Here is a 55,557-nt window from a genome sequence, read left to right as displayed (position 1 = left end):
GCGGCTAACCCGGCGTCCTGCCGGGTTACCCACGGATTCAAGCCTGCGTTCGGCCAGCGTGTTTGACGGGGCGCCTAAGATCAAAATCAAGATCAAGAGCGACTCGCTTCGCATCGTGGATACGCGGTCCCTGTAGGAGCCGACTTGCCGGCGAAAAACGTGAGGACGCCGCGTTTTGTCTGGTTCCCCCGCATCATCGTTGAAGACCATCGCCGGCAAGCCGGCTCCTACAGGACCGCGTTTAGCAGCCATCATCCAACCAACGGATATTCACCCAACAAAAGCTAAACCCCAGGCACCAAAAACGCCGCCTCCAACAACTGCCGCGTATACCCATGCTGCGGCGCGGCAAAAATCCCCGCCGCATCCCCCTGTTCCACCACCTGGCCATGTTTCACCACCATCAACTGATGGCTCAACGCCTTGACCACCGCCAAATCATGGCTGATAAACAGATAGGTCAAGTTGTACTTGGCCTGCAAACTGCGCAACAATTCCACCACTTGCCGCTGCACCGTGCGATCCAGCGCCGATGTCGGCTCATCCAGCAAAATCAGGCGCGGCTTGAGCACCAACGCCCGGGCAATGGCAATGCGCTGACGCTGCCCACCCGAGAACTCATGGGGGTACCGATGCCGCGACTCTGGATCCAACCCAACTTCCTTGAGCGCCGCAATAATCGCCGCTTCCTGCTCCCATGGCGTCCCCATCTTATGGATACGCAACCCCTCGCCAACGATCTCACTGACACACATCCGCGGGCTCAAGCTGCCAAACGGGTCCTGGAACACCACCTGCATCTCCCGACGCAACGGACGCACCTGTTGCTGGCTGAGCTTATCCAACTGCTGCCCTTCAAAACGAATGCCGCCCTTGCTCGCGATCAACCGCAGAATCGCCAGGCCCAGGGTCGATTTGCCCGAGCCGCTTTCGCCAACGATTCCCAGGGTCTGCCCCTGGGGCAGGCTGAAGTTGATGCCGTCCACCGCCTTGACGTAATCGACGGTATTGCGCAAAAAGCCCTTCTTGATCGGGAACCACACTTTCAGGTCATCGACTTCCAGCAACGGAGGGCCGACTTCGTTGCCGGCCGGTCCGCCGCTGGGCTCCGCTGCAAGCAGTTCCTGGGTATACGGATGCTGGGGCGATTGGAACAGCGTTTCACAGTCGGCCTGCTCGACGATGCAACCCTTTTGCATCACGCACACGCGGTGGGCGATGCGCCGCACCAGGTTCAAGTCATGGCTGATCAGCAGCAGGGCCATGCCCAGCCGCGCCTGCAATTCCTTGAGTAGTTCGAGGATCTTCAACTGCACGGTCACATCGAGGGCCGTGGTCGGCTCATCGGCGATCAGCAACTCCGGCTCATTCGCCAGGGCCATGGCGATCATCACCCGTTGGCGCTGGCCTCCGGACAGCTCATGGGGAAGGGCCTTGAGGCGTTTGTGCGGTTCGGGAATGCCCACCAGGTCCAGCAACTCCAGGGTCCGCTGGGTGGCGACCTTGCCTTGCAACCCCTTGTGCAGGCCGAGTACTTCGTTGATCTGCTTCTCGATGGAGTGCAGCGGGTTCAACGAGGTCATCGGCTCCTGGAAGATCATCGCAATGCGGTTGCCGCGAATGTGGCGGATGGTTTTTTCTTTCAGCGTGAGCAGGTCCTGCCCGGCATAGTTGATGGTGCCGGAGGGGTGCCGCGCCAGTGGGTAGGGCAGCAGGCGCAGGATCGAGTGGGCGGTCACCGATTTGCCTGAGCCGCTTTCACCCACCAGAGCGATGGTCTCGCCACGTTTGATGTCGAAGCTGACGTTGTTCACCACGCGGTGGTGATGGTCGCCCGTGACGAACTCGACGGAGAGGTCGCGGATTTCGATCAGATTGTCCTGATTCATCTCATTTCCTCGGGTCGAAGGCATCGCGAGCGGACTCGCCGATAAACACCAGCAAACTCAACATGATCGCCAGCACGGCAAAGGCACTCATGCCCAGCCACGGCGCTTGCAGGTTGGATTTGCCTTGGGCCACCAGTTCACCCAGCGACGGCGAACCGGCCGGCAAGCCAAAACCGAGGAAGTCCAGGGCGGTGAGGGTGCCGATGGCGCCGGTGAGAATGAACGGCATGAAGGTCATGGTCGACACCATCGCGTTGGGCAGGATATGCCGGAACATGATCGCGCCATTCTGCATGCCCAAGGCCCTGGCGGCGCGCACGTATTCCAGGTTGCGCCCGCGCAGGAACTCGGCGCGCACTACGTCCACCAGGCTCATCCACGAAAACAGCAGCATGATGCCGAGCAGCCACCAGAAGTTGGGCTGCACGAAACTGGCGAGGATGATCAGCAGGTACAGCACCGGCAAGCCGGACCAGATCTCCAGGAAGCGCTGCCCGGCCAAATCCACCCAACCGCCGTAGAAGCCCTGCAAGGCCCCGGCGATCACGCCGATGATCGAGCTGAGCACTGTCAGCGTCAGGGCAAACAGCACCGACACACGGAAGCCGTAGATGACCCGCGCCAGTACGTCGCGGCCTTGGTCGTCGGTGCCCAGCAGGTTGACGCTGGAAGGCGGCGCGGGCGCCGGCACTTTCAGGTCGTAGTTGATGCTCTGGTAGCTGAACGGAATAGGCGCCCACAACGTCCAGGCATCCTTGGCCTTGAGCAGTTCCTGGATGTAGGGGCTCTTGTAGTTGGCCTCCAGCGGGAATTCACCGCCAAAGGTGGTCTCCGGGTAGCGCTTGAGCGCGGGGAAGTACCAGCCGCCGTCGTAGTGCACGGCCAGCGGTTTGTCATTGGCGATCAGCTCGGCGCCCAGGCTCAGCACGAACAGGATCAGAAACAGCCACAGCGACCACCAGCCACGTTTGTTGGCCTTGAACCGTTCGAACCGGCGGCGATTGAGGGGGGATAGATTCATCTCAATGCTCCCGGCTGGCAAAGTCGATGCGCGGATCGACCAGGGTGTAGGTGAGGTCGCCGATCAGTTTCACGATCAGCCCCAGCAGGGTGAAGATAAACAGCGTGCCAAACACCACCGGGTAGTCGCGGTTGATCGCCGCTTCAAAACTCATCAGGCCCAGGCCGTCGAGGGAGAAGATCACCTCCACCAACAAGGAACCGGTGAAGAAGATCCCGATGAACGCCGAAGGGAAACCGGCGATCACCAGCAACATCGCGTTGCGGAACACATGGCCGTACAGCACGCGGTGGTTGGTCAGGCCCTTGGCTTTGGCGGTGACCACGTACTGCTTGTTGATCTCGTCGAGAAAGCTGTTCTTGGTCAGCAGGGTCATGGTGGCAAAGTTGCCGATCACCAGGGCTGTAATGGGCAGCGCCAGGTGCCAGAAGTAATCGAGGATCTTGCCGCCCCAGCTCAGTTCGTCGAAGTTGTTCGACGTGAGCCCGCGCAAGGGGAACCAGTCCAGGTAACTGCCACCGGCAAACACCACGATCAGCAGGATTGCAAACAGGAACGCCGGGATCGCATAGCCGACGATGATCGCCGAACTGGTCCACACATCAAAATGGCTGCCGTGCCGCGTGGCTTTGGCGATCCCCAGGGGGATCGACACCAGGTACATGATCAGCGTGCTCCATAACCCGAGGGAAATGGACACCGGCATCTTCTCCTTGATCAAGTCGATGACCTTGGCGTCACGGAAGAAGCTGTCGCCAAAGTCCAGCTGGGCGTAGTTCTTGACCATGATCCACAAGCGTTCCGGCGCCGATTTGTCGAAGCCGTACATCTTCTCGATTTCCTTGATCAGCGCCGGGTCCAGGCCCTGGGCGCCGCGGTAGCTGCTGGAGCCGGCCACCGACACTTCGGAACCGCCACCGGCAATGCGGCTGGTGGCGCCCTCGAAGCCTTCAAGCTTGGCGATCATTTGCTCCACCGGACCACCGGGAGCGGCCTGGATGATGACGAAGTTGATCAGTAGGATCCCGAACAACGTGGGGATGATCAGCAATAGGCGGCGAAAGATATAGGCCAGCATTTAATCGCCTCCGCTCGCCGGATCGGCGCTGGTGTCTGGGTCTGAGGTGACGGCGGGTTTTACGTCAGGCTTGGCCCACCAGGTGGCGGTGCCGACGTCGTAGCGCGGCGGGACTTTGGGGTGGCCCAAGTGATCCCAATACGCCACGCGGAACGTCTTGATGTGCCAGTTCGGGATCACGTAGTAGCCGAACTGCAACACGCGGTCCAGGGCTTTGGCATGCGCCACCAGGCTTTTGCGCGAGTCGGCGTCGATCAGCTCTTCCACCAGTTGGTCGATGGCCGGGTCCTTGAGACCCATGTAGTTGCGGCTGCCGGGTTTGTCGGCGCTGGAGGACTTCCAGAACTCGCGCTGCTCATTACCCGGCGAAGTGGACTGCGGAAAGCTGCCCACCAGCATGTCGAAATCCCGCGAGCGAATACGATTGATGAATTGTGAGACGTCGACCCGACGGATCACCAGGTCGATGCCCAGGTCGGCCAGGTTGCGCTTGAACGGCAGCAGGATGCGCTCGAACTCGGTCTGCGCCAGCAGGAACTCGATCTTCACCGGTTTGCCGGTGGTGTCGACCATCTTGTCATCGACGATGCGCCAGCCGGCTTCTTGCAGCAGTTGGTAGGCCTCGCGCTGCTGGGTGCGGATCATGCCGCTGCCGTCGGTCTTGGACGGTTCGAAGGCCTGGGTGAAGACCTCGGGCGGGATTTTGTCGCGCAGCGGTTCGAGGATCGCCAGTTCATCCGGGCCGGGCAGGCCGGTGGCGGCCATCTCCGAGTTTTCAAAGTAGCTGCGGGTGCGGGTATAGGCGCCGTTGAACAGCTGCTTGTTGCTCCACTCGAAATCCAGCAACAGGCTGATGGCCTTGCGCACACGTACGTCCTGGAACATCGGCTTGCGCATGTTGAACACGAAGCCCTGCATGCCGGTGGGGTTGCCGTTGGGGATTTCTTCCTTGATCAGGCGACCCTGGGCCACCGCCGGGATGTTGTAGGCGTTGGCCCAGTTCTTGGCGCTGAATTCCAGCCAGTAGTCGAACTGCCCGGCCTTGAGGGCTTCCAGCGAGACAGTGCTGTCGCGGTAGTAGTCGGTGATGCGGTTATCGAAGTTGTAGAAACCCTTGGCGACTGGCAGGTCCTTCGCCCAGTAATCCTTGACCCGCTCGTAGCGGATCATGCGCCCGGCCTTGACCTCGGCGACCTTGTACGGCCCGCTGCCCAGCGGGACCTCGAGGTTGCCCTTGGCAAACTCACGGGTCGCCCACCAGTGCTTGGGCAATACCGGCAGTTGTCCGAGGATCAGCGGTAATTCGCGGTTGTTGGTGCGCTTGAACTTGAACAGCACCTTCAGCGGGTCTTCGGCGATCACTTCGTCGACGTCGGCGTAGTAGGTGCGGTAGATCGGCGAGCCTTCCTTGATCAGTTCCTGGAAGGTGAACACCACGTCTTCGGCACGGATCGGGTGGCCGTCATGGAAGCGGGCTTCCGGGCGCAGGTAGAAGCGCACCCAACTGTTGTCCGGGGCTTTTTCGATCTTGCCGGCGACCAGGCCGTATTCGGTGATGGGCTCGTCCAGGCTTTGCATGGCCAGGGTGTCGTAGATCAAACCAAGGTTATCGGCCGGCACGCCTTTGCTGATGTAGGGGTTGAGGCTGTCGAAGCCGCCCATGGCCGACTCGCGGAAGGTGCCGCCCTTGGGCGCATCCGGGTTGACGTAGTCGAAGTGCTTGAAGTCGGCGGGGTATTTCGGTGGTTCGTTGTAGAGCGTCAACGCATGTTGCGGGGCGGCTTGGGCCGCGGTGCACAGCAGCAGGCCGCCGAGCAGTGCAGTACGCAAATACATCATTGGGCTTTCTCCGAAGCTTTCAGCCACCACGCGCTCAGGCCCAGGCTATAGGGCGGCGTGGTGACAAAGGCGAACCGGTTGCGGTACGCCAAGCGATGATAGTTGAGGTACCAGTTGGGAATACTGTAGTGCTGCCACAGCAGCACCCGGTCCAGGGCACGGCCGGCGGCCAGTTGCTCCTCGCGGGTCTTGGCGGCCAGCAGTTGTTCCAGCAGGTGATCGACAATCGGGTTGGCAATGCCTGCATAGTTCTTGCTGCCCTTGATCGCGGCCTGGCTGGAGTGGAAGTACTGCCACTGCTCAAGGCCCGGGCTCAAGGTCTGGTTGAGGGTGATCAGGATCATGTCAAAGTCGAATTGATCCAGGCGCTGCTTGTACTGGGCGCGGTCGACGGTGCGCAGGCGCGCGTCGATACCGACGCTGATCAGGTTCTCGACATAGGGCTGCAGGATGCGCTCCAGGTTCGGGTTGACCAACAGGATCTCGAAGCGCAGCGGTTGGCCGTCCTTGTTGAGCAGGCGTTGGCCGGAGAGTTTCCAGCCGGCGTCCCCGAGCAAGGCCAGGGCGCGGCGCATGGTTTCGCGGGGGATACCGCGCCCGTCGGTCTGGGGCAGGCTGAACGGCTGGGTAAACAGGTTGGCCGGCAATTGCTCGCGGTAGGGCGAGAGCATCAGCCATTCATGGCCGGTGGGTACGCCGGTGGCAGAGAATTCGCTGTTGGGGTAATAGCTCAAGGTGCGTTTGTAGGCGCTACTGAACAGGGTGCGGTTGGTCCATTCGAAGTCGAACATCAGCCCCAGGGCTTCGCGCACCTTGGTTTGGCTGAAGGTCGGCCGCCGGCTGTTCATGAACAAGCCCTGGCTCTGGGTCGGGATCTGGTGGGCAATCTGCGCCTTGATCACGTCTCCCCGGTTCACCGCCGGGAAGTTGTAGCCATTGGCCCAGTTTTTCGCCTGATGCTCGATATAGATATCGAATTCGCCGGCCTTGAAGGCTTCGAAGGCCACGTCGCTGTCACGATAGAACTCCACTTCGACCTTGTCGTAGTTATAGAAGCCCTGGTTGACCGGCAGGTCCTTGCCCCAATAGTCCTTGACCCGCTCGAACACCAGTTGCCGGCCAGGCGTGACCTTGCTGATGCGGTACGGCCCGCTGCCCAAAGGCGGCTCGAAGGTGGTGGCCTTGAAATCGCGGTTTTTCCAATAGTGCTGGGGCAATACCGGCAATTCGCCCAGGCGCAGGATCAGCAACGGATTGCCGGCGCGCTTGAACACAAAGCGGATGCGGTGCCGGTTGAGGATATCCACCCGCGCCACTTCCTGCAGGTTGGTGCGGTACTGCGGGTGGCCTTCGGTCAGCAGCGTGCGATAGGAGAACGCCACGTCGTAGGCGGTGATCGGCTTGCCATCGTGGAAACGCGCTTCCGGGCGCAGGTTGAACACCACCCAACTGCGGTCCTCGCTGTACTCCACCGACTGGGCGATCAGCCCATAACTGGAGGTGGGCTCATCGCCGGAGGGCGCGTACAGGCCGGTTCCCACCATCAACGGCTCGTTCAGCTCGTTGACGCCGTATTGCAGGAAATTAGGCGTGGAAACCGGGCTGGAGCCCTTGAAGGTATAGGGGTTGAGCGTGTCGAAGGTGCCAAAGGCCATGACCCGCAATGTCCCGCCTTTCGGCGCTGCAGGGTTTACCCAATCGAAGTGGGTGAATTTGGCCGGGTACTTGAGGCTGCCGAACTGCGTATAACCGTGACTCTCGGTAATCGCCGCGTTCGCACCAAAGCTCAAGGCCAGACTTATTAGTAGAAGGAGGGGACGCTTCAAGTCAGGGATCCGATCCAGGCGGCTTGCGCTTTATGATCGGTACAGTAACAGCTTGTTCCGGTTGGAAAAAGCCGGTCGGCTGACGGAGATTCCATGTGGCGCTGGCTTGCGTGGTGAGCGGGCTTGCTGTGGTGAGCGGGCTTGCCCCGCGCTGGGTTGCGCAGCAGCCCCGTTGGCTATACGCATTGTTCCAGACAAAACGCATTGCATGGTTTTAGGGCTGCTGCGCAGCCCAGCGCGGGGCAAGCCCGCTCACCACAAAGCCCGCTCACACAAACAAGCTTTGTTTGTTAGTCAGCGTGGCCCGGAAACTACCAGCATCTGCCCCGGCTTCAGCGCCTGGCCAGTGCGCGGGTTCCAACGCTTGAGATGTTGCATCTCAACGTTGAAACGCTTGGCGACGATGTACAGCGAGTCGCCTTTCTTGACCTTGTATTGCACCGGCTTCTTGCTGTCAGCCTTGGCCACCAGCTTGCGCGTGTCCTGCATCACCAGGGTCTGGCCGACCTTGAGGGCCTGGCCGTTGAGCTTGTTCCAGCGCTGCAGGTCATGCACATCGACCTTGTTGGCCTTGGCGATCAGCGTCAGGTTGTCGCCACTGCGCACCTTGTAGCTGCGGGTACGCCCGGCAACCCGAGCGGTCTCGACTTCGTCGAACACCTGCTTTTTCGGACGCATCGCCAGCAATTCTTCAGGCTTCATCGTCGAAAGGGTGCTGGTGAGCAGTTGCGCCTTGGAGCTCGGCACCAGCAGATGCTGCGGGCCATCCAGGGTGGTGCGCTGCTTCAGCGCGGGGTTGAGCTGGAATAGTTCGTCTTCGTCGATCTCGGCCAGCGCGGCAACCCGTGACAGGTCCATGCTTTGCTTGACTTCAACCACTTCGAAATACGGCGTGTTGGCAATCGGGTTCAGGTTGACGCCATAGGCCTCGGGCGCCAGCACCACTTGGGACAGCGCCAGGAACTTGGGCACGTAGTCCTTGGTTTCCTGGGGCAGGGGCAGGTTCCAGTAGTCGGTCGGCAGGCCGAGCTTCTCGTTGCGCTCGATCGCCCGGCTCACCGTGCCCTCGCCTGCGTTGTAGGCGGCAAGGGCCAGCAGCCAGTCACCGTTGAACATGTCGTGCAAACGGGTCAGGTAGTCAAGGGCGGCGGTGGTGGAGGCGGTGATGTCGCGACGGCCATCATAGGCGCGGGTCTGGCGCAGGTTGAAGTAGCGCCCGGTGGAGGGGATGAACTGCCACAAGCCGACTGCATCGCTGCGCGAATAGGCCATTGGGTTGTAGGCGCTTTCAATCACTGGCAGCAGCGCCAGCTCCAGCGGCATGTTGCGTTCTTCAAGGCGTTCGACGATGTAATGAATGTAGAGGCTGCCGCGTTCGCCGGCGTTCTCAAGGAAGGAAGGGTTGCTGGCGAACCACAGTCGCTGTTGCTCGATACGTGGGTTGACGCCTACACCATCCTGCAATTGAAAGCCCCGTCGCATACGTTCCCAAACATCCTGGGGCACTTCGGGAGCCGGCTTTTCCGAAAGCCAGATGACGGGTTTCTGTTTGATCTTGGCGCTGAGGTTTGGCTTGGGTTGCACGGTGGATTGTGCGGTGAAATTGCTTGATTGGCAGCCCGCCAGCGTAGCGGACACAGCCACCGCCACAGCTTGAGCCAGGCGGGTCAATGCGTCTGAATGGTTGGATTTACGAATAGATGACGACATTGGCTGGAAGTAAGTTCCGGGCAAAAATGTCGGGCGATTCTAGAAACCCGTTTGGTTCCGGTCAACCATTCAGAAATTACGTATCAGATTGCATCCCGTTAGAACTTATCTTTCCAAGCCCTCAAGCTAGCAAACACCTCGGCCCCAGAGCGGTTGTCGCGGCCATTCCGTTCGTCCGCTTTTTGTTTAACGGATGTTTCAGAGGTGCGCAGAAAGGGGTTGGTGCGCTTTTCCAGGGCCAGGTTGGAAGGCAGCGTGATCTCGCCACGTTCGCGCAATTGGCGGACGTTTTCCACCCGTTCGGCGATATCGGCGTTATCCGGTTCGACGGCCTGGGCAAACTTGAGGTTGCTTTGTGTGTATTCGTGGGTGCAGTACACCAAGGTGTCGGCGGGGAGTGCGGCCAAGCGCTCAAGTGAGGTGTGCATCTGTTCCGGCGTGCCTTCGAACAGGCGCCCGCAGCCGGCGGCGAACAGGGTGTCGCCACAGAACAGCACGCCCTGATGATAAAAGGCGATATGGCCCAGGGTGTGGCCAGGCACGGTATAAATGTCGAAGTCCCAGCCGAGCACCGTGATACGGTCGTTATCGTTCAAGGCTACGTCCCGCGCCGGGATCTTTTCGTTGGCCGGGCCGTAGACCTTGGCGTCAGTCACCCGTTTGAGTTGTTCGACGCCGCCGACATGGTCGTGGTGGTGGTGAGTGATCAGGATGTCGCTCAGGACCCACTCAGGGTTTAGCTTGAGCCAGGCCAGCACCGGCGCGGCATCGCCGGGGTCGACCACGGCGCAGCGCTGGGTGCTCGGGTCTTGTAACAACCAGATGTAGTTATCGGTGAAGGCGGGCAGGGCACTGATCTGTATCATTCTTCGATTCGCCAAGCTGAACACATTGGTGCATCTTAGAACGTCTAGGCGAGTTGGAGAATGCAATGACTGATAAAGCGTTCGCCCAGGCCGATCCTGAGTGGCTGGCCCTGATCAGCGCAGCCCGTGAATGGCTGTCCGGTCCGATCGGGCAATTTCTGCTGGACGAAGAACGGCGCATGCTCGACGACGAGTTGGGCCGGTTCTTTGGCGGCTACCTGGTGCATTACGGTCCTTCGGCCGAAACGCCGCCGTGTGCGCCCCAGGTGCAGCGTAATGTGCGCCTGGGTGCTCCGTTGCCGGGGGTGGAGATTGTCTGCGAGGAACAGGCCTGGCCGTTGAGCGAGCACGCCGCCGATGTCGTGGTGTTGCAGCATGGCCTGGATTTCTGCCTGTCGCCCCACGGCTTGCTGCGCGAAGCGGCGAGCAGCGTCCGTCCGGGTGGCCATTTGCTGATTGTCGGGATCAACCCCTGGAGCAGTTGGGGCTTGCGCCATGTGTTCGCCCACGACGCCTTGCGCCAGGCGCGTTGCATCTCGCCGCAACGGGTGGGGGACTGGCTGAACCTGCTGGGCTTCGCGCTGGAGAAACGTCGCTTCGGGTGCTATCGTCCGCCGCTTGCGTCGACCAAGTGGCAAGCCCGTCTGGCCGGCTGGGAGCGCCGCGCAGGTGCCTGGCAATTGTCGGGTGGCGGCTTCTATCTGCTGGTGGCGCGCAAGATCGTGGTCGGGTTGCGGCCAGTGCAACAGGTGCGCCGCGAGCCGATGGGCAAGTTGGTGCCGATGCCGATGGCCAAGGTCAACCGCAAGCAAAGCGACGCATGACCCTCTTTTTGAATGAATACCGAGCAACCGATGACCGATAGCGTAGAACTCTTCACCGATGGCGCCTGCAAGGGCAACCCCGGCCCTGGCGGCTGGGGCGCGTTGCTGGTGTGCAAGGGCGTGGAGAAAGAGTTGTGGGGCGGCGAACCCAATACCACCAATAACCGCATGGAGCTGATGGGCGCCATTCGCGGCCTGGAAGAACTCAAGCGCCGTTGCAACGTGCTGTTGGTGACCGACTCGCAATACGTGATGAAGGGCATCAACGAGTGGATGGTCAATTGGAAGAAGCGCGGCTGGAAGACGGCGGCCAAGGAACCGGTGAAGAATGCCGACCTGTGGCAACTGCTCGATGAGCAATGCAATCGCCATGACATCACTTGGAAGTGGGTGCGCGGTCACATCGGCCACCCTGGCAACGAACGCGCCGACCAGTTGGCCAACCGTGGCGTGGACGAAGTGCGCGGCTACAAGCAGAGCTGATGCCGACTCACGTGTTAATATCGCGACCCTTGAATCACACTACACCGTTGAGAGCTGAACCCTGATGGCCATCCGATCTGTTGTACTCGATACCGAAACCACCGGCATGCCGGTGACCGACGGCCACCGGATCATTGAAATCGGCTGTGTCGAATTGATGGGTCGCCGCCTCACCGGGCGTCACTTCCACGTCTACCTGCAACCGGACCGCGACAGTGACGAGGGTGCGATTGGCGTCCACGGCATCACCGACGAATTCCTCAAGGGCAAGCCGCGTTTCGCTGAAGTTGCCGATGAGTTCTTCGAATTCATTAACGGTGCGCAGCTGATCATCCATAACGCGGCGTTCGACGTCGGCTTCATCAACAACGAATTTGCCCTGATGGGGCAGACCGATCGTGCAGACATTTCCCAGCACTGCTCGATCCTCGACACCTTGATGATGGCCCGTGAGCGTCACCCCGGCCAACGCAACAGCCTCGATGCCTTGTGCAAGCGTTATGGCGTCGACAACTCCGGCCGTGAACTTCACGGCGCCTTGCTCGACTCCGAGATTCTTGCCGACGTCTACCTGACCATGACTGGCGGGCAGACCAGCCTGTCTCTGGCCGGTAACGCCTCCGATGGCAGCGGTTCGGCGGAAGGCTCGGGCAACCGTCCTTCGGAAATCCGCCGGTTGCCGGCGGATCGCAAACCGACCCCGATTATTCGCGCCAGTGAGCAGGACCTGGCCGAGCACGCGGCGCGGCTGGAAGCGATTGCCAAGTCGGCGGGTGCTCCGGCGTTGTGGACCCAACTGACCCAGCAATAACCCACCCTCCCTGTAGGAGCCGGCTTGCCGGCGATGGGCCCTTGAACCCTGAGATAGTTTCGAGGCCGCCATCGCCGGCAAGCCGGCTCCTACAAGGGGTGTGTTGCCTGTTCGAAATCTTCATTCGCCACATCCGCTTCCAGCTTCTACCCTTGAGTGCATAGCCCTCAGGACTACAAGCGCTGATGTATAAAGACCTGAAGTTCCCCGTCCTTATCGTGCACCGCGACATCAAGGCCGACACCGTTGCCGGTGACCGGGTCCGAGGCATCGCCCGAGAGCTGGAACAAGAGGGTTTCAGTATTTTTTCCGCAGTGGATTACGCCGAAGGACGATTGGTGGCTTCTACCCATCATGGCCTGGCGTGCATGCTGATCGCCGCCGAAGGGGCTGGTGAAAATACCCACCTGCTGCAAAATATGGTCGAGCTGATCCGCCTGGCGCGGCTGCGGGCGCCCAATTTGCCGATCTTTGCGTTGGGCGAGCAAGTCACCCTAGAAAACGCACCGGCTGACGCCATGAGTGAACTCAACCAGCTGCGCGGCATTCTCTATCTGTTCGAAGACACCGTGCCGTTTCTCGCGCGGCAAGTCGCGCGTGCGGCGCGCACTTACCTGGATGGCCTGTTGCCGCCATTCTTCAAGGCGCTGGTGCAGCACACCGCTGACTCCAACTACTCCTGGCACACCCCGGGCCACGGCGGTGGCGTGGCCTACCGCAAGAGCCCGGTGGGGCAGGCGTTTCATCAGTTCTTCGGGGAAAACACCCTGCGCTCGGACCTGTCGGTATCAGTGCCTGAACTCGGCTCGTTGCTGGACCACACCGGCCCGTTGGCCGAAGCCGAGGCCCGCGCTGCGCGCAACTTTGGCGCTGACCACACCTTCTTTGTGATCAACGGCACCTCCACCGCGAACAAGATCGTCTGGCATTCCATGGTCGGGCGTGATGACCTGGTGCTGGTGGACCGCAATTGCCACAAGTCGGTGCTGCACTCGATCATCATGACCGGCGCCATCCCGCTGTACCTGTGCCCCGAACGCAACGAACTCGGGATTATCGGCCCGATTCCCTTGAGCGAATTCAGCCCCGAATCCATCCGCGCCAAGATCGACGCCAGCCCGCTCACCCATGGCCGCCCGCCGAAAGTGAAACTGGCCGTGGTCACCAACTCCACCTACGACGGCCTGTGCTACAACGCCGAGCTGATCAAGCAGCAACTGGGCAACAGCGTCGAGGTGTTGCATTTTGACGAGGCTTGGTACGCCTATGCCGCGTTTCATGAGTTCTTCTCCGGGCGCTACGGGATGGGTACTTCGCGTACGCCAGACAGCCCGCTGGTGTTCACCACCCACTCGACCCATAAGCTGCTGGCGGCCTTCAGCCAGGCCTCGATGATCCATGTGCAGGACGGCGGCGCACGCCAGCTGGACCGTGACCGTTTCAACGAAGCCTTCATGATGCACATCTCCACCTCGCCGCAATACAGCATCATTGCCTCGCTGGATGTGGCGTCGGCGATGATGGAAGGTCCGGCCGGGCGTTCGCTGTTGCAGGAAATGTTCGACGAGGCGCTGAGTTTCCGCCGTGCCCTGGCCAACCTGCGCCAGCACATTGCTGAAGAGGATTGGTGGTTTTCGATCTGGCAGCCGCCATCAGTAGCGGGAATCGACCGCGTCGTCACCGCAGATTGGCTGTTGCACCCTGAGGATGATTGGCATGGCTTCGGCGACGTAGCCGAAGACTATGTGTTGCTGGACCCGATCAAAGTCACGCTGGTGATGCCCGGCCTCAATGCCGGCGGAGCCCTCAGCGATTGCGGAATTCCCGCAGCGGTCGTCAGCAAATTCCTCTGGGAGCGTGGCCTGGTGGTGGAAAAAACCGGGCTGTATTCCTTCCTTGTGTTGTTCTCCATGGGCATCACCAAGGGCAAATGGAGTACCTTGCTCACCGAGCTGCTGGAATTCAAGCGCAGTTACGACGCCAATGTCAGCCTGGCCAGTTGCCTGCCTTCGGTGTTTGCACAAGGGCCGGCGCGTTACCAAGGGCTGGGTTTGCGCGACCTGTGCAACCAACTGCACGGCTGTTACCGCAGCAATGCCACGGCCAAGCACCTCAAGCGCATGTACACCGTCTTGCCGGAAATCGCGATGAAACCGGCGGACGCCTATGACCAATTGGTGAGGGGCGAAGTGGAGGCGGTTTCCATTGACGCCTTGCAAGGCCGCGTCGCAGCGGTAATGCTGGTGCCTTATCCGCCTGGCATCCCATTGATCATGCCGGGCGAGCGCTTTACCGAGTCGACGCGCTCGATCATCGATTACCTGGCGTTTGCCCGGACGTTCGATAGCAGTTTCCCAGGTTTTGTCGCCGATGTTCATGGGTTGCAACACGAAGATGACGGCAGTGGTCGTTGTTACACCGTCGATTGCATCAAGGGTTAAGGATGGTTATGCAAGCTGTAATGAACCCGAAGTATCCGGGGCTCAGTGTAAGGGTCGCCGACGAAGGCTTTGATGCCTACGTGTGGGGCAATGATTTCAGCTTTGAGGTCAGCGCCTACGGTGAGCCGCAGATGGGCAAGCGGGTCGATCAATGGCCCGTGGAACGCATCTTGCCGTACCGCAAGTGCTATGGCATCGACCCCGAAGAGTTCGCCAGTTTCCGCGATGCGCCCGACAGCGCGATCTTCATGGCCTACCTGGATGATCGCCCGGTGGGGCATATTGTGGTCAGCACCAACTGGAACGGTTTTGCCCATGTCGATGAGCTGGCGGTGGCCTTGCCTGCGCGGCGTCACGGGGTGGCGAAGGCGTTGCTGGATGTGGCGCAGTTCTGGAGTCGCAAAAAGAATCTGCCGGGCATGATGCTGGAAACCCAGAACAACAACCTCGGCGCCTGCCGTTTGTACGAGCGTTGCGGTTACGTGATGGGTGGGGTCGACCACCTGCGCTATCGCGGCATCGACCCGCAGACCCACGAAGTGGCGATATTCTGGTATCGGCTGTTCAAAAGCGAAGTCGACAAGACTTAACCCGCCAGCAGGCCCTCGGCCTTCTGCGTCACGATCTCCAGCAGCGCATTCAGCGCCGGCGAGGACGTGCCGTCCTTGAGGGTCAGCGCGTATAGGCTGACCATGATCGGCGGCGACACGGGGCACGCATCCAGCCCCGCCTCCCGTGCGCCAAAGGCGGTGAAGGGGTCAACCACCGCCAGGCCTTCTCCGGCTTCCACCATGCTGCGCATCATTTGGTAGGTCTGTACGCGCGTCTGTACCACCGGCAGCGGGCGCAGGGCCTGCAGCTTGGCATCCAGCAGGCGGCTGAGCGGGTCCTGACCTTCCAGGCCGATCATCGATTGCCCGGCCAGGTCCTGTAGCGCGATGTATTTCTGTTTGGGCTTGAGCCAACCATGGGGGGCGAGCAACTGCAGTTTGCCTTGGGCCAGTACCGTGCTGTGGATTTGCGGGTGTTCCGGGTCATGCAGGCTCAAACCCACATCGGCTTCGTGCAGCAGCAGGCTCCTGACAATCTCTCGGGTCGGTTGGCTCGACAGGTTACACGGTGTGTCCTGAAAGCGTCGGCGCAACGCTGCAATGCTTTGCGGTAGCAGTTGACTGGCCAGGGGCGGCGTGCAGAGGGCGCGCAGAGTGGGGGCCTGATGGTGTTTCAAACGGCTGGCCAGACGTTGCACCGGCTCCAGCGCTTCATAGACGTGGGCGATTTCGGCTTGCAGTTCCAGGGTTTCCCGGGTGGCCTGCAAACGTCCACGCACACTGGCGAACAGCATGAAGCCAAGCTGCTGCTCGGCGTCCTTGAGCGCCGCTTCCACTTCGCCCACGGAAAGTTGCAACCACTCGGCGGCCAAGCCTGGGTGTCCGGTCTGCAAGATGGCCTGAATCACTTCGATATGACGTAAACGCATCGCCGGAGTCTATGTGCAGCGGGCCGGGTATTCAATAGAATGGCTGCGCTGATCATCAACGACCACAGCCGGCTACCGGCATTAACAACAAAAACAGGTCTGGTCTCATATGCCTTTACCCTCGATATGCCTCGGGGTAACGGTCAAGCAACTGCTGGTCCTGGTGACCGTCGGCTGTGTGGCTGCTTATCTCTTCGACACTCAAAGCGAAACTCCGCCGGAAAACCTGGCACTTGAAGCCTTTATCCGTTCCCAGGAGCAGGTAGTGGAGCAGGTGGGCTCGGTGCTGGGCATGGAGTTGGTCAGGCAGGTGGTCGCGCATCCCGGCTACAACTCCGCAGGCTACCAGCGTTCGCTGTATGCCGTTGACGGCGAGAGGGGGCGTCTGATGGTGACGCTGAAGAAGGTGCAGGGAGAGCAGGGCATTGAGGTCACGGAGATCCGTCGTCCGTGATCACCCCAGCCCAGTCAATGCCGTCAATGGCCAGGACTGAGCAGGTGGATAGGGCGAGATCTTATGAAGCGAGGGTGGTTTGCGATTCGCGCACAAGAATGGTGCCCGATTGGATCAATTTGAATTCGTCGCCTTCCAGTTTCTCTACACGGTCGCCAATGGCCAGCTTGTAGGTGGTGGTAGGTGCCGAGCCAGCCAGGTCGCTTTGCGCCGGGTTGGATTCCTGGAACTCATGCACCGAATACACGCGTCCTTCTGCGTCTCTGGCATGAAACTGTCCGACTAATACTGCTGCCATCTGTTTAGAACCTCTGGAGATAAACACTCGATTTGCGGTTCTGTAGACCGTCATGGAGCGGGGTAGTTTACTTACGGAATAAAAATACTATTCGCTGATATTTTCAGATGCTTCCTACGTGTCGCAGTGCCAGGCAAACGCCCGCAGGAATATCAAAACCTTCTGGTGAACACGCCGCGAAGACTCTATAACTACAAGCTCCTTTAGTCAGACGTCGGGAAACCCCAATGAGCAAGGTCTACACCGTCGCCGTCGTGGTCGGCAGCTTGAGAAAAGACTCGATCAACCGCAAGGTCGCACTGGCACTGGCCGAACTGGCCCCTGCCAACCTGAAGTTGAACATTGTGGAAATTGGCGATTTGCCGCTCTACAACGAAGATATTGACGGGGCCACACCGCCGGCAGCCTACAGTACTTTCCGCAAACAAGTGAGCTCATCCGACGCGGTGTTATTCGTGACCCCGGAATACAACCGCTCCGTGCCCGCCCCGCTGAAGAACGCCATCGACGTCGGTTCGCGCCCTTACGGCCAGAGCGCCTGGAGTGGCAAGCCGGGCGCGATCATCAGTGTGTCGCCGGGTGCGATTGGTGGGTTTGGCGCCAACCATCATCTGCGCCAGTCCCTGGTGTTCCTTGATGTGTGGTGTATGCAGCAGCCAGAAGCTTACCTGGGGGGCGCGGGCAACGTGTTTGACGACGCCGGCAAAGTGTCGGAAAAGACCAAGCCGTTCCTGCAGGCGTTTATCGATGCCTACGGTAAATGGGTGGAAAAACAGCACGCTTGATTTGCAACGAGATCAAATTGTGGGAGCGGGCTTGCTCGCGAAAGCGGAGCGTCAGTCGATGTATTTATCAACTGACAGCTTGCATTCGCGAGCAAGCCCGCTCCCACATTGGGTTCAGCGCAACCAGTTGGTACGCGCCAGTTCGATCACTTCATCGCCACGGCCACTCATCACCGCCTTGAGCATATACAGGCTGAAACCCTTGGCCTGTTCCAGCTTGATGGTCGGCGGCATCACCAACTCCTGGGTCGCGGTGACCACGTCCACCAGCACCGGGCCGTCATGGGCGAGGGCGCGGCGCAGGGCCGGTTCCAGGTCTTCGGACTGCTCCACGCGAATGCCGAGGATGCCCATGGCGTTGGACATGGCGGCGAAATCCGGGTTTTTCAGCTCGGTACCGGCATCCAGATAGCCCGCAGCTTTCATTTCCATGGCAACGAATCCCAAGGAAGAGTTATCGAACACGATGACTTTCACCGGCAGTTTCAACTGCGCCAAGGAGATGAAATCCCCCATCAGCATGGCGAAACCACCGTCACCCGACATCGAGATCACCTGCCGATCCGGAAAGGCTGCCTGGGCACCAATGGCTTGGGGCATGGCATTGGCCATCGAGCCGTGGTTGAACGAACCGATCAGCCGGCGCTTGCCATTCATCTTCAAATAGCGCGCAGCCCACACGGTGGGCGAGCCGACATCGGCGGTGAAGATCGCATCGTCATCCGCCAATTCACTGAGCAGGCGTGCGACGTATTGCGGGTGAATCGGTCGATTGGCTTTCGAGGGTTGAGCGAGGTCGTCCAGCCCTTGGCGGGCTTTCTCGTAGTGCTTCAGGGAGGTTTCGAGAAAGCTGCGATCGGTCTTACGCGTCAGGCGCGGCAGCAGGGCGCCGATGGTTTCGCTGACATCCGCGGCAATACCCAGGTCCAGTGTGGCGCGGCGGCCGAGGGCCTGCGGATTGCGGTCGACCTGAATGATCTTGGCGTCAGTGGGGTAGAACTGGCGATAGGGGAAGTCGGTGCCGAGCATGATCAAGGTGTCGCAGTCGAGCATGGCATGGTAGCCGGAGCTGAAGCCGATCAGGCCGGTCATGCCTACGTCGAACGGGTTGTCCCATTCCACATGCTCTTTACCGCGCAGTGCATGCACCACGGGAGCGCCGAGGGCGTCGGCCAAGGCCACCACTTGATCATGGGCGCCGGCACAGCCGCTGCCGCACAGCAGGGTGGTTTTCTGGCTGCTTTCCAGGATCTCGGTGAGGCGTTGCAGGTCCTGTTCCGCCGGCAGCGTACGTGGCGCATGCAAGGCTGGCCAAGGCTTTAGCTTGTCTTCCACTTCCAACAGCGACACATCGCCCGGAATCACCACCACCGCGACGCCCCGATTGAGGATCGCCGAACGCATGGCGCGGTGCAGCACATGGGGCATCTGCTCGGGGTTAGTCACCAGTTCGATAAAGTGGCTGCATTCCTTGAACAGTTCCTGCGGATGGGTTTCCTGAAAGTAGTTCAGGCCGATCTCCGACGACGGGATCTGCGCGGCAATCGCCAGCACCGGCACATGGTTGCGATGACAGTCGAACAGGCCATTGATCAAGTGCAGGTTGCCCGGCCCGCAACTGCCGGCGCATACGGTCAATTCGCCGGTGGCCGCCGCTTCGGCGCCAGCGGCAAAGGCAGCCACTTCCTCGTGGCGCACATGCATCCATTCGATGCTGTCCATGGTGCGCAGGGCGTCGGTGAGGCCGTTCAGGCTGTCGCCGGTCAGGCCCCAGATGCGCTTGATGCCCGCCTGTTCAAGGGTGGTCGCCAATTGCTGGGCCAGGTTGATTTTCGCCATGAAGAACTCCAATCGTCAGTGAGGTTAAAAACTGCTGATCAATAGGGGACAGTTCGATCACGGCGGATGTTCATCCTTTAATGTGAAGATTGCGTCATGGCTGCGCGGTACTGCCGGGTGCGTCGCGCCAGAAACCATTGGTCGCGCACCAACGCCATGCACGGCGCAACATTGGCTTTGGGCAAATGGCCGCGGCTGAGGCGGCGCATCTGGTAGCGCACCACGGCGAGGATGGCGAGGGATGCCAGGGGTTTGCGCTTCCAGTCCATGGGTTTGAGTTGCGGGTTGGGGTCGCGGCCTTCGCGCCAGTGCTGGATCAGTTGCGGCTCCAGCGTCAGGGCCGTGGCGATCCCGGCCATGGCGACGCCGCTGTCCAGCACCTGTTGCACGATGGGCAGGCGGCGAATGCCGCCGGTGACCATCACCGGCATCTTGGCGGTGGTCGCCAGTTGGCTGGCGAACTCCAGGAAGTACGCCTCACGTGCCAGGGTGCGACCGTCACGTGCTTCACCTTGCATGGCCGGCGCTTCGTAACTGCCACCGGATAACTCCAGCAGGTCGATGGGCAACGGGTTGAGCATTTCGACCACGGCGCGTGCGTCGGCTTCTGCAAAGCCGCCCCGTTGGAAGTCGGCAGAGTTTAGTTTGACGGCGACACAAAACGACGGGCTGACGTTAGCGCGCACTGCACGAATCACTTCCAGCAACAGCCGCGCGCGGTTCTCCAGGGAACCGCCCCAGCGGTCGGTGCGCTGGTTGCTCAGCGGTGAAAGGAACTGGCTGAGCAAGTAGCCATGGGCACCGTGGATCTGCACGCCGGTAAACCCGACTTGCTCGGCCAGGCGTGCGCTGGTGGCGAAGCGCTGGATCACGTCCTGGATGTCGTCTTCGGTCATGGCCTTGGGCGTGGCAAACATCTTCGAGAAACCGCCCAGGTCGAGCGCCACGGCGGACGGTGCAATGGCCTGCTGGCGCAGGTTGGCCGGCGTCTGGCGACCTGGGTGGCTGAGTTGTACCCAGAAGTGCACGCCGTTGTCGCGCGCCACGTCGGCCCACTCGCGAAAGCTCGCCAGGTGCTGCTCATCCTCAAGCGCCACGCCGCCGGGGCCGGTCATGGCGCGGCGGTCGACCATCACGTTGCCGGTGATCAACAAGCCGGGCTCGCCCTGCGCCCAGGCCTTGTACAACTGCTTCAATTCGCGCGACGGCGTCTGATTGCCATCGGCCATATTTTCTTCCATCGCGGCCTTGGCGATGCGGTTGGAGAGGACTTGACCATTGGGCAATTGCAGGGCTTCAAAGGGTGACATGGGTTGACTCCTGAGCGGGGGAGGCCTCAGGCTAAGCTTAAAGTTAACTTTAATGTCAAGCGCGGGGCGGTGATGAATATTGGTGAGCTGGCAAGGCAGAGTGGGTTAGCGGCTTCACGGATCCGCTTTTATGAGGCCGAGGGGCTGATCAGCCAGGTGGGGCGCCAGGCCAATGGTTACCGACGATATGCGCCGGAGGCGCTGCAAACCCTGCAACTGATCCAGAGCGCGCAACAGGCAGGCTTTACCTTGCAGGAACTCAAGGCACTGATGCCGGCGCCGGGCGAGCACAAGCGCGAAGAGTTGATCGAGGCATTGGAGCGCAAGGTCGCGCAGATCGAAGAGATGCAAGCGCAACTGGCCCATAGCAAGGCGCAACTGCTGGGGGTGATCGAAGCGGTACGGGCGCAGCCGGAAGGTGTGCCCTGCAGCGTAGGGCAGAGGCAGGTATTAGGATTGATCAGCGAGAACCTGTAGGAGCGAGCTTGCTCGCGAAGACCTCACAGGCAACACGTTCATCCAGGACTCACGCGTTATCGTTGACGATCTTCGCGGGCAAGCCCGCTCCTACAGTAGTTTATTGGCGACGACGGAACAGCGGCAGCGGTTCATCCGTGGCGGCCTGGTACGTCACCGAGAAGTCCTTGAGGCTTTCCAGCGCTTCGTACGGGTCTTTGTCGGCGCGCAGGGCGAAGGCATCGAACCCGCAGCGGCGCAGGTAGAACAACTGGTCGCGCAGCACGTCACCAATCGCGCGCAGCTCGCCTTTGTAACCGTAACGGTCACGTAGCAGGCGTGCGTTGGAGTAGTTGCGGCCGTCGGTGAAGGCCGGGAAGTTCAGGGCGATGACCTGGAAGTGTTCCACGTCGTCACCGATCTCTTCGGCTTCTTCATCGGCGTCCAGCCACACGCCCAGGCCGCCGTCGCGGGCCTTGAGGGCGTGGCCGTGTTCGCGCCACAGGGCCAACGGCACGATCAGGTCGTCGCAGTTGGAGATGCCGTCGAAGCTCGCGTCCTTGGGCAGCAGGTGCCAGGTTTCATCGAGGACTTCGTTGTTCTTAATGATTCGTTGCATAGACGCGCTCCTTGAACAGGTCGATGCCGATGCGCTGGTAGGTGTCGATGAAACGCTCATCTTCGGTGCGCTGTTCGATGTAGACGTCGATCAGCTTGCCGATCACCTCAGGCATGGCTTCCTGGGCGAAGGATGGGCCGAGGATCTTGCCCAGGCTCGCATCGCGGCTGGCGCTGCCACCCAGGGACACTTGGTAGAATTCTTCGCCTTTCTTGTCCACGCCCAGGATGCCGATGTGGCCGACGTGGTGGTGACCACAGGCGTTCATGCAACCGGAGATGTTCAAGTCCAGCTCGCCGATGTCGAACAGGTAATCCAGGTCGTCGAAACGGCGCTGGATCGATTCGGCAATCGGGATCGACTTGGCGTTGGCCAGGGAGCAGAAATCGCCGCCCGGGCAGCAGATGATGTCGGTCAGCAGGCCGATGTTCGGCGTGGCGAATCCGCCTTCGCGCAACTCGCCCCACAGGGTGAACAGTTGGCTCTGCTCAACGTCCGCGAGAATGATGTTCTGCTCGTGGGAGGTGCGCAGTTGACCAAAGCTGTAGCGCTCGGCCAGGTCGGCCACGGCGTCCAGTTGCTTGTCGGTGATATCGCCCGGTGCAACCCCGGTAGGTTTCAGCGACAAGGTTACGGCCACGTAGCCCGGCTTTTTGTGCGCCAGGGTGTTGCGGCCACGCCAGCGGGCGAAGCCTGGATGCTCTTGGTCAAGTGCTGCGAGCTCGGCGTCCTGATTGCTCAGGGCCTTGTACTCAGGGTCGACGAAGTGTTTGGCGACGCGGTGCACTTCGGCTTCGGTCAGGGTGGTCTGGCCGCCGCGCAGGTGTTCCATCTCGGCGTCGACTTTCTGGGCGAACACCTCAGGGGTCAGCGCCTTGACCAGGATCTTGATCCGGGCCTTGTACTTGTTATCACGACGGCCATAGCGGTTGTAAACCCGCAGGATCGCGTCGAGGTAGCTCAACAGGTCCTGCCACGGCAGGAACTCGTTGATAAAGGCGCCGACGACCGGGGTACGGCCGAGGCCGCCACCGACCAATACGCGGAAGCCCAGTTCGCCGGCTTCGTTGTGCACCGGCTCCAGGCCGATATCGTGCACTTCGATGGCCGCACGGTCCGAGGTCGAGCCATTGATGGCGATCTTGAACTTGCGTGGCAGGTAGGCGAATTCGGGGTGGAAGGTGGTCCACTGACGGACGATTTCGCACCAGGGGCGTGGGTCGATCAGTTCGTCGGCGGCAACACCGGCGAATTGGTCGGTGGTCACGTTGCGCAGGCAGTTACCGCTGGTCTGAATGGCGTGCATCTGCACGGTGGCCAGTTCAGCCAGGATGTCCGGCACATCTTCCAGCGCCGGCCAGTTGAACTGTACGTTCTGGCGGGTACTGATGTGGGCATAGCCTTTGTCGAAGTCGCGGGCAATCTTGGCCATCATGCGCGTCTGGCGCGACGTCAGTTGGCCATAGGGCACGGCCACCCGCAGCATCGGCGCAAAGCGCTGAACATAAAGGCCATTTTGCAGGCGCAGAGGGCGGAACTCTTCTTCGCTCAGTTCACCTGCTAGGTAGCGTCGGGTCTGATCACGGAACTGCTTGACGCGGTCCTCGATGATGCGCTGATCGTATTCGTCGTATACGTACATATAGGTCCTGTTCTCGGCAAATCTGCGCGCACGGCCGCGCACTCCCAACGGAGCCGGCGCACGATACCAGTTTGCGTTTATGCGCAAAAGTGATGTTTGAGTATATGCAAATAACCAAAATGACTAATGAGAACGGTTATCGCGATACCCACATTTGTCATGCGGGCAATCGTCGACTTTACTGTGATCGTGTCTGAACGTTATCACCTATAAAACCGACAAGAGGCGATGCGATGAGCAATTCGACAAAAGCCCGTAAACCCGACAGTACCGTGGACGCCTGGGCCATTCTGTTCTTGATAATCCTGGTGGTTGGGACTGCCGTGTTCTGGGTCAGCCACCAGTAGTCATAGATACGGACCCCTGTAGGCGCTGGCTTGCCAGCGATTGCCTCACCTCGGTTGTCAGCCACACCGCAGTGATGCAATCGCTGGCAAGCCCGCTCCTACAGTCAGGTTGGGTTTACACGCCGGCCAGGTGCAGCACCAGTTGCACGATGCCAAACAGCGTCAGCGCGAACACCGCTGTAAACAAAACCCCCAGGATCACAAAGTGGCTGGGCTTGCCGTGGGTGAAATCCCGCGCGCGGTTCTTGCCGCTTTGCACGCCAAACGCGGCGGCCATGACGCTGTGGAGCATCTGCCAGAAGGTCGGTGGCTTTTGATCGTCCATGGGTCCCTCGACACCAGGTGTGTGAGGGACAGCATAGACAATCCAGCGACGCTTAGTTGTCGTAACCCAGGTTCGGCGCCAGCCAGCGCTCGGTCACGCTCAGGTCCTGGCCTTTGCGCGCGGTGTAGCTCGCCACCTGGTCCTTGTCGACCTTGCCCACGGCGAAATACTGCGCCTGCGGGTGGGCGAAATACCAGCCGCTGACCGCTGCCGCCGGGAACATCGCGTAGTGTTCGGTGAGGAACACGCCGCTGCGCCCCGCTTCCATTTCGCGTGCCTCGGGGTCGAGCAGTTGGAACAAGGTGCCTTTCTCGGTGTGATCCGGGCATGCCGGGTAGCCGGGGGCAGGGCGGATGCCGCTGTACTGCTCCTTGATCAGCGCTTCGTTGTCCAGTTGCTCGTCCTTGGCGTAACCCCAGTAGTCTTTACGCACTTGCTGGTGCAGCCATTCGGCGCAGGCTTCGGCCAGGCGGTCGGCCAGGGCCTTGACCATGATCGAGTTGTAGTCGTCGCCCGCGTCCTGGTAGGCCTTGGCGACCTCTTCCGCGCCGATGCCGGCGGTGGTGATGAAACCGCCGATGTAGTCGGTCACGCCGCTGTCCTTGGGCGCCACGAAGTCGGCCAGGGAGAAGTTCGGCTTGCCGTCGGTCTTGATGATCTGCTGGCGCAAGTGGTGCAGTTTGGCGATCGGCTGGCCGTCTTCGCCGTAGACTTCCAGGTCATCGTCCTGCACCTGGTTGGTCGGCCAGAAACCGAACACCGCACGGGCGCTGATGAGTTTTTCGTCGATCAGCTTTTTGAGCATTTCCTGGGCGTCGGCGTACAGCGAAGTCGCCGCTTCACCGACGACTTCATCAGTCAGAATGCGTGGGAATTTGCCCGCCAGGTCCCAGGAAATGAAGAACGGCGTCCAGTCGATGTATTCGGCCAGTACGTTGAGGTCGATATTGTCCAGGACCTTGGCGCCGGTAAAGGTCGGCACTACCGGCGTGTAGGTGCTCCAGTCGAACTGCGGCTTCTTGGCGATGGCCGCCGGGTAGCTCAGGCGTTCGGTGCGGGCGCTGCGGTTTGCGGTGCGCTCGCGCACTTCCACGTATTCCTCGCGGGTACGCTGCACGAAGCCGGCTTTCAGCTCCTTGGACAGCAACTGAGTCGCCACACCGACTGCACGCGAGGCGTCGGTGACATACACCACGGCATCGTTGCTGTACTTGGGCTCGATCTTCACCGCCGTATGCGCCTTGGACGTGGTAGCACCGCCGATCATCAGCGGCAGGTAGAAGTCCTGGCGCTGCATCTCGCGAGCCACGTGCACCATCTCATCCAGGGACGGCGTGATCAGGCCGGACAGCCCGATGATGTCGCACTTCTGCTCCTTGGCCACCTGCAGGATCTTCTCCGCCGGCACCATCACGCCGAGGTCGACAATGTCATAGCCGTTGCAACCCAGCACCACGCCGACGATGTTCTTGCCGATGTCGTGCACGTCGCCTTTCACCGTCGCCATCAGGATCTTGCCCTTGGCTTCCGGCTTGTCGCCTTTTTCCAGCTCGATAAACGGGATCAAGTGGGCCACGGCCTGCTTCATGACGCGGGCGGATTTCACCACCTGGGGCAGGAACATTTTGCCCGCGCCGAACAGGTCGCCGACGATGTTCATGCCAGACATCAGCGGGCCTTCGATCACTTCGATCGGGCGTGCAAACGACAGCCGCGATTCTTCGGTATCTTCAACAATATGCGTGGTGATGCCCTTGACCAGAGCGTGTTCCAGGCGCTTGTTCACGTCCCAGCCACGCCATTCCTCGGTTTCGGCCTCTTTTACGCTGCCGTCGCCCTTGTACTTGTCAGCGATGGCGAGGAGGGCGTCGGTGCCGTCCGGCGTGCGGTTGAGTACCACGTCTTCAACGGCGTCGCGCAACTCGGCCGGGATCTGGTCGTAGATCTCCAACTGGCCGGCGTTGACGATGCCCATGGTCAGACCGTTGCGGATCGCATACAGCAGGAACACCGAGTGGATCGCCTCACGCACCGGGTTGTTGCCACGGAACGAGAACGACACGTTGGACACGCCGCCGGAGGTCAGCGCGTACGGCAGTTCGTCACGAATGTAGGCACAGGCGTTGATGAAGTCGACAGCGTAGTTGTTGTGCTCTTCGATACCGGTGGCGACCGCGAAGATGTTCGGGTCGAAGATGATGTCTTCCGGCGGAAAGCCGACTTCATTGACCAGGATGTCGTAGGAGCGTTTGCAGATTTCTTTCTTGCGCGCTTCGGTGTCGGCCTGGCCGGCTTCGTCGAACGCCATCACCACCACGGCGGCGCCATAGCGCTTGCACAGCTTGGCGTGGTGAATGAACTGCTCCACACCTTCCTTCATGCTGATGGAGTTGACGATGCCCTTGCCCTGGATGCACTTGAGGCCAGCTTCGATCACGTCCCACTTGGAGGAGTCGATCATGATCGGCACGCGGGAGATGTCCGGCTCGCCGGCAATCAGATTGAGGAAGGTCACCATGGCCTTCTTCGAATCGAGCATGCCCTCGTCCATATTGATGTCGATCACCTGGGCGCCGGCTTCCACCTGCTGCAAGGCGACTTCCAGGGCCTCGGTGTAGTTGTCCTCGCGGATCAGGCGGGCGAACTTGGCCGAGCCGGTGATGTTGGTGCGCTCACCGACGTTGACGAACAACGAGCTGCGATCGATGGTGAAGGGTTCCAGGCCCGACAGGCGGCAAGCCTTCGGGATATCCGGGATCTGGCGCGGTGCGTAACCGGCCACGGCCTTGGCGATAGCCTCGATGTGGCCCGGCGTGGTGCCGCAGCAACCGCCGACAATGTTGAGGAAGCCGCTCTGGGCAAACTCTTCGATGACCTTGGCGGTTTGTGACGGCAACTCATCGTATTCACCGAATTCGTTGGGCAGGCCGGCGTTCGGGTGCGCAGAAACGTGGGTGTTGGCCTTGTTCGACAACTCTTCCAGGTACGGACGCAGCTCGCTGGCGCCCAGGGCGCAGTTGAGGCCCACGGAAATCGGCTTGGCGTGGGCCACGGAGTTCCAGAACGCTTCGGTGGTCTGGCCCGACAGCGTACGGCCGGAGGCGTCGGTGATGGTGCCGGAGATCATGATCGGCAGTTCGATGTTCAACGCTTCGAACACGCCTTGCACGGCAAAGATCGCGGCCTTGGCGTTGAGGGTGTCGAAGATGGTCTCGATCAGGATCAGGTCAGCACCGCCTTCGATCAGGCCTTGGGTGGCCTCGGTGTAGTTTTCCACCAGTTCATCGAAGGTCACGTTGCGGTAGCCGGGGTTGTTCACGTCGGGCGACAGCGAGCAGGTGCGGCTGGTCGGGCCGAGCACGCCGGCGACGAAACGCGGCTTGGCCGGGTTTTCGGCGGTCTTGGCGTCGGCAATCTTGCGCGCCAGGCGTGCGCCTTCTACGTTCAGTTCATAGGCTAGTTCTTCCATGCCGTAGTCGGCCATGGAGATGCGCGTGGCGTTGAAGGTGTTGGTTTCGAGGATGTCGGCGCCAGCATCCAGGTAGGCTTTTTCGATGCCACCGATCACGTCGGGCCGGGTGAGCACCAGCAGGTCGTTGTTACCCTTGACGTCGCTTGGCCAATCGGCGAAGCGTTTGCCACGGTAGTCATTTTCCTCAAGCTTGTAGCTCTGGATCATCGTGCCCATACCGCCGTCGAGGATCAGGATACGTTCCTTGAGGGCTTGATGAAGGGCTTGCAGACGAACGCTACGATCGGACATGGGACTACTCTGGTCAGGCATTTCGGAGGGCGTGAATCATAACAAACCTGTGCCGATTTAGAGCATGCGCAGTTTTTGCATGAATATCGTTCATGTTGGAAGGGGGCGTGGCCCGGTAGAATCACCGGCAAATTTTCAGCGTACGTATTGAATCGGGACCGGATACATGTCACTTCGCCTCATCACCAGTGCTGCCCTGGCACTGGTCGCCTGCATTGCGCAGGCCGACGGACCCGCCCCGGCGATTTCGTACACCCGCGACATTCAACCGATCTTCACCGAGAAATGCGTGGCTTGCCATGCCTGCTATGACTCCGCCTGCCAACTGAACCTGGGCAGTGCCGAAGGCGTAGCGCGAGGTGCGAGCAAAGTACCGGTCTACGATGGCGAGCGCAGCCAGGCGACGCCGACCACTCGGCTGTTCTATGACGCTTTCGGCAAGCAGGCCTGGCAGCAGAAGGGCTTTTACTCAGTATTGGATGCGCAGGGCAGCCAGGCTGCGCTGATGGCGCGCATGCTGGAGTTGGGTCATAACGCACCGCTGCAACCCAACGCCAAGCTGCCCGAAGAGATCGTACTGGGCCTGAACCGACAAAACATGTGCGCCATGCCCGGCGAGTTCAATGCCTACGCGGGTGCCCATCCCAAGGAAGGTATGCCGCTGGCGGTCACCGGCCTGACGGACCAGCAGTATCAGACCTTGCAACGCTGGCTCGCGTCCGGCGCGCCTATCGATGAACAAGGCTTGGCACCCAGCGCCAAGGAAGCGCTGCAGGTACAGCAGTGGGAAAACCTGCTCAACCAGCCCGGGGCCAGGGAGAGCCTGGTAGCGCGCTGGTTGTTCGAGCATTTGTTCCTCGCCCATCTCTACTTCGAAAACGGCGAGCCGGGGCATTTCTTCCAGTGGGTGCGCTCGCGTACGCCGAGCGGGCAACCGATTGACCTGATCGCAACTCGCCGCCCGAACGATGACCCAGGCACCCAGGTTTACTACCGCCTGTGGCCGGTGCAGGGCGTGATCGTGCATAAAACCCACATCACGTACCCGCTCAGCGCCGAGAAAATGGCTCGCATCAAAGCGCTGTTCTACGCCGGCAACTGGCAGGTCAACGCCTTGCCTGGCTACGGACCGGGCCGTCGCGCCAACCCCTTCGAAACCTTCGAGGCGATTCCAGCCAAGGCGCGTTACCAGTTCATGCTGGACAACGCCGAGTATTTCGTACGCACCTTTATTCGTGGGCCCGTGTGCCGTGGGCAGATCGCCACGGACGTGATCCGCGACAATTTCTGGACCCTGTTCCAGGACCCGGACCATGACCTCTACATCACCGATGCCCGTTATCGCGGCCAGGCCACGCCGTTGCTGGCCATGCCGGGGCAGAACGATGACGTAGGCAGTGTGCTGAGCCTGTGGCTCGCTTACCGTGACAAGCGTAATCAATACGAAGCGCTGCGCCGTGACAACTATGCGGACGTTCCCGCGCCAAGCTGGTCGTCGCTGTGGGCCGGGAATGACAACGCCTTGCTGAGCATTTTTCGCCACTTCGACAGTGCCTCGGTGACCAAGGGCTTGATTGGTGAAGTGCCGCAGACGATGTGGCTGTTTGACTATCCGTTGCTGGAGCGCACCTATTATCAGTTGGCGGTGAATTTTGATGTGTTCGGCAATGTGTCGCATCAAGCCCAGACCCGCTTGTACTTCGACCTGATCCGCAACGGCGCCGAGCAGAACTTCCTGCGCCTGATGCCTGCAGACTCCCGCGAAGACTTCCTCGATGACTGGTATCAAAACAGTGGCAAGCTCAAGTTGTGGATGGACTATGAGGCGATTGATGACGACAAGCCCACCGGCTTGCATCTGAGCGAAAACGATCCGAAGCGCGACTTTGCCAACCAGTTGCTCACGCGTTATGGCGATCTGAATGCCAGCCCGGACCCGATCAACCGCTGCACTGGCGCCTATTGCTCCCGTGAGGGTATCGACCCGGCGTTGCAGGATGCCGAGCAAGCGCTGAGTCGCCTGACCTCACGCCCGGCCGCCGGGCTCAAGGTTATCGATCTATTGCCTGAAGCGACGATGCTGCGGGTTGAGACTGCCAGCGGTAAGCGTGTGGTCTACAGCATGTTGCGCAATCGTGCTCACAGTAATGTGGCGTTTCTGTTGGGTGAGGCTTATCGCTATCAGCCGGGCCTGGACACAGTGACCATCTATCCGGGTGTGTTGAGCAGCTATCCGAACTTTATGTTCAATATTCCGGCGCAGGACGTGCCGGAGTTTGTAGCTGAAATGGAGCGGGCCAAGGATGCCAAGCGGTTTGAGAAGATTGTGGATCGTTGGGGGGTGCGGCGTAGTCATCCGCTGTTTTGGCAGTATTTCCATGATTTGTCGGAGTACATTCGAGAGACAACGCCGGTTGAGGAGGGGGTGTTGGATATGAATCGGTATGAGAATTTGTAAGGGTTTTTTGGAGTGAATATCCGTTATTTGGGTGATGGCGGCTTATGGTTCCGCTCTTACAGCGGGTCACTTTTTGAAGAGCGCAAAAAGTAACCAAAAACGCTCCGCCCCAACACTCGGCACCTCGCCTAGGCTCGGTGTGCCGTAACGAAGGCTTGAATCCGTGGGCCGCCGCGATGGGCCATCCTTGGCCCAGCGCGGCTAACCCGGCGTCCCCCCGGCTCCTACAGGACCGCGTTTGCTTTTGCTCTACACCACTCAAGCCGGCTGTCAGGCCGCTGTGCTTTTGCTTTTGATTTTGATCTTAGGCGCCCCGTTAAACACGCTGGCCGGAATTCGGCAGGGATTTGGGGGGTAAACCGGCAGGGATGCCGGTTTAGCCGCCCCGCGCCATGGATGGCGCGTGGCGGCGGCCCCCCAAATCACTGTCGGATTACGGGCATACCGAGCCTAGGCGAGGTACCGAGTGTTGGGGCAAGAGCCCTTTGGTTACTTTGGGGCTTTTCCAAAGTGACCCGCCGTAAGGGCGGAACCATACGCGGCCGTTACCCAAATAACGGATATGTACATCCCCCCGCAAACAAACCTATCCCGACAAAAACACTAGGACTTTGTACCTGCGTAATAATTTGGCGTAAACTGCCGGCAAGCCTGTGAGGAGTTTCCATGACTGCCATAACCATTACCGACGCCGCCCACGATTACCTGGCTGACCTGCTGTCCAAGCAGAACACCCCGGGTATCGGCATTCGCGTCTTTATCACCCAGCCCGGCACCCAATACGCCGAAACTTGCATCGCCTACTGCAAGCCTGGTGAAGAAAAACCTGAAGACACCGCCCTGGGGCTGAAAAGCTTCACTGCCTACATCGACGCCTTCAGCGAAGCCTTCCTCGACGACGCCGTGGTCGACTACGCCACCGACCGCATGGGCGGCCAGTTGACCATCAAAGCGCCAAACGCCAAGGTGCCCAACGTCAACGCCGACAGCCCGGTGAACGAGCGTATCAACTACTACCTGCAGACCGAAATCAACCCAGGCCTGGCCAGCCACGGCGGCCAGGTCAGCTTGATCGACGTGGTCGATGACGGCATTGCGGTGCTCAAGTTCGGTGGCGGCTGCCAAGGCTGCGGCCAAGCGGACGTGACCCTGCGCGAAGGCATCGAGCGCACCTTGCTGGAGCGAATTCCAGAACTCAAGGGCGTGCGTGACGTGACCGATCACACGCAGAAAGAAAACGCCTACTACTGAGTAAGGCGTTCACTGCGAACAAAAAAACGGCGCCCCGTGAGCGCCGTTTTTTTATTCTTTAAAATCAGTGGTTTGTGATAGCCATCTGTCAAAGAGGATTAACTTTTGAGCCGGGCTTGTCCACTCTCACATGGTTAACCATATTTATTCAGTTAAAACAGTGAGTTATGTTCTTAAGTTAATTTTGTTTGTTATGGGCGATAAAGGTGCGCATGGCCTGCCCGGTACAGCGATGACTCACTGAAACTGTCACTGGCCAGCACCCGGCCCACGACAATCAGCGCCGTGCGTCGAAAGCCCTTGGCCGCCACTTTCCCGGCAATGTCGCTCAGCGTTCCTATCGCCCAATCCTGATCCGGCCAGGTAGCCCGGTGCACCACGGCAATCGGGCAATCCGCGCCGTAGTGTGGCAGCAGTTCAGCGACGATCTTCTCCAAGTGATTGACCCCCAGGTGAATCGCCATGGTGGTGCCATGCCGCGCCAGGCTGTCGAAGTCCTCGCCGGCCGGCATGCTGGTCTTGTCGGCATAGCGGGTCAGGATCACGCTCTGGGCGATGTCAGGCAGGGTCAGCTCCGCCTCCAGCAAGGCTGCACAGGCAGCCACGGCGGTGACGCCGGGGATGATCTGGAAGGGAATGCCCAACTCCCGCAGGTGGCGGATCTGTTCACCAATGGCGCCATACAGGCTTGGGTCGCCGGAATGGACGCGCGCCACATCCTGGCCCTTCTCGTGGGCGGCTTTGATCAGATCAATGATCTGCTCCAGGTGCAATTCGGCGCTGTTGGCCACAGTTTCCGCTTGATGACCTTCCAGTACCGCGGCCGGCACCAACGAGCCCGCATAAATAATCACCGGGCAACTGCGGATCAGCCGCTGGCCTTTGACGGTGATTAATTCTGGGTCGCCGGGGCCTGCGCCGATGAAGTAGACGGTCATGGGGAAATCCTGATGAAAAACGGGCGAGCATGAAGAATGCTCATGATCGGGAGGGGCGATTATCGGGTTTTCAGCCGGCGCACGCCAATGCAAAGGTGGCCTGGGCGGTTTTTTTGCGGGTGATCAACAGGCGGGCAGGGCCGCCGGCGAGGTGCTCGGCAAGGGCCAAGGCGGCACTTTCCGCGATGCCATAGCAGCCGGTGTGGGCGAAGGCGATCTCGGATTTGTGGCTCAGGCGATCTTCAAAGGTCGTCAGCTGCTCGGCGCTGAAACAGTGCAACGGCAGGTTCAGCGTTTCGGCCAATGCGAGTATTCCCGGCTCGTCTTTTTTCAAATCAATACTGGCCAGCGCAGTAATCTTATCGCGCTCGATACTGCCCTCGGCGAGGGCAGTATTAAACAGGCCCAGCAGGGTATGAACGTCACAACCCCGCTGGCACCCCAGGCCGACCACCAGGATCATGCCGAGTATTGATCATCACGGTTGCGGCGGAACAACCAGGCGCTGATCAGCCCCAAGGCCAGCCAGAAGGCGACATTGGTCAACTGTGAAGCGATCTTGAACTGCGCTTCCAGGGCCTCCGGGGCCAGCATCGAATGCACTTCCGGCTGTGGTGCGCCGATCACGTGCGGTACGGCGAGGATCGCTGCACCCAGTACTTTCAGCAGCCAGTTGCGACCAAACACGATCAAGGCGATGCCGGCAGCGGTAGACGCCGCAGTGCCGATCCACCAGGTCTGGCGCAGCGCCAGGTCGGCGGCGGCAGTCCCCGGCAGCTCAGGCGGCAGGCCCATCGTCGGTGCCAGCACGAAAGTTGCGTAACCGGCCAAACCCCACAGCAGCCCTTGGGCGGTGCCGGTTGGCGCACGCAGCGTGTAGAGACCGGCCAGCATCAGCGCAAAACCGACGGCGACCACCAGGTTGCCGCCCGTGGTGGACAGCACGCGCTGCCAGCCGTCTTCCGGCTCCCAAGCTTCGGCGTCATGGGTATGGGCGGCAGCACCTTCGGCGTGTTCGTGGGCCACTTCGGTAGCCGCCGGCGCTTTTTCAAAGGTTTCCGCCTGCAGAATCAGCGGGGCGACCCAAAAGCTTTGCAGCAGAGTCAGCAGCAGGGCGGCCAGCAGGCCGGTGAAACCTGCGGTTTGCGCGATACGCTTGATCATGTCGGCAGGTCTCAGTGGCACGGGAACGCGGCGCTGTGGCGGGTATCGTGGGCGGCGTTGTGTACGGCCTCAATGTGCGAGAAACCGGCGAAATACACCAGGCACGCGCCGAGGATCGACGCGCCGATGGCGGCGGTCAAGCGTTGGCTCAGGGTCGAGGTGCTGCTGGCGGAGTGCGAGGTGCTGCTGATGATCGACATGGCGCGTCCCTTTCAGGTGTCAGGGTGAAACGAGCGCATGAAACCCCGCGAGCCGGGCACGCAGGGTTTAAACAGCGCCCGCCCACCGCGGGTTTGTTATCTGATTTTTTCGGGCCGGTCTCCGGGCTTGCGAGGGGCATTGCGCCTATTAAGCGTCGCCTTCCCATGCCTTGGAGGCACAGTGGATCTGACACTTCGCTCGCTTACCGTTGCGGGGGCAGCACCGGACTGGTCATATCGCTATGACGCACCGGTTTCCCGTTTCACCCTGTGAGGGGCACCCGAAACAAGATGTGTAGGAGAGCATGGGGGTGGGAGGGGAGTCAATTGGGGTGTGTACATATCCGTTGCTGCGGTGATGGCTGATGTTGGTTCCGCCCTTACGGCGGGTCACTTTTGAAAAGAGCCCAAAAGTAACCAAAAGGCTCTTGCCCCAACACTCGGCACCTCGCTTAGGCTCGGTGTGCCCTCACTCCGGCTTGAATCCGTGGGCCGCCGCGATGGGCCATCCTTGGCCCAGCGCGGCTAACCCGGCGTCCTGCCGGGTTACCCACGGATTCAAGCCTGCGTTCGGCCAGCGTGTTTGACGGGGCGCCTAAGATCAAGATCAAGAGCGACTCGCTTCGCATCGTGGATACGCGGTCCCTGTAGGCGAAAAACGTGAGGACGCCGCGATTCGTCTGGTTCCCCGCGTCATCGTTGAGGACCATCGCCGGCAAGCCGGCTCCTACAGGACTGCGTTTGCCTTTGCCTTTGCTTCACACCACTCAAGCCGGCTGTCAGGCCGCTGTGCTCTTGCTTTTGATCTTGATCTTGATCTTAGGCGCCCCGTCAAACACGCTGGCCGGAATTCGGCAGGGATTTGGGGGGTAAACCGGCAGGGATGCCGGTTTAGCCGCCCCGCGCCATGGATGGCGCGTGGCGGCGGCCCCCCAAATCCCTGTCGGATTACGGGCACACCGAGCGTGAGCGAGGTGCCGAGTGTTGCGGCAAGAGCCCTTTGGTTACTTTGGGGCTTTTCCAAAGTGACCCGCCGTAAGGGCGGAACCAATACCCGCCATCACCCAAATAACGGATATGTACACCAACCCCAACCCAAACCCCATCATTGACCATCCCCCAAGCACTGCGTAGCCTTGCACCCTCGAGGTTCTTCGGCCCAGGCCGAAGCTAAGAAGGGAACGCGGTCCAAGCCGCGGCTGCCCCCGCAACTGTAAAGGGTTCAGCTGACTGCCACGCCACTGCCGAAAGGCGGGAAGGCGCAGCCAGCGCCGGTCGCAAGACCCGCAAGCCCCAAGCCAGGAGACCTGCCTCGCAACCGATTTTCTACTTCAACCGGGCGGGGTGATCCGGTGACGAAATCCGCTGCTGCGCACCGTCGCAGGGCCTATCGTCCCGTATGCCCGCCCCCAAGGGCATCCGATGAAAACACTGGCCAAACTCCCCGTCACCATCGTTACCGGCTTCCTCGGCTCAGGCAAAACCACCTTGCTGCGCCACATGCTCGACAACGCCCAGGGCCGTCGCATTGCCGTGATCGTCAACGAATTCGGCGAGCTGGGTATCGACGGTGAAATCCTCAAGCAGTGCTCCATCGGCTGCACCGAAGAAGAAGCCAACGGCCGCGTCTACGAGCTGGCCAACGGCTGCCTGTGCTGCACCGTGCAGGAAGAGTTCTTCCCAGTGATGCGCGAATTGGTGGCCCGCCGCGGGGACCTCGACCACATTCTCATCGAGACCTCCGGCCTGGCCCTGCCAAAACCGCTGGTCCAAGCCTTCCAATGGCCGGAAATCCGCAGCGCCTGCACCGTTGACGCGGTGATCACCGTGGTCGACAGCCCGGCTGTGGCCGCCGGCACCTTCGCCGCCTTTCCGGACCAAGTGGATGCGCAGCGCAAGCTCGACCCGAACCTGGACCACGAATCACCCCTGCACGAGCTGTTCGCCGACCAACTGGCCAGCGCCGACCTGGTAATCCTCAACAAGACCGACCTGATCAGCCCTGAAGACCTGGCCCGCGTGCGCCTTGAAGTCGCGGAAGAACTGCCACCCGCGGTGAAGATCATCGAGGCCAGCAGCGGTCGCCTGCCGCTGGACGTGCTGATCGGCCTGGGTGCCGGCTCCGAAGAACACATCGACGGTCGCCACAGCCATCACGATCATCATCACGAAGGTGAAGACGATCACGATCACGACGCCTTCGATTCCATCTCCATCGACCTGCCGCAAGCCGACGAAGCGCTGCTGCTCGACGCCCTGACCCAGTTGGTGGTGCAACACGGCATCCTGCGTGTAAAAGGCTTTGCCGCAATCCCGAACAAGCCGATGCGCCTGCTGATCCAGGGCGTGGGCACGCGTTTCGACAAGCACTTCGACCGTGCCTGGAGCGCTGACGAGCCGCGTATTACGCGCCTGGTGCTGATCGGTCAGGACCTCGATGCGGCCGGCCTTGAAGCGCAACTGCGCGCCGCCCTCAGCGTTTAACCCATGCACCTGCTCAGGACCCAGCCCGGTGGTTTCGTCTCGGACGACAATATTGCCGACCTTGGCCAGACCCCCGCTGACCTGGTGATCCTGTGCAGCGGCGATTCCAGCCTGGCGCTGCTGGCCGAGGCGGCGCAGCAGTTACCCGACGATTACCCCAGCTTTCGCCTGGCCAACCCGATGCAGGTGCAGAACCACGCCTCGGTCGACCTCTACGTCGATGAAGTGCTGCGCCACGCCAAGGTCATCCTGATCTCGCTGCATGGCGGTATCGGTTATTGGCGTTACGGCATCGAGCGCCTGGTGGAGTTGGCCGAAAGGGGCGTGCAGCTGATCCTGGTGCCGGGGGATGATCGCCCGGACCCGGAACTCAGCGGGTTGAGCACCGTCGGCGCCGAAGCGCGTGATCGCCTCTGGCACTTCCTGCGCCAGGGCGGCCTAGGCAATGCGCTGGATTTTTATCGCTGCCTGGCCAGTGCCTACCTGGGCCGTGACTACGCCTGGGCGGAGCCGCAGACCCTGCCGCGCACGGCGATTTATCATCCGCGCCACGCTAACGCCCGCCTGAATGATTGGCAGGCCGACTGGAATGCCGAGTGGCCGGTGGCGGCGGTGCTGTTCTACCGCTCCCATTTGCAGGCGGCCAATACCGGCTTTATCGATGTGTTCTGCCAGCGCTTGCAAGCGGCGGGCCTCAACCCGTTGCCGATGGCGGTGGCCAGTTTAAAAGAGCCCGGCTGCCTGGCGGTGGTCGAGGACCTGCTGGACGAGGTGGGCGCGGCGGTAATCCTCAACACCACCGGCTTCGCCCAATCCAGCCCGGAAGCGCCGCATTTGCGCCCGTTTCGCCGCAATATCCCGGTGATCCAGGCGATCTGCGCCCAGGACAACCAGCCCGGCTGGGAAGCCAGCGAGCAAGGCCTCGGCCCCCGGGACCTGGCGATGCACATTGCCCTGCCAGAGTTGGACGGACGCATCATCAGCCGGCCGATCAGCTTCAAGGACCTGGCCTGGCGCAGCGAACGCAGCCAGTCGGATGTGGTGTGCTATCGAGCGGCGCCGGAACGCATGGATTTTGTCGCAGAATTGGCGCGACGCTGGGTCGAACTGGCGCGGGTGCCGAATGCCGACAAACGCATTGCGCTGATCCTTGCCAACTACCCCACCCGCGATGGGCGTATCGGCAATGGTGTCGGCCTTGATACGCCGGCGGCGGCGCTGAATATCCTGCGTGCGTTGCACGTCGAAGGCTATCCGGTGCCGGATGCACTGCCGGAAAGCGGCACGGCACTGATCCACGATTTGCTCGGCGGCATCACTAACGACCTGGACAGCCTCGACCTTCGCCCCTGTCATCAAAGCCTGGGCCTGGATGACTACGAGGCGATGTTCAGCCGCTTGCCCGAGGCCAATCGCCAGGCGGTGCTGGCGCGCTGGGGCACGCCCCATAACGATCCGATGTTCCGCGATGGCCGCATGATGATCGCCGGGCTGCGCCTGGGCCTGACCTTTGTCGGTATCCAACCGGCGCGGGGTTATCAGGTGGACGCCAGCGCGGTTTACCATGATCCGGACCTGGTGCCGCCCCACGGGTACCTGGCGTTCTATTTCTGGCTGCGCCACACCTATGGCGCCCATGGCGTGATTCATGTGGGCAAGCACGGCAACCTTGAATGGTTGCCGGGCAAGGGTGTCGGCCTGTCGGAAAGCTGCTGGCCCGATGCGCTGTTGGGGCCGCTGCCGAATATCTACCCGTTTATCGTCAACGATCCGGGCGAGGGCGCCCAGGCCAAGCGACGTACCCAGGCGGTGATCATCGATCACCTGATGCCGCCGCTGACCCGTGCTGAAACCTACGGCCCGCTGCGTAACCTTGAACTGCTGGCGGACGAGTATTACGAAGCGCAACTGCTTGATCCGCGCCGGGCCCTGGAGTTGCAGAAAGACATCCTCAAACTGGTGCGCGAAACCCGCATCGACCAGGAACTTGAGCTGGAGAGCGACGCCGACGCTGCCGTGTGGTTGCCGCGCCTGGACACTTACCTGTGCGACTTGAAGGAGTCGCAGATCCGCGATGGCCTGCACATCTTTGGTGAGTCGCCCGCAGGCCGCTTGCGTATCGACACGTTGCTGGCTTTGTTGCGTATCCCGCGTGGCGATGGGCGTGGCCCACAGTCGAGCCTGCTGCGTGTATTGGCCAAGGCTTTCGACTTGGGCTTTGATCCGTTGGACTGTGCCCTGGCCGAACCTTGGACGGGGCGCCGACCTCTGGTATTGCAGAAGATCGACGCGCAATTGTGGCGCACCGCTGGCGATACCCGCGAACGCCTGGAGCTGTATGCCGCACGGCTGATCGAGCAGGCGCTCGAAGGCCCGCTTGAACAGTTGGAAGAGCCCGGTTGGGAAGAGGTGAAGGCGGTTATCGAAAGCCTGCGCATCGTAGTGGCGCCGCGCCTTGACGCCTGTGGTCCCGCGGAAATGCGCGGATTGCTGGATGCCCTCAGCGGCCGGTTTGTACCGGCGGGCCCGAGTGGTGCACCGAGTCGCGGGCGTTTGGATGTGTTGCCAACGGGGCGCAACTTCTTCACCGTCGACGTGCGCAACCTGCCGACCACCACGGCCTGGCGCATCGGCTTCCAATCCGCCAACCTGATTCTTGAGCGGCATTTACAGGACCACGGCGACCACCTGCGCCAGCTCGGCCTGTCGGTGTGGGGCACTGCCACCATGCGCACCGGCGGCGACGATATCGCCCAGGCCATGGCACTGATGGGCGTGCGCCCGGTGTGGGCGACCGGCAGCCAGCGGGTGGACGATTTCGAGATCCTGCCGATCAGCCTGTTGGATCGCCCGCGCGTAGACGTGACCTTGCGTGTGTCGGGTTTTTTCCGCGATGCCTTCGCCAATTTGATCCGCCTGTTCGACGCCGCGGTGCAGGCCGTGGCGGCGCTGGATGAGCCGGACGACATGAACCCGCTGGCCGCCAAGGTGCGTAGTGAGCGTGAGGCGCTGCTCATGTCGGGCCTGGACGAAGAGGCGGCGGCGAAACAAGCCGGTTGGCGCATCTTCGGCGCCAAGCCCGGCGCCTATGGCGCGGGCGTGCAGGGCGCGGTCGACGGTCGCCTGTGGCAAAGTCGTGAAGACCTTGCCGAGGTTTACTTGAACTGGGGCGGCTACGCCTATGGTGGTTCCGACGAAGGCACCGCCGCCCGCGCGCAGTTTGCCCAGCGTTTGAGCCAGGTGCAGGCGGTGTTGCAAAACCAGGACAACCGCGAGCACGACTTGCTTGATTCCAACGATTACTACCAATTCCACGGCGGCATGCTCGCCGCCGTGGAAACCCTGAGCGGCGATAAGGCGGCCAGCTATCATGGTGACCACAGCCAGCCCGACCTGCCTAAGATCCGCACCCTGAAGGAAGAGCTGAACCGGGTGATCCGTTCCCGCGCCGCCAACCCCAAGTGGATCGAAGGCGTGAAGCGCCATGGCTATAAAGGTGCCTTCGAGATGGCGGCAACCGTGGACAACCTGTTCGCCTTCGACGCCACCACGGCGCTGATTGACGATCACCAATATGCCCTGTTGGCCGATGCTTATTTGCTCGACCCCGACACCCGCGCCTTTGTGCAGCAACACAACCCCGATGCGCTGCGTGACATGGCCGAGCGCATGCTCGAAGCGCAGCAGCGTGGCATGTGGCAGGAACCGGGGGCGTACCGCGAGGCGTTGGAAAACTTGTTGCTAGATATCGAAGAGGATGGCTGAAGGCAAGCTTGTTGTGGTGAGCGGGCTTGCCCGCGCTGGGCTGCGAAGCGGCCCCAAAACCGGACACCGCATTTTGCCAGGAAGAATCCGCTTAGCTTTATTGGGGCTGCTACGCAGCCCAGCGCGGGGCAAGCCCGCTCACTACAGTGAGGTTGCTTGTGCCGCAGAATTTGAAGAGGGATCGTATGACTGATATTCCCCATTTCCCGCTGTCCGCCGTAGTCGGCGCCGATGACCTGAAACTGGCGCTGTGCCTGACCGCCATCGACCCGAAGATCGGCGGTGTGCTGATCGAAGGCCCGCGCGGCATGGCCAAGTCGACTTTGGCGCGTGGTTTGGCGGACCTGCTGGCCAGTGGTCAATTCGTGACTTTGCCCCTGGGCGCGACTGAAGAGCGCCTTGTCGGCACGCTGGACCTGGATGCTGCATTGGGCGAGGGCCGGGCGCAGTTTTCGCCCGGCGTATTGGCCAAGGCGGATGGCGGCGTGCTGTACGTCGATGAAGTCAACCTGCTGCCCGATCATTTGGTGGATTTGCTGCTGGACGTGGCCGCCAGCGGCACCAATCTGATCGAGCGCGACGGCATTTCCCATCGCCATTCGGCGCGGTTTGTGCTGATCGGCACCATGAACCCGGAGGAGGGCGAGTTGCGTCCGCAACTGCTCGACCGTTTCGGTTTCAACGTGGCGTTGAGCGGGCAGACCTTGCCGGCCGAGCGTGGGCAGATTATTCGTCGGCGCCTGGATTTCGACAGCGACCCGGCGGCGTTCTGCGCGCAATGGGAAGCGTCGCAGGCGGCCTTGCGCGAACGCTGCACTCAGGCGCGGGCACAGCTGGACACTATCGCGCTGGACGACGAGGCGCTGGCAAGGATCAGCGAACGGTGCTTCGCGGCGGGCGTCGACGGTTTGCGTGCGGACTTGGTCTGGTTGCGCGGCGCTCGGGCCCATGCCGCCTGGCGTGGCGCCAGTGCGATAGCCGAGGAAGATATCGAAGCGGTGGCCGAGTTTGCCCTGCGCCATCGTCGCCAGGAACAAGCCCCATCGTCCAACCCGCCAAGTGAAGGGCAGTCGCCCAAATCTTCCGACGCTTCGCCAGGCCAAGGCCAGTGGGGCGACATGCCCGCTCCGGCCCTGCCCACGGGGGCGCGCCGGGAAGTCCCCACCTGGCCAAAAAAGCCCTAGGCATTCGCCCCCGACCTGACACGGGGGCGGATGCCCGCCCCAAGGCAGGGCGACTGGACAGCGGCAGGTACGGTAAGGCGCGCAGCGCGAAACAAGGCTCGATCAACTGGCCGGGTACCTTGCTCAGTGGTCGCCCGCAAACCCGTGAAGATTTGCGCTATCACCTGCGCAGCCGTTCGGCCCATGAGCTGTGGCTGGTGATCGTCGATGCGTCGGCGTCCACCCGGCGGCACCGTGCGCTCACCGATGCCAAGGGTTTGTTGGCGCAATTGTTTGATGACGCCTACCGCCAGCGGGCGCGGATGGCGTTGTTGACGGCCAGCGGTCACTCGCCTAAATGGCAGGTACAGGGGTTGAAGGCGGCGAAGGGCTTGGCGGACTGGCTGGATCAATTGGGCGCGGGCGGTGGTACGCCGTTGCTCGCGGCGTTGACCGAGGCCGGGGCGTGGTTGACGCTGCGCCGCAAGCGGTATCCGGCTGAACAGCAGCGGCTGCTGGTGATCACTGACGGGCGACTCAAGGACATCGCCGGGTTGCCGTTGCTGGAGTGTCCGGGGGTGTTGGTGGATATCGAGCGCGGGCCGATCAGGTTGGGTCGGGCTCGGGAGTTGGCGGTGGGGTTGCAGCTGGACTATCGGCATATTGACGATTAGCTATTGCCCGGCACGTTGGGCCAAAGGTCCGCCACCAGGAACAACCGCTCGGCTTCTTCCCAATCCTGATCGACTTGAACCATCCGCACCAGCAATTGTGCAGGCGCCATGGGATCCAGCTGCGCCAGCCAGCCCCTCATCTGTTCTTCACTCCAGACTTCATCCGCCGGGTAATGCGCCGGCGCCAACCACGCATGCCTGGGCAGGGGCTGCCAGCGACCGGGCGGACTTTGGCTGACAAACGCTGGCCAATCACGCTGATGCAACCAGCGCCCACGTAAATGCTGTGGATGGGCACCCATGGGGGCTTGGGCCTCGCCAGGCCAGGGGTACAACAGATAGCCGCCCAGCCACAAATGCGCATCGAAATGCTGGATATCCAGCGCCGCCAGCGCCTCTCGGCTTTCCGCCCGCTTGGAAATCGGCAGTTGATGCTGGGCCAGATGCGCCAGCTTGCGGTCCAGCCGGTCGTGGCAGCCCGGTCCCAACCATTGATCCGTGTCCTGGCCATTGCCGTCCTGCGGGCCGAGATAGAGTTTGATCGCCAGTTCCAGGTGATGCACGCCGTCACGGTCGCGCAGCAGCATGTCCAGCTCGCCGAGGGTATGCCCGGCGCGGCGGATTGGCAGATTGGCCGCCAACAGTTCCACGCCCGGCGCATGCTGTACGGCGAACTGCCACAGGCGCTCGTAATACAGGCCCAGGCGCCGGGTGCGTGACTGGTTCAGCCACTGCTGCAAGGCGCTGCTGTCCTGATCGAGCTGGCGCAGCCAGTGCTCCAGCAGATGAGGCGCTTGCACCCAATCGCTGCCGGTCAGCGGATGGCGTTGCGGCCACGGCGTTTGCGCCAGCATCGGCGGGGCGAGCATCACCCAGGCCAGGTCGCGCACTTCGGGGTGGCGCAGCTGGCGGGGCAGGTTGTGCAGATCCGGGAACACAGTCATGGTCCGAGCATAGCCTTTTAAGTGCCGGGCGGGTGGCTGAGAACCATTGTCATCAAGGCTTCACGGCGACAAAGGATTTTGCCTGGGGCGGCCTTTCGCCCATAATCCTTCTTTTTGCCACACCCCACATCCCGCAGGAGCCTCATGGAGCAATTTCGCAATATCGGCATTATCGGTCGCCTGGGCAGTACCCAGGTGTTGGACACCGTCCGCCGGCTGAAAAAATTCCTGCTGGACCGCCACCTGCATGTGATCCTCGAAGACACCATCGCCGAAATCCTTCCTGGCCACGGCCTGCAGACCTCATCACGCAAGATGCTCGGTGAAGTGTGTGACATGGTGATTGTGGTCGGCGGCGACGGCAGCCTGCTCGGCGCAGCTCGAGCCTTGGCGCGGCATAACGTGCCGGTGCTGGGGATCAACCGCGGCAGCCTGGGTTTTCTCACCGATATCCGCCCGGATGAGCTGGAAGTCGAAGTGGCCAAGGTGCTCGACGGCCATTACCTGGTGGAGAACCGCTTCCTGCTGCAAGCCGAAGTGCGCCGCCACGGCGAAGCCATCGGCCAGGGCGACGCCCTGAATGACGTGGTGCTGCACCCCGGCAAGTCCACGCGGATGATCGAGTTCGAACTCTATATCGACGGCCAGTTCGTGTGCAGCCAGAAGGCTGACGGCCTGATTGTAGCCACGCCCACCGGCTCCACCGCCTATGCGTTGTCGGCGGGTGGCCCGATCATGCATCCCAAGCTGGATGCCATTGTGATCGTGCCGATGTACCCCCATATGTTGTCGAGCAGGCCGATTGTGGTCGACGGCAACAGTGAGCTGAAAATCGTGGTCTCCAAAGACATGCAAATCTACCCGCAGGTGTCGTGTGACGGGCAGAACCATTTCACCTGCGCCCCCGGTGACACTATCACCGTGAGCAAAAAGGCACAGAAGTTGCGGTTGATCCACCCGCTGGACCACAACTACTACGAAGTGTGCCGCACCAAGCTGGGCTGGGGCAGCCGCTTGGGGGGTGGAGGCGACTGATGCTCGATCCCGCGCGTAGCTACGACCTGATTGGTGACGTGCACGGTTGCGCTCATACCCTTGAGCACTTGCTCGACCAGTTGGGCTATCACAAGATCGGCGGTGTTTGGCGGCACCCATCGCGCATGGCGGTGTTCCTCGGCGATATCATCGACCGTGGCCCACGCATCCGCGAGGCGTTGCATATCGTCCACGACATGACCGAAGCCGGCCAGGCGCTGTGCATCATGGGTAACCATGAGTTCAACGCACTGGGCTGGACCACGCCCGCGCCGCCCGGCAGTGGCAAACAGTTTGTGCGCGAGCACAACCCACGGCATGCGCGGTTGATCCACGAGACACTGGCGCAATTCGAACACCACCCGGCCGACTGGCACGACTTCCTCGGCTGGTTCTATGACATGCCGCTGTTTGTCGATGCCGGGCGCTTTCGCGTAGTGCATGCCTGCTGGGATGACGGCTTTATCGATCCGCTGCGCGCCACTTTCCCGGACGGCTGCATCGACCAGCATTTCCTGCAGGCCGCCGCCGTGCCGGGCAGTTTTGCCTGCAACGCCTTCGACCGACTGTTGCGCGGCACTGATATGCGCCTGCCGGATGGCCTCACGCTGACCGGTGGCGATGGCCTGACGCGCTCGTTTTTCCGCACCAAGTTCTGGGAGGACGATCCCAAGACCTACGGCGACATCGTGTTCCAGCCCGACGCCTTGCCGGAGCCAGTGGCGCGTACGCCCTTGTCGTCCACCGAAAAGAATTCCCTGCTGCGCTACGGCGTCGACGAACCTATGTTGTTCGTCGGCCATTACTGGCGCAGCGGCAAACCGGCGCCGATCCGCGAGAACCTGGCGTGCCTGGACTACAGCGCCGTGCTCTACGGCAAGCTGGTGGCTTATCGCCTGGATCAGGAAACCCGCCTGGATCCGAGTAAATTCGTATGGGTCGACGTAGAGCGCCCCGAGGTTATCAAATGAGTGCTGTGGCGGTATTACGCCTGCCCTTGAGCGTCGACCTGGGCGGCTTTGTCCAGTTGCTGCAACGCATGCAAGTGCCCCATCGTGTCAGCGAAGAGGCGGGTGAGCAGGTGTTGTGGGTGCCGGAAACCATCAGCGACGACGTGCGTGTGCTGTATCAACGCTTTCCTGCGGGTGACCCGGACCAGCAACTGGATATTCCCGAGCAGGCGCCGATCAAGCGCCCTGGGTTTCTCCAGCAGCTGCGGCACAGCCCGTTAACCGCGTTGGTGCTGCTGGCAAGTATCATTGTGGGCGCCGTGACCTTGCTCGGTGAAAACCTGCAAGTCATGAGTTGGCTGACGTTCCTGCAGTTCCGCATCGTCGGCGAGTACATCCAGTTCACACCGCTGGCCGACAGCCTGGCGGCGGGGCAGTGGTGGCGCCTGGTCACGCCGATGCTGATCCACTTCGGTATCCTGCACTTGGCCATGAACGGCATGTGGTACTGGGAACTGGGCCGGCGCATCGAAGCGCGCCAGGGCAGCATTAACTTGCTGGGCCTGACGCTGTTGTTCAGCCTGGTGTCGAACTACGCTCAATACGTTTTTGGCGGCCCTGGCCTGTTCGGTGGGTTGTCCGGTGTGCTGTACGGCCTGCTCGGGCATTGCTGGATTTTTCAATTACTGTCGCCTAATCCGGCCTATCGCCTGCCCCGTGGGGTGCTGGTGATGATGCTGGTGTGGCTGCTGCTCTGCCTGTCGGGGCTGGTCTCGATGATCGGTTTCGGCGAAATCGCCAATGCTGCCCATGTCGGCGGCCTGGTTATCGGTTGCCTGACGGGTTTGCTGGGTGGGCTGTACAGCCGCCGCAAAGCCTCTCTTTGATAAGGAAGAGCCTTATGTCCTCTTTTGCTGAAATGATCGAAAACATCACCCCGGACATCTACGAGAGCCTCAAGCTTGCCGTGGAAATCGGCAAGTGGTCCGATGGCCGCAAGCTCACTGCCGAACAGCGCGAGCTGTCCCTGCAAGCGGTGATCGCCTGGGAAATCCAGAACCTGCCGGAAGACCAGCGCACCGGTTACATGGGCCCGCAGGAATGCGCGTCCAAGTCCGCGCCAGTACCGAATATTCTGTTCAAGTCGGATGCGATCCATTGATTGAAATTGGTCGCGGTGCAGTCAGCAAGATGTCGGCGCAACTCGGTGAACCGACCGTTCAATACGCGTTTCGCCTGGGCGATGCCGAGGTGCCGGTCAACCCGTTGATTGGTACACACGTACGCCTGGAATACCTCGGTGCCATCCATTGCAGCCATTGCGGCCGCAAGACCAAGACCAGCTTCAGCCAGGGTTACTGCTACCCGTGCATGACCAAGCTGGCCCAGTGTGACCTGTGCATCATGAGCCCCGAGCGTTGCCATTACGACGCCGGCACCTGCCGCGATCCGGGCTGGGGTGAAAAGTTCTGTATGACCGACCATGTGGTTTACCTGGCGAATTCGTCGGGGATCAAGGTCGGCATCACCCGCGCCACCCAGTTGCCGACGCGCTGGCTCGACCAGGGCGCGAGCCAGGCGCTGCCGATCATGCGCGTGGCGACCCGCCAGCAGTCCGGTTTCGTCGAAGACCTGTTCCGCAGTCAGGTAGCCGATAAAACCAACTGGCGCGCGCTGCTCAAAGGCGACGCCCAAGCCGTCGACCTCAAGCAGGTGCGCGATGAGCTGTTCGCCTCCTGCGCCGAAGGCTTGCTCGGTTTGCAGGAACGCTTTGGCCTGCAGGCCATTCAACCGGTAACCGACATCGAACCGATCGAAATCCGCTACCCGGTCGAGCAGTATCCGGCCAAGATCGTCAGCTTCAACCTGGACAAGAACCCGATTGCCGAAGGCACGCTGCTGGGGATCAAAGGCCAATACCTGATCTTCGACACCGGCGTTATCAACATTCGTAAGTACACGGCCTACCAGCTCGCCGTGCATCAGTAGAAGGATGCCACCCATGCGCACCGAACAACCGAAGATGATCTACCTGAAGGACTATCAGGCGCCGGACTACCTGATCGAAGAAACGCACCTGACCTTCGAGTTGTTCGAGGACCACAGTCTGGTCCACGCGCAACTGGTGATGCGCCGCAACCCTGAGCGCGGCGCCGGCTTGCCGCCATTGGTGCTGGACGGCCAGCAACTGGAGCTGCTGAGCGTGAACCTTGCCGATCAGGAATTGACGGCAGATGACTACCAGCTGACCGACAGCCACCTGACGGTACAGCCGAAGAGTGCGACCTTTACCTTGGATACCACGGTAAAAATCCACCCGGAAACCAACACCGCCCTGGAAGGCCTGTACAAGTCCGGCAGCATGTTCTGCACCCAGTGCGAAGCTGAAGGCTTCCGCAAGATCACCTATTACCTCGACCGCCCGGACGTGATGAGCACCTTCACCACCACGGTGATCGCCGAGCAGCATCGCTACCCGATCCTGCTGTCCAACGGCAACCCGATTGCCAGCGGCCCCGGTGAAGACGGTCGCCACTGGGCGACCTGGGAAGACCCGTTCAAGAAGCCGGCGTACCTGTTTGCCCTGGTGGCGGGTGACTTGTGGTGTGTCGAAGACACCTTCACCACCATGACCAACCGCGAGGTCGCCCTGCGCATCTACGTCGAGCCGGAAAACATCGACAAGTGCCAGCACGCCATGACCAGCCTGAAAAAATCCATGCGCTGGGACGAAGAAACCTACGGTCGAGAGTACGACCTCGACATCTTCATGATCGTGGCGGTGAACGACTTCAACATGGGCGCCATGGAAAACAAGGGCCTCAACATCTTCAACTCCAGTGCCGTGCTCGCCCGCGCCGAAACCGCTACCGACGCCGCGCACCAGCGGGTTGAGGCGATCGTCGCTCACGAATACTTCCACAACTGGTCGGGCAACCGCGTGACCTGCCGCGACTGGTTCCAGCTGTCGCTCAAGGAAGGCTTCACCGTTTACCGCGACTCGCAATTCTCCGCCGACATGAACTCGGCCACGGTCAAGCGCATCCAGGACGTGGCGTACCTGCGTACCCACCAGTTCGCCGAAGATGCCGGCCCTATGGCCCACGCGGTGCGTCCGGACAGCTTTATCGAGATTTCCAACTTCTACACCCTGACCGTGTACGAAAAGGGCTCGGAAGTCGTGGGCATGATTCACACGTTGCTCGGTGCCGAAGGCTTCCGCAAAGGCAGTGACCTGTACTTCGAACGCCACGACGGCCAGGCCGTGACCTGTGATGACTTCATCAAGGCCATGGAAGACGCGAACGGCGCTGATCTGACGCAGTTCAAGCGCTGGTACAGCCAGGCCGGTACGCCCCGTCTGGCAGTGAGCGAGTCCTACGACGCGACGGCAAAAACCTACAGCCTGACCTTCCGCCAGAGCTGCCCGGAAACCCCGGACAAGGTGGAAAAACTACCGTTCGTGATCCCGGTGGAACTGGGCTTGCTGGACGGGAAGGGCGCCGCTATTGCCTTGCGCCTGGTCGGGGAAACGGCTGTCGGTGCCACGTCTCGCGTGATCTCGGTGACTGAAGCCGAGCAGACCTTTACCTTCATTGATATCCCCGAGCAGCCACTGCCTTCGCTGCTGCGCGGTTTCTCGGCACCGGTGAAATTGAGCTTCCCGTACAACCGCGATCAACTGATGTTCCTGATGCAGCGCGACAGCGATGGTTTCAATCGCTGGGATGCCGGTCAGCAGTTGTCGGTGCAGGTGTTGCAGGAACTCATCGCCCAGCATCAGCAGGGCCAGGCGTTGCACATGGATCAGCGTTTGATCACCGCGCTGCGCAGCGTGTTGAGCGACGAACGCTTGGACCAGGCGATGGTGGCGGAGATGCTGTCGTTGCCGGGTGAAGCCTATCTTACGGAAATCAGCGAGGTTGCGGATGTGGATGCCATCCACGCTGCCCGTGAGTTTGCTCGCAAACAACTGTCGGAGAATCTGCACGAAGCACTGTGGTTGCGCTATCAGGCCAATCGCGACCTGTCCAAGCAGACGCCTTATGTGGCTGCGGCCGAGCACTTTGCCCGTCGCGCGTTGCAGAACATCGCGCTTTCGTACCTGATGCTCAGTGGCAAGCCGCAAGTGCTGGCGGCGACCATCGAACAGTTCGACACGGCCGACAACATGACCGAGCGCCTGACCGCGCTGGCGGTGCTGGTGAATTCGCCGTTCGACGCCGAAAAGGCCAAGGCCCTGGCGGTATTTGCCGAGAACTTCAAGGACAACCCGCTGGTCATGGACCAGTGGTTCAGCGTACAGGCTGGCAGCACCTTGCCGGGCGGGCTGGAGCGCGTGAAGGCGTTGATGGAGCACCCGGCGTTCACGATGAAGAACCCGAACAAGGTGCGTGCGTTGATTGGCGCCTTTGCCGGGCAGAACTTGATCAACTTCCACGCGGCGGACGGTTCGGGCTATCGCTTCCTGGCGGATCTGGTGATCGAGCTGAATGGCTTCAACCCACAGATCGCTTCGCGCCAATTGGCACCGTTGACCCGCTGGCGCAAATACGACAGCGCGCGCCAGGCACTGATGAAGGCGGAGTTGGAGCGCATTCGGGCGTCGGGTGAGCTGTCGAGCGATGTGTTCGAGGTGGTCAGCAAGAGCCTGGCTTAAGCGGGATCGCTGAATAAAAAACGGCCTGTTCGACAGGCCGTTTTTTTGCCTCAGATAACCGGCGGGCGAGGGGTGTCCAGGCCGATATCGATGGGGAAACGCTCGGCGATGATGCCGTGCGGCACACCCAGCGGTATAGCGCTGGCGTTGTCGAGACGGGTGACTTGCTCGCTTGACAACTGCACATTCAATGCGCCTAAGGTGCTGTCCAGTTGGGCGCGTGTGCGCGAACCCAGGATCGGGATCAGTGCGGTGGTGGAGCGGCGAGCCTTTTCCCGTAGCCAGGCGATGGCAACGTGGGTTGGGGAGGCATCCACTTCGGCGGCGACCGCCAGCAGAGTGTCCAGCACGGCGGTTTCGCGGGCGCTGTGCTCGGCGTGCACCAGGATACCGAGCTTGTTGGCGCGGTTGTCGTCCTGGGTGTTGCGGTACTTGCCGGTCAGGAAGCCACCGCCGAGGGGCGACCACAGTGTGGCAGCCAGGCCCAGGGCTTCGGCCATCGGCAGCAGTTCACGGTCGGCGGTGCGCTCGACCAGGCTGTATTCCACCTGGATGCCGATGATCGGCGCGAAGTTGCGCACTTCAGCCAGCAGGTCGGCACGGGCGATGCGCCAGGCGGGGAAGTTGGAAAGGCCGGCGTAGTGGATCTTGCCAGCGCGAACCAGGTCATCGAGGCCGCGCAGGATCTCTTCCATGGGCGTGACGTTGTCGCTCATGTGCGCCCAGAGCAGGTCGATGCGGTCGGTATTCAAGCGCTTGAGGCTTTCTTCCACTGAGCGGACCAGATTCTTGCGGTTGTTGCCGAGCCGGATCGTGCCTTCATCGGACGGTTGGCTGCGCAGTGTGTATTTGCTGGCGACCACCAGGTTGTCACGCTCGGAGGCGATGAATTCCCCCAGCAGCTTTTCCGACTGGCCGAACTGGTAGCCGTTGGCGGTATCCAGGAAATTGCCACCGGCTTCGAGGTAACCATCGAAAATCTGTTTGGACTCATCACGCTCGGCACCATGGCCCCAGCCCGTGCCGAAATTGGCAGTACCCAACGCCAGTTCAGATACCTGCAGGCCGCTGCGGCGGCCAAAGACTTTATTGCGCATACAAGGACTCCTGAGGCAGTGATTTTCTTACATGTTTAGCAACATGTATTTAATATGATCGCGATAATTTATTCGGTCAAGGGCCTTTTTTACTGCTGACGTTTTCTGACAGGGGGCTCTGCTAAGCTGCGGCACTTTTCCTTTTTTGGCGGGGCTTCCCGTGTCGCGTACCACTCGTCTATTGACGTTGCTCCAGGCCTTGCGGGGCAAGAAACGCCCGGTGACTGCTGCCGTGCTGGCAGCACAGTTGGAAGTGTCCGAGCGCACGCTTTACCGTGATATTGCGGAATTAACAGCGCTGGGTGCGCCGATTTTCGGCGAGGCAGGGGTTGGGTATGTGTTGCGCAGCGGGTTGTTTCTGCCGCCCTTGATGCTGAACGCCGAGGAAACCGAAGCCATTGTGCTTGGCTTGCGCTACGTGGATCAGCGCGGTGATGACGTGCTCAGCCGCGCCGCCGCCAACGCCCTGGCAAAAATCGCCGACGTGCTCGACCCAGCCGCTCAGGAAGCCCTGCGCAACCCCACGGTGTTGCCCGGTCCGCCGGGTTTCGGTTACCCGGAGAACCGTGTGCCGTTGAACGTGTTTCGCGAGGCCATTCGCAACCAGGCCAAGTTGCATATCGATTACGCGGACGCCAGCCAGACCCAAAGCGAACGCCTGATCTGGCCCCTGGCCCTGGGGTTCCTGAATGAAGTGCGGGTGATCGTCGCTTGGTGTGAGCTGCGTGGCGCGTATCGCACCTTTCGTACCGACCGTGTGGCGAGTGCCGAAGCCCATGGCGAGCGTTATCCGGGGCGGCGCAGTGACTGGCTGCGCGGCTGGCGCAAGCTGATGGAGCAGAATGAGTCCGGGCCATTCACTCCTGACAAAAACTGACACAACCCTGGCTTAGCATGGCGTCATAAATCACCAAGAAAGGAGCTGTGCCATGTCTATTCCTGAGTTGGCGCCGGCCATCGTGGCCTATCTCGAAGCCGCCAATGCCCGTGACACTTCGGCTGTCGCCCACTGTTTTGCCGATGACGCCAATGTGTTCGACGAGGGGCAGCATCAAGTCGGTACCGCCGCCATCGCGCGCTGGATGGAAGACACCGCGCGCCGCTACCAGCCGCGGGTCGAAGTGCTCAAGGTGCAACACCGCACTGGTAAGGTGCTGGTCAGCAATGTGGTGTCCGGCAATTTTCCCGGAAGCCCCTTGGAGTTGCGCTACACCTTTCGCTTGAACGAGCAGGGCAAGATTTCACGGCTGGATATTTCCCTGTAGGTCATACTGGCGAGCATGACTTTCGACTCGCCCCTCGCTGCCTACCAACACGCCATCGCTCAACAAGGCTTCGTGGCCGACGACGCCCAGCGTCGCGCGGTGGAAGCGTTGCAAGCCTGCCATGAAGCCTTGCACCACGGTCGTGTGCCCAGCATGGGCGTCTATCTGTGGGGGCCGGTGGGCCGTGGCAAAACCTGGCTGATGGATCAGTTTTATCAAAGCCTGCAGGTGCCTGCGCGCCGCCAGCATTTTCATCACTTCATGGGCTGGGTGCATCAACGCCTGTTTCAACTGACCGGTACGCAGGATCCTTTGCAGGCGCTTGCGCGGGAATTGAGCCGTGAGGTACGGGTGCTGTGCTTTGACGAGCTATTCGTCAATGACATTGGTGACGCAATCATCCTGGGGCGTTTGTTTCAAGTGATGTTCGAGGAAGGCGTGGTGATGGTCTGCACCTCCAACCAACCGCCAGACCAGCTATATGCCGAGGGTTTCAACCGCGAGCGGTTCCTACCGGGGATTGCGGCGATACAACAGCATATGCAAGTGATAGCGGTGGATGGGGGAGAGGACCACCGTCTGCATCCGGGTATCGGTATCCAACGCTATTGGGTCAATCAGCCCTGCGCGTTGGCCGGTGTGTTCAAGCAATTGGCCGAAGGCCAGCCAGTGCGCAGTGGGCCTGTCGCAGTGGGACATCGCTCCATTATCGCGGTGCAATCCAGTGATACCGTGCTGTGGTGTCGTTATGCGGATCTGTGCGAGCAGCCCTTGGCAGCCATGGATTTCATGCTGATCTGCGATCGCTTCAAGGCGATCCTGCTGGGCGAAGTGCCTAACCTCAGCGCACAAAAACGCCCCGGCCGGATTGCCCGGGGCACCGAAGACGGCGCACAGCGCGTGGCGGCGGGTGATCGCGAATTGCCCCAATTGTCGGTGCACGATGACAGCGTGCGGCGGTTTATCGCGCTGGTGGACGAGTGCTACGACCGTAAAGTGCCGCTGTTCATCGAGGCGCAGGTCCCGCTCGATTGCCTCTATACCGAGGGTTACCTGGAGTTCCCCTTCCGTCGTACTTTGAGCCGCCTGCAAGAAATGCAATTGCAGCGTTTTGCCTGAGGCGTGTGCGACGAAACCCCTGGAATGGGCAGTCCCGCCTTTTCTAGCGGCATAATTTCAGCGTTTTCAAACGCCTATTGGCAGTTAATCTCCTTCAGTTGGCGGTGCTTCCACGCTTACAATCATGCCCTTAGAGGGAACCGAATCCCTTGTTGCCGTTATCGAGGAAGGAAATGGACACCCCTGACATCCTGGTGCTGCAAGCCAGCTACACCAATGCCGTGCATGCCGAAGCCATTGCGCTGTTACTCAATCATTACGCCAAGGATCCCATGGGGGGCGGGCACAGCCTGGATCCGGATTTGCTGGCGCAGTTGCCAGCAGAATTGGCCAAGCGTGCGCATGCGTTCAGCGTATTGGCGTTTGTGAGCGGAGAGCCGGCCGGGCTGGTGAATTGTTTTGAAGGATTTTCCACATTTGCCTGCCGTCCGCTGGTCAACGTCCACGACGTGGTGGTAAAGGACACGTTTCGGGGGCTTGGGCTCAGCCAGAAAATGTTGCAGAAAGTCGAGGAGATTGCCCGTCAGCGCGGCTGCTGCAAAATCACCCTGGAGGTGCTGGAAGGCAATGCGGTGGCTCAGTCGGCCTATCGCAAGTTCGGTTTTGATGATTCGATATTTGATCCAGTCCACGGACGCATGTTGTTCTGGAGCAAACCGCTTTAATAAATAACAGGCAAAAAAAGGGCGCCATTAATTAAATGGCGCCAAGTTCACCTTAGCCATAGGAGCAGGATGGTAAAGGGCAGTGCGGTTAAATCAGTTGAATCAAGTGTTCGGTTGTTGCTCAGCGGTGGATTGACCGGCCGGCTCTTTCTTCACGTTCTTCCCATCAGCCTGCGCGGTTTGTTCAGCCGTGCCGTGAGTCTTTTGCTGCATGAACGTGAAGTTGTTGTAGAACTCCTTCGAACGCTCGGAACCGCCTTCGGCAAAGGCTGCGGCGGAGGTCAGGGTCATCAGGCTGGCAAGCACCAGAGTGGAGAGTTTCACGGCAATATTCCCATTAAGAGTGATCGGTATCCGCTCTGTCCTTGATCAGATTCATGGGGCGAGTTTGGCGTGAGTTTATTAAGTAGGAATTAACGCGAAAAAACCCCGAAGTTAACAATTTCGTTAACTTCGGGTTAAAAAGCCTTACAGCTTCCAGTCCAATGCCAGCGTGATCGAACGCGGGTCGCCCCAATACACGCCGTTATAGAAACCGACGCGTTCGTAATATTTTTTATCAAATAGATTGTTGACGTTAAGTGATGCCGAAACATGTTCGTCGAACTGGTAGCGCGACATCAGGTTGATCACGGTGTAGGCCTGCTGGGTGATCTTGGTCGCAGTGGTGATGAGGTCACCGTCCTGATTGCGGCCACCCGTTGGACGCCCGGCAAATGCGTAGAAGTCGCTTTGCCAATTGACTGCGCCTCCCACCGTCAACCCGCGCCATTCACCGGGCAAGCGATAGGCTGTCGACATCTTCAGCAGGTTCATCGGCTGATCGGTGTTGTTTCGTTGCTTATCGCCGTTGAGCGAGTGGGTGTAGGTGTAGCCTGCGGTAAGATTCCAGTCGGGCATCACTTCGCCTGACACCTCGACCTCAAAGCCCTGGACCTTGTTGCCTTTGCCACCGGATTTGTAGAACTGCTCGCGGGTGACCGGGTCGGGTGGGGCGGCATTGTCGAGTTCGGCGACGTTATCCTGGGTGCTCCAAAAGTACGCGGCGGCCAAGTTCAATCGCTCGTTCAGCAGGCTGCCCTTGAGGCCGATTTCGTAGTTGCTGCCCACCACCGGTTCCAGGTATTTCTTGCTGGCGTCGCGTTCGTCCTGCGGGTTGAAAATATCGGTGTAGCTGGCATACACCGTGTATTGCGGCGTCAGGTCGTAGAGTAGCCCGGCGTAGGGCGTCCACATGTCGTTGTGGGTCTGGCGGGTTTTGGGTTGGGGGATGCGCTGGTAATTGGCGTCGTAGTCAACAGGGGTACTTTCGATTTCCCAACTGCCATACCGGCTGCCCAATATCGCGTGCAGCTTGTCGGTCAGGCTCAGTCGAGTGGCCAGGTACCCGGCTTTTTGTTGTTTGCTTGAGTGTGGACCCTTGAGCCCGGTGGTCCGGTCCGGGAACTTAACGATACCGCCCATGTGTTGCCAGTCAGGGATGGTTTCGTAGCCTTCGGGTGTGCTGTAACGCTGGTAGGGCGATGAATCCCTCTGCTCCGACTCCCCATACCCGACCATCAATTCATGCTCGCGGCCCAGCAGTGTGTAGGCGCCAGCGAGGTTGAAGTCCACGGCAT

47 protein-coding genes and 2 riboswitches (1 of these 49 only partly in view) are annotated in these 55,557 nt (G+C 60.9%); of the genes, 24 read left to right on the top strand and 23 right to left on the bottom strand.

The window, feature by feature from the left end:
* Window positions 1-284 precede the first annotated feature (284 nt).
* The 7 genes from ACP7C6_RS08315 to gloB all read right to left on the bottom strand — a co-directional run bounded on the left by ACP7C6_RS08315 (window position 285) and on the right by gloB (window position 10,229).
* Window positions 285-1,889, bottom strand: coding sequence for an ABC transporter ATP-binding protein (locus ACP7C6_RS08315; protein WP_426108598.1), 1,605 nt, complete (start codon window positions 1,887-1,889; stop codon window positions 285-287).
* Between the two features lies 1 nt (window position 1,890).
* The gene (locus tag ACP7C6_RS08310; protein WP_012723835.1) at window positions 1,891-2,910 is read right to left on the bottom strand and encodes an ABC transporter permease; all 1,020 of its coding nucleotides are present in this window, start codon (window positions 2,908-2,910) and stop codon (window positions 1,891-1,893) included.
* Window position 2,911: 1 nt separating this feature from the next.
* Entirely contained in the window at window positions 2,912-3,988 is a 1,077-nt protein-coding gene (locus ACP7C6_RS08305; RefSeq protein ID WP_016979726.1) for a microcin C ABC transporter permease YejB, read from the bottom strand.
* Entirely contained in the window at window positions 3,989-5,827 is a 1,839-nt protein-coding gene (locus ACP7C6_RS08300; protein ID WP_068938045.1) for an extracellular solute-binding protein, read from the bottom strand.
* The gene (locus ACP7C6_RS08295) at window positions 5,824-7,653 is read right to left on the bottom strand and encodes an extracellular solute-binding protein (protein WP_068938046.1); all 1,830 of its coding nucleotides are present in this window, start codon (window positions 7,651-7,653) and stop codon (window positions 5,824-5,826) included. The genes ACP7C6_RS08300 and ACP7C6_RS08295 overlap by 4 nt, the downstream gene beginning before the upstream one ends.
* A gap of 294 nt (window positions 7,654-7,947) precedes the next feature.
* Window positions 7,948-9,363, bottom strand: coding sequence for a lytic transglycosylase domain-containing protein (locus tag ACP7C6_RS08290; protein WP_016979723.1), 1,416 nt, complete (start codon window positions 9,361-9,363; stop codon window positions 7,948-7,950).
* Window positions 9,364-9,461: 98 nt separating this feature from the next.
* Window positions 9,462-10,229 (bottom strand): hydroxyacylglutathione hydrolase, encoded by a 768-nt coding sequence (gene gloB / locus ACP7C6_RS08285; RefSeq protein WP_028616403.1) that lies wholly within the window; start codon window positions 10,227-10,229, stop codon window positions 9,462-9,464.
* Between the two features lie 65 nt (window positions 10,230-10,294).
* On the opposite strand from gloB, the gene ACP7C6_RS08280 reads away from it, so the two are divergent.
* From ACP7C6_RS08280 to ACP7C6_RS08260, 5 genes are all read left to right on the top strand, one after another.
* A complete protein-coding gene (locus ACP7C6_RS08280) occupies window positions 10,295-11,053 on the top strand; it encodes a methyltransferase domain-containing protein (protein WP_028616402.1) in 759 nt (252 codons plus the stop codon).
* Window positions 11,054-11,083: 30 nt separating this feature from the next.
* Window positions 11,084-11,536 (top strand): ribonuclease HI, encoded by a 453-nt coding sequence (gene rnhA, locus ACP7C6_RS08275; RefSeq protein ID WP_010210917.1) that lies wholly within the window; start codon window positions 11,084-11,086, stop codon window positions 11,534-11,536.
* Between the two features lie 70 nt (window positions 11,537-11,606).
* Window positions 11,607-12,347: a DNA polymerase III subunit epsilon gene (gene dnaQ, locus ACP7C6_RS08270; protein WP_162834923.1), complete on the top strand. Its 741-nt coding sequence runs from the start codon at window positions 11,607-11,609 to the stop codon at window positions 12,345-12,347.
* Window positions 12,348-12,532: 185 nt separating this feature from the next.
* Window positions 12,533-14,788, top strand: coding sequence for an Orn/Lys/Arg decarboxylase N-terminal domain-containing protein (locus ACP7C6_RS08265; RefSeq protein ID WP_068938048.1), 2,256 nt, complete (start codon window positions 12,533-12,535; stop codon window positions 14,786-14,788).
* Between the two features lie 8 nt (window positions 14,789-14,796).
* Window positions 14,797-15,378: a GNAT family N-acetyltransferase gene (locus tag ACP7C6_RS08260; protein WP_073860002.1), complete on the top strand. Its 582-nt coding sequence runs from the start codon at window positions 14,797-14,799 to the stop codon at window positions 15,376-15,378.
* On the opposite strand, the gene ACP7C6_RS08255 is transcribed toward ACP7C6_RS08260, so the two are convergent.
* On the bottom strand, window positions 15,375-16,268 hold the full coding sequence (locus ACP7C6_RS08255) for a LysR substrate-binding domain-containing protein (RefSeq protein WP_236320442.1): 894 nt from the start codon (window positions 16,266-16,268) through the stop codon (window positions 15,375-15,377). The genes ACP7C6_RS08260 and ACP7C6_RS08255 overlap by 4 nt on opposite strands.
* Window positions 16,269-16,377: 109 nt before the next feature.
* On the opposite strand from ACP7C6_RS08255, the gene ACP7C6_RS08250 reads away from it, so the two are divergent.
* On the top strand, window positions 16,378-16,722 hold the full coding sequence (locus tag ACP7C6_RS08250; RefSeq protein ID WP_016979715.1) for a hypothetical protein: 345 nt from the start codon (window positions 16,378-16,380) through the stop codon (window positions 16,720-16,722).
* A gap of 61 nt (window positions 16,723-16,783) precedes the next feature.
* Here ACP7C6_RS08250 and ACP7C6_RS08245 read toward each other — a convergent pair whose 3' ends face one another.
* Complete coding sequence (locus tag ACP7C6_RS08245; RefSeq protein WP_426108597.1) at window positions 16,784-17,020, bottom strand: hypothetical protein; 237 nt, start codon at window positions 17,018-17,020, stop codon at window positions 16,784-16,786.
* Window positions 17,021-17,247: 227 nt separating this feature from the next.
* Between ACP7C6_RS08245 and ACP7C6_RS08240 the strand changes: the two genes are divergently transcribed.
* Entirely contained in the window at window positions 17,248-17,805 is a 558-nt protein-coding gene (locus ACP7C6_RS08240) for an NADPH-dependent FMN reductase (protein ID WP_122685308.1), read from the top strand.
* Window positions 17,806-17,919: 114 nt separating this feature from the next.
* Here the strand turns inward: ACP7C6_RS08240 and poxB are convergent, their stop codons facing one another.
* Window positions 17,920-19,644: a ubiquinone-dependent pyruvate dehydrogenase gene (gene poxB / locus ACP7C6_RS08235; protein ID WP_033902264.1), complete on the bottom strand. Its 1,725-nt coding sequence runs from the start codon at window positions 19,642-19,644 to the stop codon at window positions 17,920-17,922.
* 77 nt (window positions 19,645-19,721) lie between these two features.
* Complete coding sequence (locus tag ACP7C6_RS08230; protein ID WP_426108596.1) at window positions 19,722-20,954, bottom strand: NADH:flavin oxidoreductase/NADH oxidase family protein; 1,233 nt, start codon at window positions 20,952-20,954, stop codon at window positions 19,722-19,724.
* A 72-nt stretch (window positions 20,955-21,026) separates the two neighbouring features.
* Here ACP7C6_RS08230 and ACP7C6_RS08225 point away from each other — a divergent pair, with 72 nt between their 5' ends.
* Window positions 21,027-21,431 carry a MerR family transcriptional regulator gene (locus tag ACP7C6_RS08225; protein ID WP_426108595.1) on the top strand — a complete coding sequence of 135 codons (405 nt, stop codon included), beginning with the start codon at window positions 21,027-21,029 and terminating at the stop codon, window positions 21,429-21,431.
* Window positions 21,432-21,531: 100 nt separating this feature from the next.
* Here the strand turns inward: ACP7C6_RS08225 and ACP7C6_RS08220 are convergent, their stop codons facing one another.
* The 4 genes from ACP7C6_RS08220 to metH form a co-directional block, all read right to left on the bottom strand.
* Window positions 21,532-22,029 (bottom strand): DUF934 domain-containing protein, encoded by a 498-nt coding sequence (locus ACP7C6_RS08220; RefSeq protein ID WP_028616392.1) that lies wholly within the window; start codon window positions 22,027-22,029, stop codon window positions 21,532-21,534.
* Window positions 22,013-23,671 (bottom strand): nitrite/sulfite reductase, encoded by a 1,659-nt coding sequence (locus ACP7C6_RS08215; RefSeq protein WP_426108594.1) that lies wholly within the window; start codon window positions 23,669-23,671, stop codon window positions 22,013-22,015. Before ACP7C6_RS08215 ends, ACP7C6_RS08220 begins: the two co-directional genes overlap by 17 nt.
* Window positions 23,672-24,133: 462 nt before the next feature.
* Complete coding sequence (locus tag ACP7C6_RS08210) at window positions 24,134-24,343, bottom strand: DUF2970 domain-containing protein (RefSeq protein ID WP_028616391.1); 210 nt, start codon at window positions 24,341-24,343, stop codon at window positions 24,134-24,136.
* A 52-nt stretch (window positions 24,344-24,395) separates the two neighbouring features.
* A complete protein-coding gene (gene metH / locus ACP7C6_RS08205; RefSeq protein ID WP_236320425.1) occupies window positions 24,396-28,106 on the bottom strand; it encodes a methionine synthase in 3,711 nt (1,236 codons plus the stop codon).
* 166 nt (window positions 28,107-28,272) lie between these two features.
* Here metH and ACP7C6_RS08200 point away from each other — a divergent pair, with 166 nt between their 5' ends.
* Both ACP7C6_RS08200 and nfuA read left to right on the top strand, forming a co-directional pair.
* The gene (locus ACP7C6_RS08200) at window positions 28,273-30,564 is read left to right on the top strand and encodes a fatty acid cis/trans isomerase (protein ID WP_426108593.1); all 2,292 of its coding nucleotides are present in this window, start codon (window positions 28,273-28,275) and stop codon (window positions 30,562-30,564) included.
* A gap of 666 nt (window positions 30,565-31,230) precedes the next feature.
* The gene (gene nfuA, locus ACP7C6_RS08195; protein WP_003190728.1) at window positions 31,231-31,815 is read left to right on the top strand and encodes a Fe-S biogenesis protein NfuA; all 585 of its coding nucleotides are present in this window, start codon (window positions 31,231-31,233) and stop codon (window positions 31,813-31,815) included.
* 191 nt (window positions 31,816-32,006) lie between these two features.
* Here the strand turns inward: nfuA and cobM are convergent, their stop codons facing one another.
* The 4 genes from cobM to ACP7C6_RS08175 form a co-directional block, all read right to left on the bottom strand.
* Window positions 32,007-32,753: a precorrin-4 C(11)-methyltransferase gene (gene cobM, locus ACP7C6_RS08190; protein ID WP_028616389.1), complete on the bottom strand. Its 747-nt coding sequence runs from the start codon at window positions 32,751-32,753 to the stop codon at window positions 32,007-32,009.
* Window positions 32,754-32,823: 70 nt separating this feature from the next.
* Window positions 32,824-33,216 carry a cobalamin biosynthesis protein gene (locus tag ACP7C6_RS08185; protein WP_028616388.1) on the bottom strand — a complete coding sequence of 131 codons (393 nt, stop codon included), beginning with the start codon at window positions 33,214-33,216 and terminating at the stop codon, window positions 32,824-32,826.
* The gene (locus ACP7C6_RS08180; protein ID WP_426108592.1) at window positions 33,213-33,917 is read right to left on the bottom strand and encodes a CbtA family protein; all 705 of its coding nucleotides are present in this window, start codon (window positions 33,915-33,917) and stop codon (window positions 33,213-33,215) included. Before ACP7C6_RS08180 ends, ACP7C6_RS08185 begins: the two co-directional genes overlap by 4 nt.
* Before the next feature lie 11 nt (window positions 33,918-33,928).
* Window positions 33,929-34,117 (bottom strand): CbtB domain-containing protein, encoded by a 189-nt coding sequence (locus ACP7C6_RS08175; RefSeq protein WP_012723860.1) that lies wholly within the window; start codon window positions 34,115-34,117, stop codon window positions 33,929-33,931.
* A gap of 95 nt (window positions 34,118-34,212) precedes the next feature.
* A riboswitch (cobalamin riboswitch) is annotated at window positions 34,213-34,417 on the bottom strand.
* Between the two features lie 830 nt (window positions 34,418-35,247).
* A riboswitch (cobalamin riboswitch) is annotated at window positions 35,248-35,446 on the top strand.
* Between the two features lie 93 nt (window positions 35,447-35,539).
* Between ACP7C6_RS08175 and cobW the strand changes: the two genes are divergently transcribed.
* From cobW to ACP7C6_RS08155, 4 genes are all read left to right on the top strand, one after another.
* On the top strand, window positions 35,540-36,601 hold the full coding sequence (gene cobW, locus ACP7C6_RS08170) for a cobalamin biosynthesis protein CobW (RefSeq protein ID WP_028615878.1): 1,062 nt from the start codon (window positions 35,540-35,542) through the stop codon (window positions 36,599-36,601).
* A 3-nt stretch (window positions 36,602-36,604) separates the two neighbouring features.
* The gene (gene cobN / locus ACP7C6_RS08165; protein WP_426108591.1) at window positions 36,605-40,366 is read left to right on the top strand and encodes a cobaltochelatase subunit CobN; all 3,762 of its coding nucleotides are present in this window, start codon (window positions 36,605-36,607) and stop codon (window positions 40,364-40,366) included.
* Window positions 40,367-40,551: 185 nt separating this feature from the next.
* Window positions 40,552-41,550, top strand: coding sequence for an ATP-binding protein (locus ACP7C6_RS08160; protein ID WP_028615880.1), 999 nt, complete (start codon window positions 40,552-40,554; stop codon window positions 41,548-41,550).
* Between the two features lie 53 nt (window positions 41,551-41,603).
* Complete coding sequence (locus tag ACP7C6_RS08155) at window positions 41,604-42,203, top strand: VWA domain-containing protein (protein ID WP_122685356.1); 600 nt, start codon at window positions 41,604-41,606, stop codon at window positions 42,201-42,203.
* Here the strand turns inward: ACP7C6_RS08155 and ACP7C6_RS08150 are convergent.
* Window positions 42,200-43,147 carry a DUF1853 family protein gene (locus ACP7C6_RS08150; protein WP_236321093.1) on the bottom strand — a complete coding sequence of 316 codons (948 nt, stop codon included), beginning with the start codon at window positions 43,145-43,147 and terminating at the stop codon, window positions 42,200-42,202. The genes ACP7C6_RS08155 and ACP7C6_RS08150 overlap by 4 nt on opposite strands.
* Window positions 43,148-43,291: 144 nt before the next feature.
* Between ACP7C6_RS08150 and ACP7C6_RS08145 the strand changes: the two genes are divergently transcribed.
* From ACP7C6_RS08145 to pepN, 6 genes are read left to right on the top strand one after another with little or no spacing between them, the layout of a single operon-like run.
* Complete coding sequence (locus ACP7C6_RS08145) at window positions 43,292-44,182, top strand: NAD(+) kinase (protein ID WP_038845279.1); 891 nt, start codon at window positions 43,292-43,294, stop codon at window positions 44,180-44,182.
* On the top strand, window positions 44,179-45,153 hold the full coding sequence (locus ACP7C6_RS08140) for a metallophosphoesterase (protein WP_376713302.1): 975 nt from the start codon (window positions 44,179-44,181) through the stop codon (window positions 45,151-45,153). Before ACP7C6_RS08145 ends, ACP7C6_RS08140 begins: the two co-directional genes overlap by 4 nt.
* Complete coding sequence (locus tag ACP7C6_RS08135; protein ID WP_122685322.1) at window positions 45,150-46,019, top strand: rhomboid family intramembrane serine protease; 870 nt, start codon at window positions 45,150-45,152, stop codon at window positions 46,017-46,019. The genes ACP7C6_RS08140 and ACP7C6_RS08135 overlap by 4 nt, the downstream gene beginning before the upstream one ends.
* Before the next feature lie 14 nt (window positions 46,020-46,033).
* Window positions 46,034-46,294 carry a YeaC family protein gene (locus ACP7C6_RS08130; protein ID WP_016972751.1) on the top strand — a complete coding sequence of 87 codons (261 nt, stop codon included), beginning with the start codon at window positions 46,034-46,036 and terminating at the stop codon, window positions 46,292-46,294.
* Window positions 46,291-47,121 (top strand): DUF2797 domain-containing protein, encoded by an 831-nt coding sequence (locus tag ACP7C6_RS08125; protein WP_021491804.1) that lies wholly within the window; start codon window positions 46,291-46,293, stop codon window positions 47,119-47,121. The genes ACP7C6_RS08130 and ACP7C6_RS08125 overlap by 4 nt, the downstream gene beginning before the upstream one ends.
* Before the next feature lie 13 nt (window positions 47,122-47,134).
* A complete protein-coding gene (gene pepN, locus ACP7C6_RS08120) occupies window positions 47,135-49,792 on the top strand; it encodes an aminopeptidase N (protein ID WP_426108590.1) in 2,658 nt (885 codons plus the stop codon).
* Between the two features lie 50 nt (window positions 49,793-49,842).
* On the opposite strand, the gene ACP7C6_RS08115 is transcribed toward pepN, so the two are convergent.
* Window positions 49,843-50,889, bottom strand: coding sequence for an aldo/keto reductase (locus ACP7C6_RS08115; protein WP_426108589.1), 1,047 nt, complete (start codon window positions 50,887-50,889; stop codon window positions 49,843-49,845).
* Window positions 50,890-51,049: 160 nt separating this feature from the next.
* Between ACP7C6_RS08115 and ACP7C6_RS08110 the strand changes: the two genes are divergently transcribed.
* From ACP7C6_RS08110 to ACP7C6_RS08095, 4 genes are all read left to right on the top strand, one after another.
* On the top strand, window positions 51,050-51,766 hold the full coding sequence (locus ACP7C6_RS08110) for a helix-turn-helix transcriptional regulator (protein ID WP_028615888.1): 717 nt from the start codon (window positions 51,050-51,052) through the stop codon (window positions 51,764-51,766).
* Between the two features lie 52 nt (window positions 51,767-51,818).
* On the top strand, window positions 51,819-52,154 hold the full coding sequence (locus ACP7C6_RS08105) for a nuclear transport factor 2 family protein (protein ID WP_016979423.1): 336 nt from the start codon (window positions 51,819-51,821) through the stop codon (window positions 52,152-52,154).
* A 15-nt stretch (window positions 52,155-52,169) separates the two neighbouring features.
* Window positions 52,170-53,273, top strand: a complete 1,104-nt coding sequence (gene zapE / locus ACP7C6_RS08100; RefSeq protein ID WP_122685324.1) for a cell division protein ZapE — start codon at window positions 52,170-52,172, stop codon at window positions 53,271-53,273.
* Between the two features lie 173 nt (window positions 53,274-53,446).
* Entirely contained in the window at window positions 53,447-53,938 is a 492-nt protein-coding gene (locus tag ACP7C6_RS08095) for a GNAT family N-acetyltransferase (RefSeq protein ID WP_028615890.1), read from the top strand.
* Between the two features lie 102 nt (window positions 53,939-54,040).
* Here ACP7C6_RS08095 and ACP7C6_RS08090 read toward each other — a convergent pair whose 3' ends face one another.
* Window positions 54,041-54,262 (bottom strand): hypothetical protein, encoded by a 222-nt coding sequence (locus ACP7C6_RS08090; protein ID WP_028615891.1) that lies wholly within the window; start codon window positions 54,260-54,262, stop codon window positions 54,041-54,043.
* 144 nt (window positions 54,263-54,406) lie between these two features.
* Window positions 54,407-55,557, bottom strand: the 3' portion of a protein-coding gene (locus ACP7C6_RS08085) for a TonB-dependent siderophore receptor (RefSeq protein ID WP_426108588.1). 1,078 nt of this gene lie beyond the right edge of the window; the window shows 1,151 of its 2,229 coding nt (coding positions 1,079-2,229); its start codon lies off the right edge, out of view; the stop codon is at window positions 54,407-54,409.

Source organism: Pseudomonas sp. TWR1-1-4 (assembly GCF_049897165.1).
Taxonomy (GTDB): domain Bacteria; phylum Pseudomonadota; class Gammaproteobacteria; order Pseudomonadales; family Pseudomonadaceae; genus Aquipseudomonas; species Aquipseudomonas canadensis.
The sequence above is the reverse complement of the archived record's forward strand: the minus strand, read 5'-3'. Positions and strand labels throughout refer to the sequence as shown.

Coding starts and splice junctions, on each gene's coding strand:
- ACP7C6_RS08250 (WP_016979715.1), top strand. CDS start 16,378: ATGCCTTTACCCTCGATATGCCTCGGGGTAACGGTCAAGCAACTGCTG.
- gloB (WP_028616403.1), bottom strand. CDS start 10,229: ATGATACAGATCAGTGCCCTGCCCGCCTTCACCGATAACTACATCTGG.
- ACP7C6_RS08105 (WP_016979423.1), top strand. CDS start 51,819: ATGTCTATTCCTGAGTTGGCGCCGGCCATCGTGGCCTATCTCGAAGCC.
- ACP7C6_RS08185 (WP_028616388.1), bottom strand. CDS start 33,216: ATGATCCTGGTGGTCGGCCTGGGGTGCCAGCGGGGTTGTGACGTTCAT.
- ACP7C6_RS08305 (WP_016979726.1), bottom strand. CDS start 3,988: ATGCTGGCCTATATCTTTCGCCGCCTATTGCTGATCATCCCCACGTTG.
- poxB (WP_033902264.1), bottom strand. CDS start 19,644: ATGGCGAAAATCAACCTGGCCCAGCAATTGGCGACCACCCTTGAACAG.
- ACP7C6_RS08290 (WP_016979723.1), bottom strand. CDS start 9,363: ATGTCGTCATCTATTCGTAAATCCAACCATTCAGACGCATTGACCCGC.
- ACP7C6_RS08135 (WP_122685322.1), top strand. CDS start 45,150: ATGAGTGCTGTGGCGGTATTACGCCTGCCCTTGAGCGTCGACCTGGGC.
- pepN (WP_426108590.1), top strand. CDS start 47,135: ATGCGCACCGAACAACCGAAGATGATCTACCTGAAGGACTATCAGGCG.
- ACP7C6_RS08255 (WP_236320442.1), bottom strand. CDS start 16,268: ATGCGTTTACGTCATATCGAAGTGATTCAGGCCATCTTGCAGACCGGA.
- ACP7C6_RS08215 (WP_426108594.1), bottom strand. CDS start 23,671: ATGTACGTATACGACGAATACGATCAGCGCATCATCGAGGACCGCGTC.
- ACP7C6_RS08115 (WP_426108589.1), bottom strand. CDS start 50,889: ATGCGCAATAAAGTCTTTGGCCGCCGCAGCGGCCTGCAGGTATCTGAA.
- cobW (WP_028615878.1), top strand. CDS start 35,540: ATGAAAACACTGGCCAAACTCCCCGTCACCATCGTTACCGGCTTCCTC.
- ACP7C6_RS08180 (WP_426108592.1), bottom strand. CDS start 33,917: ATGATCAAGCGTATCGCGCAAACCGCAGGTTTCACCGGCCTGCTGGCC.
- ACP7C6_RS08265 (WP_068938048.1), top strand. CDS start 12,533: ATGTATAAAGACCTGAAGTTCCCCGTCCTTATCGTGCACCGCGACATC.
- ACP7C6_RS08150 (WP_236321093.1), bottom strand. CDS start 43,147: ATGACTGTGTTCCCGGATCTGCACAACCTGCCCCGCCAGCTGCGCCAC.
- ACP7C6_RS08300 (WP_068938045.1), bottom strand. CDS start 5,827: ATGATGTATTTGCGTACTGCACTGCTCGGCGGCCTGCTGCTGTGCACC.
- ACP7C6_RS08280 (WP_028616402.1), top strand. CDS start 10,295: ATGACTGATAAAGCGTTCGCCCAGGCCGATCCTGAGTGGCTGGCCCTG.
- ACP7C6_RS08200 (WP_426108593.1), top strand. CDS start 28,273: ATGTCACTTCGCCTCATCACCAGTGCTGCCCTGGCACTGGTCGCCTGC.
- ACP7C6_RS08220 (WP_028616392.1), bottom strand. CDS start 22,029: ATGCAACGAATCATTAAGAACAACGAAGTCCTCGATGAAACCTGGCAC.
- rnhA (WP_010210917.1), top strand. CDS start 11,084: ATGACCGATAGCGTAGAACTCTTCACCGATGGCGCCTGCAAGGGCAAC.
- cobN (WP_426108591.1), top strand. CDS start 36,605: ATGCACCTGCTCAGGACCCAGCCCGGTGGTTTCGTCTCGGACGACAAT.
- ACP7C6_RS08260 (WP_073860002.1), top strand. CDS start 14,797: ATGCAAGCTGTAATGAACCCGAAGTATCCGGGGCTCAGTGTAAGGGTC.
- nfuA (WP_003190728.1), top strand. CDS start 31,231: ATGACTGCCATAACCATTACCGACGCCGCCCACGATTACCTGGCTGAC.
- metH (WP_236320425.1), bottom strand. CDS start 28,106: ATGTCCGATCGTAGCGTTCGTCTGCAAGCCCTTCATCAAGCCCTCAAG.
- ACP7C6_RS08230 (WP_426108596.1), bottom strand. CDS start 20,954: ATGTCACCCTTTGAAGCCCTGCAATTGCCCAATGGTCAAGTCCTCTCC.
- ACP7C6_RS08145 (WP_038845279.1), top strand. CDS start 43,292: ATGGAGCAATTTCGCAATATCGGCATTATCGGTCGCCTGGGCAGTACC.
- ACP7C6_RS08315 (WP_426108598.1), bottom strand. CDS start 1,889: ATGAATCAGGACAATCTGATCGAAATCCGCGACCTCTCCGTCGAGTTC.
- ACP7C6_RS08175 (WP_012723860.1), bottom strand. CDS start 34,117: ATGTCGATCATCAGCAGCACCTCGCACTCCGCCAGCAGCACCTCGACC.
- ACP7C6_RS08240 (WP_122685308.1), top strand. CDS start 17,248: ATGAGCAAGGTCTACACCGTCGCCGTCGTGGTCGGCAGCTTGAGAAAA.
- ACP7C6_RS08130 (WP_016972751.1), top strand. CDS start 46,034: ATGTCCTCTTTTGCTGAAATGATCGAAAACATCACCCCGGACATCTAC.
- ACP7C6_RS08160 (WP_028615880.1), top strand. CDS start 40,552: ATGACTGATATTCCCCATTTCCCGCTGTCCGCCGTAGTCGGCGCCGAT.
- ACP7C6_RS08095 (WP_028615890.1), top strand. CDS start 53,447: ATGGACACCCCTGACATCCTGGTGCTGCAAGCCAGCTACACCAATGCC.
- zapE (WP_122685324.1), top strand. CDS start 52,170: ATGACTTTCGACTCGCCCCTCGCTGCCTACCAACACGCCATCGCTCAA.
- ACP7C6_RS08310 (WP_012723835.1), bottom strand. CDS start 2,910: ATGAATCTATCCCCCCTCAATCGCCGCCGGTTCGAACGGTTCAAGGCC.
- ACP7C6_RS08225 (WP_426108595.1), top strand. CDS start 21,027: ATGAATATTGGTGAGCTGGCAAGGCAGAGTGGGTTAGCGGCTTCACGG.
- ACP7C6_RS08210 (WP_028616391.1), bottom strand. CDS start 24,343: ATGGACGATCAAAAGCCACCGACCTTCTGGCAGATGCTCCACAGCGTC.
- ACP7C6_RS08245 (WP_426108597.1), bottom strand. CDS start 17,020: ATGGCAGCAGTATTAGTCGGACAGTTTCATGCCAGAGACGCAGAAGGA.
- cobM (WP_028616389.1), bottom strand. CDS start 32,753: ATGACCGTCTACTTCATCGGCGCAGGCCCCGGCGACCCAGAATTAATC.